General features: G+C 53.6%; 52 protein-coding genes, 8 pseudogenes and 1 other annotated feature (2 of these 61 only partly in view). Of the genes and pseudogenes, 51 read left to right on the forward strand and 9 right to left on the reverse strand.

Annotation, left to right across the window (positions count from 1 at the left end):
- Positions 1-157 carry the 5' portion of a gluconate 2-dehydrogenase subunit 3 family protein gene (locus tag ACHHV8_RS06070; RefSeq protein ID WP_395157478.1) on the reverse strand. The gene continues 614 nt to the left of window position 1, outside the view, so 157 of the gene's 771 nt are visible here — the first part of the coding sequence; its start codon is at positions 155-157; the stop codon falls past the left edge of the window.
- A 216-nt stretch (positions 158-373) separates the two neighbouring features.
- Here ACHHV8_RS06070 and ACHHV8_RS06075 point away from each other — a divergent pair, with 216 nt between their 5' ends.
- On the forward strand, positions 374-2260 hold the full coding sequence (locus ACHHV8_RS06075) for a heparinase II/III domain-containing protein (protein ID WP_395157479.1): 1887 nt from the start codon (positions 374-376) through the stop codon (positions 2258-2260).
- Between the two features lie 268 nt (positions 2261-2528).
- On the opposite strand, the gene ACHHV8_RS06080 is transcribed toward ACHHV8_RS06075, so the two are convergent.
- Both ACHHV8_RS06080 and ACHHV8_RS06085 read right to left on the reverse strand, forming a co-directional pair.
- The gene (locus ACHHV8_RS06080; protein ID WP_395157480.1) at positions 2529-3440 is read right to left on the reverse strand and encodes an N-acetylmuramoyl-L-alanine amidase; all 912 of its coding nucleotides are present in this window, start codon (positions 3438-3440) and stop codon (positions 2529-2531) included.
- Positions 3441-3474: 34 nt separating this feature from the next.
- Positions 3475-3726 carry an N-acetylmuramoyl-L-alanine amidase family protein gene (locus ACHHV8_RS06085; RefSeq protein WP_395157481.1) on the reverse strand — a complete coding sequence of 84 codons (252 nt, stop codon included), beginning with the start codon at positions 3724-3726 and terminating at the stop codon, positions 3475-3477.
- A 142-nt stretch (positions 3727-3868) separates the two neighbouring features.
- On the opposite strand from ACHHV8_RS06085, the gene ACHHV8_RS06090 reads away from it, so the two are divergent.
- From ACHHV8_RS06090 to ACHHV8_RS06185, 20 genes and pseudogenes are all read left to right on the forward strand, one after another.
- A complete protein-coding gene (locus tag ACHHV8_RS06090; RefSeq protein ID WP_395157482.1) occupies positions 3869-4111 on the forward strand; it encodes a DUF4321 domain-containing protein in 243 nt (80 codons plus the stop codon).
- A gap of 31 nt (positions 4112-4142) precedes the next feature.
- Positions 4143-4754 carry a Maf family protein gene (locus tag ACHHV8_RS06095; protein ID WP_395157483.1) on the forward strand — a complete coding sequence of 204 codons (612 nt, stop codon included), beginning with the start codon at positions 4143-4145 and terminating at the stop codon, positions 4752-4754.
- Positions 4755-4811: 57 nt separating this feature from the next.
- Positions 4812-5501 (forward strand): RadC family protein, encoded by a 690-nt coding sequence (gene radC / locus ACHHV8_RS06100; RefSeq protein ID WP_395157484.1) that lies wholly within the window; start codon positions 4812-4814, stop codon positions 5499-5501.
- A gap of 63 nt (positions 5502-5564) precedes the next feature.
- Entirely contained in the window at positions 5565-6596 is a 1032-nt protein-coding gene (locus ACHHV8_RS06105) for a rod shape-determining protein (RefSeq protein WP_395157485.1), read from the forward strand.
- A 37-nt stretch (positions 6597-6633) separates the two neighbouring features.
- On the forward strand, positions 6634-7497 hold the full coding sequence (gene mreC, locus ACHHV8_RS06110; protein ID WP_395157486.1) for a rod shape-determining protein MreC: 864 nt from the start codon (positions 6634-6636) through the stop codon (positions 7495-7497).
- On the forward strand, positions 7494-8027 hold the full coding sequence (gene mreD / locus ACHHV8_RS06115; protein WP_395157487.1) for a rod shape-determining protein MreD: 534 nt from the start codon (positions 7494-7496) through the stop codon (positions 8025-8027). Before mreC ends, mreD begins: the two co-directional genes overlap by 4 nt.
- 69 nt (positions 8028-8096) lie before the next feature.
- Positions 8097-8747 (forward strand): septum site-determining protein MinC, encoded by a 651-nt coding sequence (locus tag ACHHV8_RS06120; protein ID WP_395157488.1) that lies wholly within the window; start codon positions 8097-8099, stop codon positions 8745-8747.
- A 19-nt stretch (positions 8748-8766) separates the two neighbouring features.
- Positions 8767-9561, forward strand: a complete 795-nt coding sequence (gene minD, locus ACHHV8_RS06125) for a septum site-determining protein MinD (protein WP_395157489.1) — start codon at positions 8767-8769, stop codon at positions 9559-9561.
- A 7-nt stretch (positions 9562-9568) separates the two neighbouring features.
- A complete protein-coding gene (locus ACHHV8_RS06130) occupies positions 9569-10714 on the forward strand; it encodes an FtsW/RodA/SpoVE family cell cycle protein (RefSeq protein WP_395157490.1) in 1146 nt (381 codons plus the stop codon).
- A 157-nt stretch (positions 10715-10871) separates the two neighbouring features.
- Positions 10872-11750, forward strand: a complete 879-nt coding sequence (locus tag ACHHV8_RS06135) for a peptidoglycan DD-metalloendopeptidase family protein (RefSeq protein WP_395157491.1) — start codon at positions 10872-10874, stop codon at positions 11748-11750.
- Positions 11751-11759: 9 nt separating this feature from the next.
- Positions 11760-12032: pseudogene (locus ACHHV8_RS06140) on the forward strand (site-2 protease family protein); the annotation flags it as partial.
- Between the two features lie 67 nt (positions 12033-12099).
- Positions 12100-12657 carry a site-2 protease family protein gene (locus ACHHV8_RS06145; protein WP_395157492.1) on the forward strand — a complete coding sequence of 186 codons (558 nt, stop codon included), beginning with the start codon at positions 12100-12102 and terminating at the stop codon, positions 12655-12657.
- Between the two features lie 50 nt (positions 12658-12707).
- Positions 12708-13829, forward strand: coding sequence for an Rne/Rng family ribonuclease (locus ACHHV8_RS06150; RefSeq protein ID WP_395157493.1), 1122 nt, complete (start codon positions 12708-12710; stop codon positions 13827-13829).
- Positions 13830-14104: 275 nt separating this feature from the next.
- Positions 14105-14193 (forward strand) — a sequence feature (ribosomal protein L21 leader region).
- A gap of 15 nt (positions 14194-14208) precedes the next feature.
- Positions 14209-14520: a 50S ribosomal protein L21 gene (gene rplU / locus ACHHV8_RS06155; RefSeq protein WP_094014395.1), complete on the forward strand. Its 312-nt coding sequence runs from the start codon at positions 14209-14211 to the stop codon at positions 14518-14520.
- Between the two features lie 9 nt (positions 14521-14529).
- On the forward strand, positions 14530-14859 hold the full coding sequence (locus ACHHV8_RS06160; RefSeq protein WP_395157494.1) for a ribosomal-processing cysteine protease Prp: 330 nt from the start codon (positions 14530-14532) through the stop codon (positions 14857-14859).
- A gap of 20 nt (positions 14860-14879) precedes the next feature.
- A complete protein-coding gene (gene rpmA / locus ACHHV8_RS06165; RefSeq protein WP_395157495.1) occupies positions 14880-15191 on the forward strand; it encodes a 50S ribosomal protein L27 in 312 nt (103 codons plus the stop codon).
- A 155-nt stretch (positions 15192-15346) separates the two neighbouring features.
- Positions 15347-15994 (forward strand): Spo0B domain-containing protein, encoded by a 648-nt coding sequence (locus ACHHV8_RS06170; protein ID WP_395157496.1) that lies wholly within the window; start codon positions 15347-15349, stop codon positions 15992-15994.
- Positions 15995-16005: 11 nt separating this feature from the next.
- The gene (gene obgE / locus ACHHV8_RS06175; RefSeq protein ID WP_395157497.1) at positions 16006-17307 is read left to right on the forward strand and encodes a GTPase ObgE; all 1302 of its coding nucleotides are present in this window, start codon (positions 16006-16008) and stop codon (positions 17305-17307) included.
- Positions 17308-17643: 336 nt separating this feature from the next.
- Positions 17644-18876, forward strand: coding sequence for a nitrate/nitrite transporter (locus ACHHV8_RS06180; RefSeq protein WP_395157498.1), 1233 nt, complete (start codon positions 17644-17646; stop codon positions 18874-18876).
- Between the two features lie 137 nt (positions 18877-19013).
- A complete protein-coding gene (locus tag ACHHV8_RS06185; RefSeq protein ID WP_395157499.1) occupies positions 19014-20066 on the forward strand; it encodes an anthranilate phosphoribosyltransferase in 1053 nt (350 codons plus the stop codon).
- Between the two features lie 273 nt (positions 20067-20339).
- On the opposite strand, the gene ACHHV8_RS06190 is transcribed toward ACHHV8_RS06185, so the two are convergent.
- A complete protein-coding gene (locus ACHHV8_RS06190) occupies positions 20340-20843 on the reverse strand; it encodes an NUDIX domain-containing protein (RefSeq protein ID WP_395157500.1) in 504 nt (167 codons plus the stop codon).
- A 221-nt stretch (positions 20844-21064) separates the two neighbouring features.
- Between ACHHV8_RS06190 and ACHHV8_RS06195 the strand changes: the two genes are divergently transcribed.
- From ACHHV8_RS06195 to yajC, 14 genes and pseudogenes are all read left to right on the forward strand, one after another.
- Entirely contained in the window at positions 21065-21529 is a 465-nt protein-coding gene (locus ACHHV8_RS06195) for an ACT domain-containing protein (protein ID WP_395157501.1), read from the forward strand.
- 40 nt (positions 21530-21569) lie between these two features.
- Positions 21570-22857 (forward strand): annotated as a pseudogene (locus ACHHV8_RS06200) (homoserine dehydrogenase).
- A gap of 11 nt (positions 22858-22868) precedes the next feature.
- Positions 22869-23868: pseudogene (thrB, locus tag ACHHV8_RS06205) on the forward strand (homoserine kinase).
- Positions 23865-24749 (forward strand): prephenate dehydratase, encoded by an 885-nt coding sequence (pheA, locus tag ACHHV8_RS06210; protein WP_395157502.1) that lies wholly within the window; start codon positions 23865-23867, stop codon positions 24747-24749. The pseudogene thrB and the gene pheA overlap by 4 nt, the downstream one beginning before the upstream one ends.
- Positions 24750-24755: 6 nt before the next feature.
- Positions 24756-25634, forward strand: a complete 879-nt coding sequence (gene ilvE / locus ACHHV8_RS06215) for a branched-chain-amino-acid transaminase (RefSeq protein WP_395157503.1) — start codon at positions 24756-24758, stop codon at positions 25632-25634.
- 349 nt (positions 25635-25983) lie between these two features.
- Positions 25984-27630, forward strand: a complete 1647-nt coding sequence (locus tag ACHHV8_RS06220; protein WP_395157504.1) for a LysM peptidoglycan-binding domain-containing protein — start codon at positions 25984-25986, stop codon at positions 27628-27630.
- 380 nt (positions 27631-28010) lie between these two features.
- A complete protein-coding gene (locus tag ACHHV8_RS06225) occupies positions 28011-28688 on the forward strand; it encodes a BofC C-terminal domain-containing protein (protein ID WP_395157505.1) in 678 nt (225 codons plus the stop codon).
- A gap of 180 nt (positions 28689-28868) precedes the next feature.
- A pseudogene (ruvC, locus tag ACHHV8_RS06230) lies at positions 28869-29373 on the forward strand (crossover junction endodeoxyribonuclease RuvC).
- A complete protein-coding gene (ruvA, locus tag ACHHV8_RS06235; RefSeq protein WP_395157506.1) occupies positions 29370-30008 on the forward strand; it encodes a Holliday junction branch migration protein RuvA in 639 nt (212 codons plus the stop codon). The pseudogene ruvC and the gene ruvA overlap by 4 nt, the downstream one beginning before the upstream one ends.
- Positions 30009-30023: 15 nt before the next feature.
- A pseudogene (ruvB, locus tag ACHHV8_RS06240) lies at positions 30024-31027 on the forward strand (Holliday junction branch migration DNA helicase RuvB).
- A 63-nt stretch (positions 31028-31090) separates the two neighbouring features.
- Positions 31091-33256 carry a SpoIID/LytB domain-containing protein gene (locus ACHHV8_RS06245; protein WP_395157507.1) on the forward strand — a complete coding sequence of 722 codons (2166 nt, stop codon included), beginning with the start codon at positions 31091-31093 and terminating at the stop codon, positions 33254-33256.
- Between the two features lie 7 nt (positions 33257-33263).
- Positions 33264-34323, forward strand: a pseudogene (queA, locus tag ACHHV8_RS06250) (tRNA preQ1(34) S-adenosylmethionine ribosyltransferase-isomerase QueA).
- A gap of 83 nt (positions 34324-34406) precedes the next feature.
- Entirely contained in the window at positions 34407-35546 is a 1140-nt protein-coding gene (tgt, locus tag ACHHV8_RS06255) for a tRNA guanosine(34) transglycosylase Tgt (protein ID WP_395163435.1), read from the forward strand.
- Positions 35547-35577: 31 nt separating this feature from the next.
- Entirely contained in the window at positions 35578-35901 is a 324-nt protein-coding gene (gene yajC, locus ACHHV8_RS06260) for a preprotein translocase subunit YajC (protein WP_395157508.1), read from the forward strand.
- A 97-nt stretch (positions 35902-35998) separates the two neighbouring features.
- Here the strand turns inward: yajC and ACHHV8_RS06265 are convergent, their stop codons facing one another.
- Entirely contained in the window at positions 35999-36358 is a 360-nt protein-coding gene (locus ACHHV8_RS06265; protein ID WP_395157509.1) for a TIGR04086 family membrane protein, read from the reverse strand.
- A gap of 188 nt (positions 36359-36546) precedes the next feature.
- Between ACHHV8_RS06265 and ACHHV8_RS06270 the strand changes: the two genes are divergently transcribed.
- Both ACHHV8_RS06270 and ACHHV8_RS06275 read left to right on the forward strand, forming a co-directional pair.
- The gene (locus tag ACHHV8_RS06270) at positions 36547-37860 is read left to right on the forward strand and encodes an ArsB/NhaD family transporter (protein WP_395157510.1); all 1314 of its coding nucleotides are present in this window, start codon (positions 36547-36549) and stop codon (positions 37858-37860) included.
- 129 nt (positions 37861-37989) lie between these two features.
- Positions 37990-38661 carry a DUF421 domain-containing protein gene (locus ACHHV8_RS06275; protein ID WP_395157511.1) on the forward strand — a complete coding sequence of 224 codons (672 nt, stop codon included), beginning with the start codon at positions 37990-37992 and terminating at the stop codon, positions 38659-38661.
- Between the two features lie 57 nt (positions 38662-38718).
- On the opposite strand, the pseudogene spoVB reads toward ACHHV8_RS06275, so the two are convergent.
- A pseudogene (spoVB, locus tag ACHHV8_RS06280) lies at positions 38719-40285 on the reverse strand (stage V sporulation protein B).
- Between the two features lie 163 nt (positions 40286-40448).
- Between spoVB and ACHHV8_RS06285 the strand changes: the two are divergent.
- The 6 genes from ACHHV8_RS06285 to ACHHV8_RS06310 all read left to right on the forward strand — a co-directional run bounded on the left by ACHHV8_RS06285 (position 40449) and on the right by ACHHV8_RS06310 (position 47049).
- Complete coding sequence (locus ACHHV8_RS06285; RefSeq protein ID WP_395157512.1) at positions 40449-40784, forward strand: post-transcriptional regulator; 336 nt, start codon at positions 40449-40451, stop codon at positions 40782-40784.
- A gap of 128 nt (positions 40785-40912) precedes the next feature.
- Positions 40913-42139, forward strand: a complete 1227-nt coding sequence (gene secD / locus ACHHV8_RS06290; RefSeq protein ID WP_395157513.1) for a protein translocase subunit SecD — start codon at positions 40913-40915, stop codon at positions 42137-42139.
- Positions 42129-43040, forward strand: coding sequence for a protein translocase subunit SecF (secF, locus tag ACHHV8_RS06295; protein ID WP_395157514.1), 912 nt, complete (start codon positions 42129-42131; stop codon positions 43038-43040). The genes secD and secF overlap by 11 nt, the downstream gene beginning before the upstream one ends.
- 63 nt (positions 43041-43103) lie before the next feature.
- Complete coding sequence (locus tag ACHHV8_RS06300; RefSeq protein WP_395157515.1) at positions 43104-44057, forward strand: cation diffusion facilitator family transporter; 954 nt, start codon at positions 43104-43106, stop codon at positions 44055-44057.
- A 14-nt stretch (positions 44058-44071) separates the two neighbouring features.
- The gene (gene recJ / locus ACHHV8_RS06305) at positions 44072-46540 is read left to right on the forward strand and encodes a single-stranded-DNA-specific exonuclease RecJ (protein WP_395157516.1); all 2469 of its coding nucleotides are present in this window, start codon (positions 44072-44074) and stop codon (positions 46538-46540) included.
- Positions 46537-47049, forward strand: coding sequence for an adenine phosphoribosyltransferase (locus ACHHV8_RS06310; RefSeq protein ID WP_395157517.1), 513 nt, complete (start codon positions 46537-46539; stop codon positions 47047-47049). Before recJ ends, ACHHV8_RS06310 begins: the two co-directional genes overlap by 4 nt.
- Positions 47050-47126: 77 nt before the next feature.
- Here ACHHV8_RS06310 and ACHHV8_RS06315 read toward each other — a convergent pair whose 3' ends face one another.
- Both ACHHV8_RS06315 and ACHHV8_RS06320 read right to left on the reverse strand, forming a co-directional pair.
- Positions 47127-47798: a DUF2642 domain-containing protein gene (locus ACHHV8_RS06315; RefSeq protein WP_395157518.1), complete on the reverse strand. Its 672-nt coding sequence runs from the start codon at positions 47796-47798 to the stop codon at positions 47127-47129.
- 398 nt (positions 47799-48196) lie between these two features.
- A complete protein-coding gene (locus ACHHV8_RS06320) occupies positions 48197-48580 on the reverse strand; it encodes a hypothetical protein (RefSeq protein WP_395157519.1) in 384 nt (127 codons plus the stop codon).
- 270 nt (positions 48581-48850) lie between these two features.
- On the opposite strand from ACHHV8_RS06320, the gene ACHHV8_RS06325 reads away from it, so the two are divergent.
- The 3 genes from ACHHV8_RS06325 to dtd all read left to right on the forward strand — a co-directional run bounded on the left by ACHHV8_RS06325 (position 48851) and on the right by dtd (position 52732).
- The gene (locus tag ACHHV8_RS06325; RefSeq protein WP_395157520.1) at positions 48851-49906 is read left to right on the forward strand and encodes a CotH kinase family protein; all 1056 of its coding nucleotides are present in this window, start codon (positions 48851-48853) and stop codon (positions 49904-49906) included.
- Positions 49907-50066: 160 nt separating this feature from the next.
- Entirely contained in the window at positions 50067-52259 is a 2193-nt protein-coding gene (locus ACHHV8_RS06330; RefSeq protein WP_395157521.1) for a RelA/SpoT family protein, read from the forward strand.
- 32 nt (positions 52260-52291) lie between these two features.
- On the forward strand, positions 52292-52732 hold the full coding sequence (gene dtd, locus ACHHV8_RS06335; protein WP_395157522.1) for a D-aminoacyl-tRNA deacylase: 441 nt from the start codon (positions 52292-52294) through the stop codon (positions 52730-52732).
- Between the two features lie 156 nt (positions 52733-52888).
- Here dtd and ACHHV8_RS06340 read toward each other — a convergent pair whose 3' ends face one another.
- Entirely contained in the window at positions 52889-53065 is a 177-nt protein-coding gene (locus ACHHV8_RS06340; RefSeq protein ID WP_395157523.1) for a hypothetical protein, read from the reverse strand.
- A gap of 17 nt (positions 53066-53082) precedes the next feature.
- On the opposite strand from ACHHV8_RS06340, the gene ACHHV8_RS06345 reads away from it, so the two are divergent.
- The 5 genes and pseudogenes from ACHHV8_RS06345 to aspS form a co-directional block, all read left to right on the forward strand.
- Entirely contained in the window at positions 53083-53259 is a 177-nt protein-coding gene (locus ACHHV8_RS06345) for a hypothetical protein (protein WP_395157524.1), read from the forward strand.
- Positions 53260-53555: 296 nt separating this feature from the next.
- Positions 53556-53864, forward strand: a complete 309-nt coding sequence (locus ACHHV8_RS06350; RefSeq protein ID WP_395157525.1) for a hypothetical protein — start codon at positions 53556-53558, stop codon at positions 53862-53864.
- A complete protein-coding gene (locus tag ACHHV8_RS06355) occupies positions 53777-55513 on the forward strand; it encodes an FAD-dependent oxidoreductase (RefSeq protein WP_395157526.1) in 1737 nt (578 codons plus the stop codon). Before ACHHV8_RS06350 ends, ACHHV8_RS06355 begins: the two co-directional genes overlap by 88 nt.
- A 490-nt stretch (positions 55514-56003) precedes the next feature.
- Positions 56004-57263 carry a histidine--tRNA ligase gene (gene hisS / locus ACHHV8_RS06360; protein WP_395157527.1) on the forward strand — a complete coding sequence of 420 codons (1260 nt, stop codon included), beginning with the start codon at positions 56004-56006 and terminating at the stop codon, positions 57261-57263.
- Between the two features lie 37 nt (positions 57264-57300).
- Positions 57301-57671 (forward strand): annotated as a pseudogene (aspS, locus tag ACHHV8_RS06365) (aspartate--tRNA ligase) (it continues 1409 nt past the right edge of the window).

A 57671-nucleotide genomic window follows, 5' to 3' on the forward strand; every position in this document is an offset into this window, starting at 1 on the left:
GGCCTGTCGGCGGATTGGCCGTATTATTTTTCCGGTTAGCGGCAATGGCGCCGCCGATCACGCCGCCGACAATAGCACCGCCGATAGCTGTCCCGGAATATTTAAGGAATTGACGCCTTGATTGGCTTTCCGGTGTTTGCGATGAATCCTTGCTCATACCGTTTCCCTCCTTGATTGGTAAATTTGTTTGTATTGTGTCAAAGGCAGGAAGTTTATATACACTTCGGCAGTATCTTTTTCCTGTAACAGGGGAGAAGAGGTGGCTGTCATACAAAAAAAGGTATACAACCGCTTTGATTTATGATAGAAAGTAAGTGATATTTTGCGCTTGTAAACAAAGTCTGATTTAACCCATGGGAGGAATAAGACGCGTATGGATACAAGAGAGCTTTTTGAAGCATTGGAGTATGGGGCAGGACAGCTGGCGGGGCGGCCGCTTTTTGCTGCGGGCCGAAGCGAGGCGAAATGGGAGGAAATCCGCACCTCTCCCGAATACAGCAAGCAGCTGCGGGAAGTACAGGAGGCCGGGGACAAGCTGCTGGAGGAACCGATTGCCGCGCTGCCATTCTCCAAATACAAGATCTTCGATACGTCAGGCTCCCGGATGGAATTTGAAAGGGCTTACTTCCGTAACCGGCTGCGCATCAACACGTTTGCCATTCTGTCGCTGGCTTTCGGAGAAGACCGATATATAGAGGCGCTGGAGGATATCATCTGGGCCATGTGTGATGAATATACTTGGTGTCTGCCTGCCCATCTGGGCGGGAACTCGTTAAAGCCGATTGAGAAATGGAACCAGAGCCTGGCGGCGGAGGTGAACGGGCAGCTGTACGGGAAAGTGAAGGAGCACCGCCAAACGGTCGATTTGTTCGCGGCGGAAACCGCCTTTACTTTGGCTGAAGTATGCAGCCTGCTGGAATCAAAGCTGTCCGAGGTCGTCGTCTATCGGGCGCGCAGGGAAGTCAGGGAACGGGTGCTCGAGCCGTACGGCGATTTAAGCGGATTTCTGTTCTGGGAGCAGGCGACCCATAACTGGGCTGCCGTCTGCTCCGGATCGGTCGGGGCGGCAGCTATGTATCTGATGCCGGAAAGCGCCGGATTGACGCCGATTTTGCAGCGGGTGCTGAAAACGATGGAATGCTATCTCAGCGGCTTCGAGGCCGACGGGGCCTGCACGGAGGGCATCGGGTACTGGAATTACGGCTTCGGCTATTTCACTTACTTTGCCGATCTGCTGAAGGAGCGTACCGGAGGGCGGATCGATTTATTTAACAACGATAAAATAAAGCAAATCGCGCTGTTTCAGCAAAAATGCTTCCTGAATGAAGATATGACGGTCAGCTTCTCGGATGCTTCCCCGCGGTCCAGCTATTCGCGCGGGTTGACCGGGTATTTGAAATCGATTTATTCCGAGGTAGAGGTGCCGCCGGTTCGCTTCGCCTCCACCTTTACGCAGGATCACTGCGCGCGGTGGCCCAATGCGATCCGCAATTTCGTCTGGAGTTTGTCTCCTTCGTATGCTGTCGAAGCCGGCGAGGCCGTCCATTACTTGGCCGATGCGCAGTGGCTGATCAGCCGTACGGCAGCCGCCGGGCAGGTTGTCAGCTTTGCTGCAAAGGGCGGACATAACGCGGAGCCGCACAATCATAACGATGTCGGCAACTTTATTCTTCACGTCAACGGGACGACCTTGCTGGCCGATACGGGAGCGGGTGAATATACGAAGTCGTATTTCCGCGAAGGACGGTACACCTATATAGGCAACCGGTCCAAGGGACACTCGGTTCCGATCGTGGAGGGCTTCGAGCAGCAGGAGGGGCGGGACTTTGCCGCCAAGGTGCTGAATGTGTCTACGGGCGAGGAGCGGGATGCGTTTTCCGTTGAACTGGGAGCAGCTTACCCTGATCCGAATCTGGAGTCGCTTCAGCGCACCTTTGTTTTTGAGAAAAAGGGACAGGTACGGCTTGAGCTGACGGATCGGTACCGGTTTAAACAAGCGCCGGAGTCGATTGTAGAGCGGTTCGTTTCCTTCCAGCAGCCTGAAGTAAGGGAGCAAGGCACAATCCGGCTGCAGCAGGGACACTCGGCGCTGGATTTGATCTATGATGCGGAGCGGCTTCGCTGCTCCGTAGAACGAGTTGATTTCATGAACCACAGCGGGATACGCGAGGACTTGTATTTAATCGATCTCACAGTGGCGAATCCTGCCTCGGAAGAAACCGTTCAAATTTTGCTGGAGCCGCTCCGCCCGGAGCTGTAGAAGGAACGCTGCCGATTAAACGGATTGAATCTGAATCTATAGAGCGCTGCCGGTCAAAACCGGGGTGGACGCCGCCGGGGAACCGGCGATGAAAAACCCGTCACCCAAGCAGGGTCCGAAGGACTGCTGGGCGGCGGGTTTTTCATCGTCTAATCTTAAGGCTCCTTCCTGCTTCCGGCAGAGGCGGAAACGGTGCCGCCCTTCGACCGCACATAGCGGTCAAGCAGCGCAGCGGCCTCAGCCCGGGTCATGCGGCGGATCCGGCATGTCAGCGGTCCGCCGTGACGCCGTCAATCCAGCCTGCTTGCTTCAGGCTGTAGATCGAGGCGGCCGACCAGGAGCTGGCCGGCACATCCTTGAACGGCGTCGGCTGCGAGGACGCAGCCGACGCCGTTGCCTGCGGCAGCGCCAGCCGCTGGAACATGGCGGCGACCTCCGCCCGCGTGACGGGCCGGTCGGGACGAAGCGTCCCGTCCTCGTACCCGTCAAGCACGCCGGCGCGGATGGCTTTGTTCAAGGCCGCGGAGGCCCAGTGGCCTGCCGGCGCGTCCTTGAACGAGGCGGGGGCAGCTCCCTGGCACCCGCTGCCGTACACGGCGCCGGCGACAGCGCTGCACGCGCCGGCAGAGGACGGCTGGATCTTCGACAAGTCGAAGACCCGGTCCAGCAGCGTAACCCACTCCGCTCGCGTCAGCTCGCGGTCCGGCTGGAACTGTCTGCCGACTCCGTCGACAATGCCCTGCGTTTTCAAACGCAGAATCGCATCCTTCGCCCAATGGGTGCGCGTATCCGTAAATACGGCGCTAGCGTCATCCGGCGGGAGATAAGCCTCGATGCCGCTTTCGATGGCCTGGGCCATGCGGGTTCGGACGCCGCTGTCGGCGAGCATGGAGGCATCCTGTCCGTTGGTCAGGTAAGCCGTCTCGATGAGAATGCTGGGGGTTTTCCCCATGCGGACGACGTAGACGGCGCTCGGGACAAGCCCCCGGTTTTCCACGCCCATCGTACTCACGAACGTATCGAGCATTTGCTGGGCGAATGCCCGGCTTTGCGGGGTAAGCGCGGACATTTCGGTGCTCGCGGGGTAATCCTCTTGAGGGTAGGCACTGTCATAATAAAGCACCATCGCTCCGCGGGTGCCCGGATTGGAATAGGAATTGGCATGAATGGAGACGAACAAATCCGCGTCCTGGGCATTCGTTATTTCGACGCGGTCACTTCAAGGAAATAAAGGTATCGTCGCTGCGGGTCATCGCGACTTCGTAGCCGCGGGCTGCGAGCAAATCTTTCAATTTCTCGGCGATATCGAGATTCACTGTCTTTTCATAGAGGCCGTTCACGCCGACAGCCCCGGGATTGGAGCCGCCATGTCCGGCGTCCACCACGATTTTGGCCGCTTCCGAGGTGGCCGGGCAAGCGATGGTGGCTGCTAGTAAAATGTTCATGATAGTCAAAGGCCGACGCATAAAAGATGAATCCCTCCTGTTGTTCATTGTACCCGGCGTCGATGAGCGCTGTAAGCAGGTAACATTCTCCAAAACTATGATATAATTTAAAACGGGAACTGAGAAGGAAGAGATTACCAGAGGATGGGAAAGGGTCATTCACTTGAAAAAAAATACATTTACTTTCATTTTATTGCTCATCATAGGATTAGTGGCAGGGACTTTGGTAGGCCAGCTGCTGGCACCGATTTCGGCGCTGTCGTTTCTGACCAAAACGATAGGTCTGTCCTGGCAGCCGAAAGCCGATCTGCTGGTGCTGAAATACGACCTTAACCTGGAGCTGAAGCTGAGCCTGATCAGTCTGGCCGGGTTAGCAGCTGCCTTCTGGCTTTACCGCAAGCTTTAGCCCTATATCATTCGGGACAAGGAGTCTATATATGTCGATTTATAAGCAAAAAAAGCTGGTTTTGGCGTCTTCGTCACCGCGCCGCCAGGAGCTGATCCGCAGCCTTCAGCTGCCCTACGAAATCCGTGTCAGTGACGTCAACGAGGATACGGAACCGGGATTAACCCCGCAGGAGATCGTGGAACAATTATCCAGTCGCAAAGCCGGGGCGGTCTTCGAATCCTATAAGGTAGAGCCGTCTGCCGCCGCGGAAGCGATAATAATCGGCTCCGATACCATCGTCGTTCTGGACGACGCCGTCTTGGGCAAGCCGAAGGACAAGCAGGATGCATTCCGCATGCTGAAAAGCCTGCAGGGAAGAGGACACCGGGTGTTCAGCGGTGTGGCCTGCATCGATTTTGCGACGGGAAAGACGCTTGTTTCCCATCAAGTCACATTTGTTTACATGAAGCCATTGACGGACGAGCAAATCGAGCGTTATATTGATACGGGCGAACCGATGGATAAAGCCGGCTCCTATGCGATCCAAGGACTGGGAGCCACTATTGTGGAGCGGATCGAAGGCGATTATTTCAACGTCGTCGGGCTTCCGCTGTCGCTTCTCAGCGATCTGCTGGGAGACCTTGGCGTTGCTGTTATTTGATCGGGCATCATGCTATAATGGGTGTTCATCATATTATTCAATGAAAGAGGGGAATGAATGGAATCGAGCAATATCACATTGCGCGATGTCCCAGACGAAGAACGACCTAGAGAACGCATGATGCAGTATGGGGCTCAAGCATTAAGCAACGCGGAGCTGCTGGCTATTTTGCTGCGGACCGGAACCTACCAGGAGTCGGCTGTGTTTTTGGCGCAGCGGGTGCTGAGCCAGGCCGGCGGGCTGCGAAATTTGGTGGATATGAGCCTGCAGCAGCTGACCGAAATCAAAGGCATCGGCGCGGCCAAAGGGCTGCAGATCCAAGCAGGCATTGAGCTGGGCCGCAGGCTGGCGCGCAGCTCGATGAACGAAACGGTCACCGTCCGTTCGCCTCAGGATGTGGCGGACTTGTTGATGGAGGAGCTGCGATACTTAAATAAAGAGCATTTTGTTTGTCTGTTTCTCAATACGAAAAATCACGTCATCGGTCAGGAGACCCTGTCTATGGGAAGCTTGAACGCGTCGATCGTGCACCCGAGAGAAGTCTTTCGTGCGGCGATCAAGCGAAGCAGCGCTTCGATTATTTGCGTTCACAACCATCCAAGCGGCGATCCGACCCCTAGCTCCGAGGACGTTCAAATGACGCAAAGGCTTGCGGAAGCCGGTGAGATCGTCGGCATCGAGGTGCTGGATCATATCGTAATCGGCGACCGGAAGTTCGTCAGTTTAAAGGAGCAGGGTTTGATGTAACATATGGGTTAGTTCAGAAAGTTTCGATACTATTCGGGCAGTGAAGAGGAAGGGAGTACCTACATGTTTGGTGGTTTCACAAAAGACCTGGGCATTGACTTGGGCACGGCGAACACGCTGGTTTATGTAAAAGGAAAAGGTATCGTGGTTCGGGAGCCGTCCGTTGTGGCGCTGCGCACCGATACGAAGACGATTGAGGCGGTCGGAGAGGACGCGAAGAAGATGATCGGCCGTACGCCCGGCAACATCAGAGCGGTTCGTCCGATGAAAGACGGCGTCATCGCGGATTTCGACACGACGTCCACGATGATCAAATATTTTATTCGCCAGGCGCAGAAGCAGCGCTTGCTGTTTCAGCGGCATCCGAGCGTTATGGTCTGTGTGCCGTCGGGAATCACGGCCGTAGAGAAGCGCGCGGTTGAAGATGCGACCCGTCAGGCGGGAGCGCGCGACGCTTATACGATCGAGGAGCCGTTTGCGGCGGCGATCGGGGCGGATCTTCCCGTTTGGGAGCCGACAGGCAGTATGGTGGTCGATATCGGCGGAGGCACGACGGAGGTTGCGGTCATTTCCTTGGGAGGTATCGTAACAAGCCGTTCGATCCGTGTAGCCGGCGATGAGATGGATGAGGCGATTACGCAGTACATCAAGCGTACATACAACCTCATGATCGGTGAGCGCACGGCGGAATCGATCAAGATGGAGATCGGTTCGGCCATGAAGAGCGACGAGCCGGTACGATTCGAAATCCGCGGACGCGATCTCGTGACCGGATTGCCGAAGACGATGGCGATTACCTCCGAAGAGATCACGGAAGCTTTGACGGATACGGTGAACAGCATCGTGGAAGCCGTGAAGGTGACGCTGGAGAAATGTCCGCCGGAGCTGTCTGCGGATATTATCGACAGGGGGATCGTGCTTACAGGCGGAGGCGGCTTGCTCCGGAATCTGGACAAGCTGCTCTCGCGCGAAACGGGGATGCCTGTGCTTGTAGCGGAGAACCCGCTGGATTGCGTGGCGATCGGTACGGGAAGAGCGCTGGAGAACATTCATTTGTTCCGTAAATCCGGGCCGGCAGGGAAATCCAGAAGGTAACAACTAAATTGCAGTAAAGGTTAAAAAGGTGGTTGCGGTGAAATTACTGGGGAACAAGAGGCTGCGTATTCTGATGCTGGGCCTCATCTGTTTTATTGCCCTGATGGGCCTGACGTTAGGCAAACGCGAGCGTTTGACCTGGCCGGAAAAATTTATAACCGACACCGTATCCTGGACTCAAGGATTGTTTTATAAGCCCGCTGGCTACGTAGCGGGTTTCTTTGAGGATATGGGGCAACTGCGGACCATTTTCGAGGAAAATAAGGTGCTGAAACAGACGCTGACCAAATATGCGCGGGATACGACGCGATTGAACGACCTGGAGCAGCAGAATAAGAGACTGCAGGAGGCGCTCGGCTTTACCGAGCGTCAGAAGCAGTCCAATAACTACACCTTCCGGATTGCGGAGGTGGTTGCGGTCAATCCGGATCTGCTTAATAATACAGTTCGGATTAATCTTGGGGAGAAGGACGGCGTCAAGCCGAACATGGCCGTCATGTCCGTCGAAGGACTGGTCGGCAGGGTGGTTCAAGTATCCTCCTTCTATTCCAATGTTCAGCTGCTTAAAGGGATTGACGATACGGCTAACGAATCGAAGGCGATTGCGGTGACCGTCAAGGGCAGAGAGAACGAATCGTTCGGGATCATTGAAAGCTACGACCGGGAGAAGCAGACGCTTCTGATGACGAAGATCGATCCGAACGACAAGCTGGCCGTCGGCGATGTAGTCATCACCTCCGGTCTGGGACAAATTTTCCCGAGAGGCATTGAAGTCGGCAAGGTCATTTCCAGAGAGCCGGGCACTTTCGGCATATCGCATGTTGCGGTCATTCAGCCGTTTGCGGCGTTTGACCATTTGCGCGAGGTATTTGTCGTGATGGTGCCGGAGCAGGGAGGATGATCGTGACCAGAAAGTGGCTTTGGCTTATTTTACTCGCACTCTTTATTTTAGAGGGGACCCTGCTGCAGTGGATTATTCCTGAAGTATGGCAGTCGAAGGTTTATGTGGCTCCTCATTTTATTTTAGTTATCGTGCTGTATATTGGGCTTTATGTCGATCGGCATACGGCCTTGGTGTATGGACTGGTGTTCGGCTTACTACAGGACTTTCTTTATTATTCTCCGATGCTGGGCCCGATTTCCTTTGCTATGGGATTGACCGGCTATTTGGCCGGACTGACGCACCGCCGCCTATTTTCCAATATAGCGGTCAGCATGGTGGTCATCGGTCTTGGGAACTTGTTTTTTGAATGGATACTGTACGGTCTGTACAGACTTTTCCAGGTCACGCACATGGATTTGCAGTGGGCTTTCTTTCATCAGATGCTCCCCAGCATGCTGATCAATCTTCTCTTTGCCCTGATTGTCTACGTTCCGGTCAGGAAACTTTTTGAAAGCATGCAGAACGCATCCCCCGCTTCCGATGAATAATTTTCCCGGGAAGAAGGAAATGGGGAGAATTTTGCCGAATTGTATAGGCTTAGGAGGTTGGGGATGTGTATGACTGCGGTAAAGCATCATGTAACGATCAAAGGGGTCAAGGACGGCCTTGTCTTTTTGCTGGACGACGCCTGCGAATTCGACGAGGTGATGAAGGAGCTTCAGCATAAGCTGGAGAAAACCCATCAAAAAATTTTGACGGGTCCCATCATTCATGTATATATAAAGCTTGGCTCGCGCCGTGCCACGGAAGAGGAAAAAGAGCAGATCCGCGAGGTGATCGGCCAGAAGGGGAATCTATTGATTCAGTCGATTGAATCGGCGGAGGAGGACCCGGCTTCCGAGCTGGTTAACCTGTCGGATGTGAAGCTGCTGAAGGGGATTGTCCGTTCCGGACAAACGCTCACACAGGAGGGGAACATCCTGTTTCTTGGCGATATTAATCCGGGCGGGACGATAGTCAGCTCCGGCAGTATTTATATCATGGGGTCTTTGCGTGGAATGGCCCATGCCGGGGTAGACGGGGACGAGAAAGCCGTCATCGCCGCCTCTCATTTAAGACCGACGCAGCTGCGGATTGCTTCGATTATCAGCCGCCCGCCGGATGAGTGGGGGATTAACGACGCGTTCATGGAATACGCCTACGTCAAGGAAGGCAAGATGGAAATCGATAAAATACATCAATTGCATAAATTAGAAATGAAGCACTAAAGTGAAGGGGTTGATCGGTATGGGAGAGGCAATCGTGATTACTTCGGGCAAGGGCGGCGTCGGCAAGACGACCACGTCCGCCAATATCGGAACGGCACTGGCGCTTCAGGGGAAAAAGGTATGCATGGTGGACACCGATATCGGGCTGCGCAACCTGGATGTCGTGATGGGCCTGGAAAACCGGATCATTTATGATTTGATCGATGTGGCCGAGGGGCGCTGCCGCCTGGCTCAGGCGCTCGTAAAAGATAAGCGGTTCGATGAGCTGTACATGCTTCCGGCCGCGCAAACCAAGGACAAGCATGCCATTTCTCCGGAATCGGTAAAGGATATCGTGCTGGAGCTGAAAAAGGATTTTGAATTCGTCATTATCGACTGTCCGGCAGGGATTGAGCAGGGCTTTAAAAACGCCGTAGCCGGCGCGGATAAAGCGATCGTCGTGACGACGCCGGAGAATGCGGCCGTTCGGGACGCCGACCGGATTATCGGACTGCTGGAAAACGAACGGATCGAGTCGCCTAAGCTGGTTATCAACCGCATTCGCGCCAATATGGTGAAGAAGGGCGAGATGCTCGATATCGACGAGATCTGTTCGGTGCTGGCCATCGATCTGCTGGGGATTGTTCCGGATGACGAGTATGTCATCAAGGCGGCGAACATGGGGGAACCGACGGTGATGAATCCGAGCTCGCGGGCGGCCATCGCTTACCGTAATATTGCGCGAAGGATGCTGGGCGATACCGTTCCTTTGATGCCTATGGAAGAGAAGCCGGGCGTGATGAGGAAATTAAAGAAGTTTATCGGAATAGGATGAGCGGGTCTTGCTGCATAAATTAAGAAAAATCGATATCCCTATTGTAGTCATTCTGCTTGCCTTTATGGTCATCAGCACCCTGCTCGTTTACAGCGCAACGTTAGATGATCCGACGATAAAATTCGATCTGCAAAAAATCATTATCATCTATATTATTTCCATTATCGCCTTTGTCGCCATTACGTTTGTAGACTTTCGGGCTTTATTGAAGATTTCGCCGTATCTGTATGTCGCGGGCCTCTTATTGCTTATTGCGGTTTATGCCTTCGGGAAAGAAATCAACGGGGCCAAGAGCTGGTTTGAACTGCCGGGCGGCCTTCTGTTCCAGCCTGCGGAGATGTCCAAGCTTCTGCTGATCATTTCGGTGGCGGCCTTTCTGGCAAGAAAACAGGGAGAACCGCTGCAGCTGTTAACGGATGTCATTCCGACCGGAGTGATCGTGGCGGTTCCCTTTGCCCTCGTGCTGGTTCAGCCGGACTTAGGGAACGCAATTATATTTATCGTTATCTTCATCGGTATGCTCTGGATCGGCAATGTGAAGTATCTTCACTTTCTGATAGGGGCCTTGCTGGTAGCGGCTATGTTTGCGGCTTTCTTGTATGTATTCAACCATTATCATGAGCCGATCAAACAGTATTTTACCGATCAGGGCAAAGGCCACTGGGTGGCCCGTCTGGATACGTTTATTAATCCGGATTCGGCAACCAAGGATCAGAAGTTCCAGGTCGATAACTCGATTAAGGCGATCGGCTCGGGCGGTTTGACGGGGGAGAAATATTTACAAGGCACCTCGGTCCATCGCCACTTTATTCCTTATGCCTACTCGGATTCGATTTTCGTTGTGCTGGCTGAGGAATTCGGGTTCGTCGGCTCGTCGATTCTGCTTCTGCTTTACTTTGTTCTGATCTATAGAATGATTCTCATATCTATTCAGTGCGGGGATAAGGGCGGCTCGTACATCATCGTCGGCGTCGTTTCGATGTTTGTATTTCAAATCTTCGAGAATGTCGGGATGCTGATAGGCATTATGCCGCTGACCGGGATTACGCTGCCGTTCATCAGCTATGGCGGTACGTCGCTGCTGATTAATATGCTGAGCATCGGGCTCGTCATGAGCACGAAGGTTCATCAGGAGAACGAACCCCGCTTCTAGCCCGGAGTATATTCCATTCATTATATAAAGAGATTCGATCTCGGAAGGTGGCAACACGTCCGAAGGGTCGAGTCTCTTTTTTGTCAGGCGGCTTGCCTCTCCTGTTATATTCAAGTGTACAGGCTCATAGGATGAAGTATATGAGGAGGAGTCGCCTATGGAAACCAAAAACAAGGTGCGCCAAAGGCGCATGGAACGAATCCGCAGCATACAGGAAGCCGGAGCGGGAAGCCGCCCTTATCATATGCCGGGGCAGGATGAGGAGCTTAGACCCTTCCGCGCGAGGCACGACGAAGCAGAAAGCCGCCGGGAACGAGGCCAATTGACACAGCCGGAGCTGTCGGGCCGCTGGGATGATCCGGAATACGCCTGGAGACACCGGTGGGAAAGAGAAATGGGGGACAACCCCTATGAAGATCCGGTGCGCTACGCTGGAGGCGGACGCTGGATTCCCGGTAAAAAAGGCTTCCGCTGGAAGCTGATCGTCAGCTGTGTCGTGTTTGCGCTCGTATACGGGATGTTCCAATGGAATCATCCGTGGGCCAACCAGGGCAAAGCCTTTGTTTCCGGTGCGCTCCAGGATCCTTTTGATTTCCAGGCCGTTGCGCTGTGGTATGAGCGCCAGTTCGGCGGTACGCCCGGACTGCTGCCTGCGCTGAACCCCGTTAAGCAGCCGGATGCCGAGAAGGTAAGCGTTCTGTCCAAGCATTATTTCGTTCCGGTCAAAGAAAGCAAAATTATCGCTCCGTTCGAGCCGAGCCGTCTCGGAGTGACGCTGGAGACGAAGCCGGACGCGACGGTGTCCGCTATGGATACGGGATTGGTCGTATATGTGGGAAGCAAGGAGGATACAGGCTATACGGTCATCCTGCGGCATGCGAACGGACTGCAGTCCGTTTACGGCTGGATCGATCAGGGGCGTGTAGAGCTGAACGATTGGATCAAAGGGGGGAGACGATCGGGACCGTGTCCAAGAACAGCACGAATCAATCGGGCTACCTGTATTTTGCGGTATCCAAGGACAACAAGTTTATGAACCCTGCGGATGTGGTTAAGTTTGAATAGATGGAACCATTGGTTTGGGGTCACCTATCGCTTTCATCCCCTGTTCTCTATCGTCATCCTGCTTTCTTTCTTTGCCGGTTATTTCCTTGAGACGATTACACTGTTCGGCATTGTATTGATTCATGAGCTGGGCCATGTGTCTGCAGCCAAAAGCTTCGGCTGGCGCGTGAGGGAGGTACAGCTGCTTCCGTTCGGCGGCGTCGCGGTTATGGACGAGCTGGCCAGCGTGCCGGTATGGCAGGAGATTGTTGTATCGCTTGCAGGTCCTTTGCAAAATGTATGGATGATGCTTGCGGCCTATTTGCTGCAATCGAACCGGCATGGCTACGGAGGAATGGTGCCATTATTTTATACAAGCCAATGCGTTCATCGCCTTGTTCAACCTGCTGCCGATTCTTCCTCTCGACGGAGGGAAAATCATGCAGGCGCTGATGAGCCTGTGGCTTCCTTACCAACGAACGATTGCGATCAGCTGCGCACTGAGCCTGTTGTTCAGCGCCTTGATGGTTGCGGGCTCCGTGCTTCATCTGTTCTGGGGCGGCATTCAATTGAATGTGCTGATGATCGCCTTATTTTTGCTGGTTTCGAACTGGTATTCCTACAAAGGCTTATCGTACCATTTTATGAGATTTCTGATTAACCGGGAAGCGGCACAGCAGCGGCTGATGAGCCGCGGCGCGCTCGCACAGCCGATTGTAGTCCATGGGCGCCGCAAGGTGCCCGAGATTGTAAGGCTTTTTATGCGTGAGAAATACCACCTGGTATACGTAATGGATGAGCAAGGAGCTATACGCCATGTCCTTCCGGAGAAGCCGCTGCTGCACACCTATTTCAACGAAGCGAAGCGGGGGAGTGCGATTTCCGAGCTTTTCATGTAAAATGAGACCGAGGTGGAAAATCATGAAGCGTATGCTGGTGCAATGCGGTCATGGACCAGATCCAGGTGGCCGTAATGGAAGACGGGAAATTAGTTGAGTACGATAACGAGTCTCGTGGGATGGAGCAGTTGGCCGGCAACATGTATTTGGGACGAGTGGTGAGCGTTCTGCAGGGGATGCAGGCCGCATTTGTGGACATCGGATTGGAAAAGAACGCATTCCTATATATAGACGATATTTTGCCAGCTCATTTGGAAAGGCAGCCCAAGCAGAAGCCGCCTATTACCGATTTGATCCAGATTGGACAAACGCTGCTTGTTCAGGTGGTGAAAGAGCCTGTAGGGACGAAGGGAGCCCGCGTAACCACCCATCATTCGATTCCCGGACGCTGGGGCGTTTATATGCCGGAAGCGGATTACATCGGAGTCTCCAGGAAGATAGAGAATGAGACGGAGCGCGACCGCTTGAAATCACTGGCTGAACGAATACTCGAGCCGGGGGAGGGCTTTATCGCCCGTACGGCGGCTGAGGGTGCCGAGGAAGAAGCGGTCGCTTCCGATTTGGCCGAGCTGCGGCAGCGCTGGCAGGTCGTCGCCGAGCTCGTAAACCGCGAGGGACCGGTTCCCCGCAAGGTGTATACTGACTTCGGCCTGCTGCCGCGCTGGATTCGCGACGTGTTTCAAGAGGATGTGGAGGAGCTGTGGGTCGACGACCGGGAGGCTTATGCGTTAATTATGACGCTGCTGCGCCATACCTCGGCCTCTCTCGCCAAAAGAGTCAGGCTGTACGAGAACCGCAAGGTCATGCTGTTCGCCAGCTTTAATATCGAGGAGCAGCTTCAGAACGGATTTAAGCGCAAGGTATGGCTGGAAAACGGCGGTTATTTGATCGTGGATTATACCGAAGCGTTGACAGTATTTGATGTTAACACGGGCCGATTCACAGGCAGCGTCGATCTGGAGCAGACTGCGAGGGATACGAACCTGCTGGCCGCCAAGGAAATCGCGAGGCTGCTCCGGCTGAGGGATATCGGCGGGCTGATTGTGATTGATTTTATCGATATGGAGCAGGAGGCTCACCGCCAGTCGGTTTATCAGATGCTCGCAGGCGAAGCGAGAAAAGACCTAGACCAAGACGGTGATCGCCGGCTGGACGAAGCTTGGCCTTGTTGAATTGACCCGGAAAAAAGTGAGGGACGGCAAGGACAAGCTTTCCGCCAAGCGCTGCTCCGCCTGTGAAGGCAACGGCTGGGTATGGTCCCAGGAGGGCAAGGGCTGACAGGCTCTTCTTGACATGATAGAATATATAGGTTTTCGGGGTCCCCGCAAAGTACCTGAGTCCGCTTCGAAGCAGTAGCCCCACTTTGTGGGGTTGTTTCATCAAATAAGCAGGAACTAGGCATTGCATTGGTGTCCCGCTTGTGATAAGATATTCAGGTATGTTGCAAAACATGCTGTAACCGCACGAAGCGGGTTCTCAAAGCACATCGCCGCAAGGCGTATGTCACCTGGCTTTTAGGCGAGTCTGAGACATGAGGGAGGTGCAACGAAAATGTACGCAATTATTGAAACAGGTGGTAAGCAGTATAAAGTTCAAGAAGGCGATGTTCTTTACATCGAGAAATTGAACGCAGGCGAAGGCGAATCCGTTACTTTCGATAAAGTCCTGGCTGTATCCAAAGAAAGCGGCTTGGTGCTTGGCGCTCCGCTGGTTTCCGGCGCAGCTGTATCCGCGAAAGTGGAGAAGCACGGTAAAGGTGAGAAAATCATCGTTTACAAATACAAAGCGAAAAAGAACTACCGTCGCAAGCAAGGTCACCGTCAGCCTTACACTAAAGTTGTGATTGACAAAATCCAAGCTTAAGGACAGGCTATGATTCGAGTAACGATCAGACGGGATGCGGACGGTCGGATTCAATCGTTCCGGGTAAAAGGTCATGCGCTGTACGACGAATCTGGCAAAGACATTGTCTGTGCCGGCGTCTCGGCGGTGACTGTCGGTACCGTCAACGCGGTGGAGGCTTTACTGGGTCTGGAGCTGAGAGCGGCCACCAAACATGGCTTGCTGGAAGTAACCGTTCCCGATAAGCTGGAACCGTCGTTGTCAGAGAAGGTACAGATGCTGCTGGAATCGATGATCGTCATGCTGCAATCCATAGAACAATCGTACGGTGCATATATAGCTATGCAAGACAAACATTAATGAAGAAGGAGGTAGACACCATGCTACAATTAAATCTTCAATTGTTCGCTTCCAAGAAGGGTGTAGGTTCCACAAAGAACGGTCGTGACAGTATTGCGAAACGTCTGGGCGTAAAACGCGCTGACGGTCAGCAAGTGACTGCAGGCAGCATCCTGGTTCGTCAACGCGGAACGAAAATTCACCCAGGCAACAACGTTGGTATCGGTTCCGATGACACGCTGTTCGCGAAAGTGGAAGGCGTTGTGAAATTTGAGCGTTTGGGTCGTGATCGCAAGAAAGTTAGCGTCTACCCTGTGGACGCTGCGCCTGTGGCTGCGGCTTTGGAAGTATAATTCCGTCATCGACGATAACCCCGGCGATTTAAGTATCGCCGGGGTTATTTTTGTAGCTGCGAATAGACGTCGAACCGATGAATATTTTGGAACAACATGCTATACTGTTAAGGCTAGGATCAAGCGCGGGTGCGTGGATCGAAAGAGGTCAGGCAATGAATTCTAACCGTTCGAACAACGAGCAAGTTAATCAAACGGCTGTAGGCATGGCGAACGTTCCGGAGCTTCCTGTCGGTGCATGGGAAACGGAACAATATCTTCGGATGATCTCCTTATTTAATCATTACCGCCACGATTGGATGAATGAGATCCAGTTGCTGTTCGGCTATATAAAATTGAAAAAATATGATAAATTAGACGGCCTCATGGAGAAAATAAGAGTAAAGGTACAGACGGAAAGCTTGGTTGCCAAGCTGGGTGTGCCGGAGCTGGTGGTTTATCTGTTTTCATTTCAGACCGAGGCGAAGAATCTGCTGCTGGACGTACATATGGAACAGGAAATTCATTTGAATGAGCTGTTTGCGGATGCGGAAGGCATAGGTCACATGCTCATAGCGGTCATGGAGCTGTTGAAGAGCCAGGCGGTTAAGCATCCGGATAACGAATATCGGATGACGCTTCGGCTAGGTGCGGAGAACGATGCTCTCAAAGCGGATTTTCGTTATGAAGGCCGACTCGACAGTCGATGGGTAGACGAGAAGGTTCAGCCGCTGCTGCGGCAGTGCTGTGTACAGACCCGATCGCTCATTAACGTGGAAGATTATCAGACGGATATTGAAATTTGGGTACCGTTGAATATATAAAGAGGTGGAACATGTTTGTAGATAAAGCGAAGATTTACGTCAAGGGCGGCGATGGCGGCGACGGACTGGTGGCCTTCCGCAGAGAAAAGTACGTTCCGGAAGGAGGCCCGGCCGGCGGAGACGGCGGAGACGGCGGAGATGTGATTTTCCGCGTGGACGAAGGCTTGCGTACGCTGATGGATTTCCGCTATCAGAAGCATTTTAAGGCGCAGCGCGGTGAAAAAGGCCGTAATAAGAGCCAGCATGGCGCGAATGCCGATGATATGATCGTAAGAGTGCCGCCGGGTACGGTCGTCATTGATGACGACACGCAGGAGATTCTGGCCGATTTAACGCGCCACGAGCAAGAAGTGGTTGTAGCCAAAGGCGGACGCGGCGGACGCGGTAACATCCGCTTTGCAACGCCGAACAACCCGGCTCCGGAAATCGCCGAGAATGGCGAGGAAGGCAAAGAACGCTGGGTCATTCTGGAGCTGAAGGTGATGGCCGATGTCGGCCTGGTCGGTTTCCCGAGCGTGGGCAAATCGACGCTGCTCTCCGTTGTTTCGGCGGCGCAGCCTAAGATCGGCGCCTATCATTTTACAACGCTAACCCCGAACCTGGGAGTTGTTGATGTAGGGGACGGCCGCAGCTTCGTAATGGCGGATTTGCCGGGACTGATCGAAGGCGCCCATGAAGGCGTCGGTCTGGGCCATGAATTTTTGCGGCACGTCGAGCGGACGCGCGTTATCGTTCATATCGTGGACATGGCGGCGACCGACGGGCGGGATCCGTTCGAGGATTGGCAAAAGATTAATGAAGAGCTGAAGCTGTACAACAGCAAGCTGGAGGAACGGCCGCAGATCGTCGTTGCCAACAAGATGGACATGCCTGAGGCGGAGGAGTATCTCGCCGTGTTCAAGGAGCAGCTGGCTGAGGTGAATCCGGCGGCGGAGATCATCCAAATTTCGGCTGTCACGAAGCGTGGGATTCAAGAGCTGCTGTATAAAATTGCCGACCTGCTGGAGACGATTCCTGAAATGCCGCATGTGGAGGAATTGGCGAGCCTGTCCGAACGGAAGGTATACCGGCTGGAAGCCAAAGATGACGAGGATTACACGATCCGTCGGGATAACGACGATTTTGTTGTGGAAAGTCCGAGTCTGGAGAAGCTCATTAAACGAACGAACTTCAGTACGGAAGAAGCGGTTATGCGCTTTGCGCGGATACTGCGTAAAAAGGGAATCGACCAGGCGCTGCGTGAACGCGGAGCGAAGGATGGACAAACCGTGCGTATCGGCGATTTTGAATTCGAGTTCGTTGAACGGGAATAGAATACGATCGGTCTAAAGTCGGTCTGAAAAATAATTGGGACTAGGCGTCCTGTGCTCATGTTAACTTCATGGGAGCAGGGCGTCTATTTTTTTTGCTTATTATCGATAAATATACGAACAATGAAGAAATTTTATTTTAATAATGTTCGTAAATAAAAGTTTTTAATCACCAAAAGGAAAAATGTTTATAGGAAATAAATCAAAAACATGAACTATTTTTAAAAAATAGGATTGAAAATTCCGCTTTTGAAATGTATAGTAGCAATATGTCAATAATTCTTACATAAATGGTACACGAAAAACAAGAAAAGCGTTATAATGAGGAGGTAATGTAGAATGGATGTACGAGAATTTCGGAAATCAGGACATTTTCCGAGTTTGTTGTCAGCATTTCTCTATTTCGATGTAAGTTTCATGATTTGGGTATTATGCGGTGCACTTTCCCTCTACATTACAAAGGATTTCGGGCTGACGGATGCGCAGAAAGCGACGATGGTCGCTATTCCTACTTTGGGAGGCTCGATCTTCCGGGTACCGATGGGCATTCTGGCGGACCGGATCGGATCGAGAAAAACAGGGATCATCGGTATGGTGCTCACCATCATCCCGCTGCTATGGGGCTGGCTTGGAGGAACGAGCTTGAGCCAAGTACAGTCTCTGGGCTTTTTATTAGGGATTGCCGGAGCAAGCTTCGCCGTTTCCCTGTCGCTCGCAAGCCGCTGGTATCCGCCGCAGTATCAGGGACTGGCAATGGGCATCGCCGGGGCCGGGAACAGCGGAACCGCATTGGCCACCTTTTTCGGGCCTCAATTGGCCGCCTCGATTGGCTGGCATAACGTATTCGGCCTGACGATGATTCCTTTGACGCTCGTTCTTATCATTTATATTTTCCTGGCTAAGGACAGCCCGAACCAGCCGGCGCCTAAGAAATGGATCGATTATTTATCTGCTTTTAAAAATGCGGATACGTGGTGGTTCAGCCTGTTTTACGCGATTACCTTCGGCGGTTTCGTAGGCTTTTCCAACTACTTCAGCATCTTCTTCTACGATGTGTACGGCGACAATACGATAGCCGGAGGGCTGAGCAAAATTCAAATTGGCTACCTCGTAACGATTACGGTGATCGCCGGCAGCTTTTTTAGGCCCGTGGGCGGGTATATCGCCGACAGAATCGGCGGTATGCGCTTCATGCTCGTGCTCTACTCTGTGATCACGGTATGCGCCTTTGCCGTTTCGACGATGCCGGGATCCTTTGTAACGATGCTGATTTTTACAAGCATTATGATGGCCTGCCTCGGCATGGGCAACGGTTCGATTTTTCAGCTGGTGCCGCAGCGGTTTCCCAAAGAAATCGGCGTAGTCACCGGAATTGTCGGCGCGGCCGGGGGATTAGGCGGGTTTCTGCTGCCGAACAACGTGCTCGGTCCCTTAAAGCAGGCGACAGGATCGCATGTTACCGGATTTCTTGTCGTCGCCTGCCTTGTGTTTGCCGTCACCTTGGCCTTCTATGCGGTAACCCGCAGCTGGAGAAAGGCATGGGCGGCATCCGGCTCCGGAGTTAACTATTGAACGAAGGAAGGCTGTACTACTGAAACGGCGTTCGTAAGCAGAGATTCTGCTTGCGATTTTGCCCTTTAACGATACCGGGAACGTGCTGCAAATTCGCATATGCGTTCATCCGACCGATTCCGAAACGAGGTGACATCATGAAGCAATGGATCAAAACGGTAGGTACCGGAAAAACGGGCTCGCGCCATTTGACGTATGATGAAGCGGTCGCTGCGGCCCACGCGATTGCGCGGGGAGAGTCGACTGACGCACAGACCGCTGCATTCCTTATGGCTATGCGGATGAAAGGCGAAGCCGATGAGGAAATGATGGGCTTCATCGATGTATTCCGTAAATATTCGCTGCCGTACCGTTCTTTTTCCAATTCCTTAAACTGTGCGGGTCCTTATGACGGACGGCATTATTTTCCGGTGACGCTCCCGGTCAGTCTGCTCCTCGCCTCCGTCGGATTTCCTCAGGTGCTTCACGGGAGCGAATCGCTGCCGCCCAAGCTGGGGCAGTCCGTCAAAGAGCTGCTGGAAGGCATGGGCGTACAGGTGGAGCTTGAAGCGAGGGAGTGGGAGAAAATTTTCCTCGCTCTGAATATCGGATTTATCTGGACCGATCTGATCTGTCCTCCGTTCGGCAGAGTCCGCCATATTCGCGAGCAGATGGGACTCCGCACGTTTTTTAATACGGTCGAGAAGGTGATGAACCCCGTTCATTCCCAAAATATCATTATTGGCGTGAATCATAAAACGGCGATGGACCATCTGATCCACCTGCTGCCGAAATCCGGCTTTGAAACGGCCTATATCGTTCAAGGGATCGAAGGCTCGGAGGATCTGCCGATTTATAAAACAAGCGCGATCCGGAAGGTGACGGCCTGGGGAGACGAGTCCAGCGTCATCGATCCGGCTACATTTGGCTTTCGCGGAGACACGCTGGAGAAGTGCAGCAAGGAAGAGCAGTTGCGGACGCTGTCCCGAGTTATTGCCGGAGACGAGTCCGACGATATTCATAACGAGCGGGAGCATGTCATTTTTAATGCGGGCTTGCGGCTGTATTGGTTTGACAAGGTCGGCTCTTACGAGGAGGGCTTCCAGCTGGCCCGTTCGCTGCTGCAGCGCAAGGAAGCCTTGAAGGTGCTGGATAAATGGCGGGATATGAGCAACAAGAGCGAGTTTCGTCCGCGAAAGCAGGCGAATTAGCGGGAGCGGCGAGCTAGCGCTATTTTGGCAAAATAGTCTGGCGCATTTATTGATTAGCGGCATCAGCAAAGACGAAAACCGTAAGGACAGGCAGCAGGCTGCGTCCTTACGGTTTTTTTGACATGATAGAACGGGTCCCCGCAAAGTACCTGAGCCCGCTTCGAAGCATAGCGCCACTTTGTGGGGATGTTTTATATGGTTCCGGGGCCCCCGCAAAGTACCTGAGTCCGCTTCGAAGCATAGCGCCACTTTGTGGGGATATTTACTGCATGGCTAAAGCGCCATCGGATCGATAAGCGGGGCCCACTGGACAACGGGGCGGCTCTCGTGATCGAAGCCTGCGCTGCCCACCCATATATGAGCTGTGGGCCCATGGGTGAAATAATGCTCAAGCAAGCTGTGAAAAATAAAAGGGATTTTCCGGTTCAGCACCTGATCCAGGGGGATCCAGTGCAGCACGCCCTCGTCCGTTTGGAGAATGTCGCGGCGTGCGGTTCGCGCGGTATAAATAAACTGCTGCCGGACTTCGTTCTGGTTTAGACGCAGCAGGATATATTGCAGATGAAGATCGTGGATTTCGTGCTCGGCAAGGCCGGTTTCTTCGTATATTTCCCGGAGGCAGGCCGTTCGCGGATCGTTTAATTCCTCGGGCTCCAAGTGCCCGCCTACCGCGGCCCACATCCCCGGATTTAACGTGCGGGTCATTGAGCGTTTCATCATCAATAGGTCATTGCCGTTAAACAGCATGGCCGTCGCCAACATGCGTGCCCGGATCAAAAGGCTTCTCTCCTTTACTGCCGTGTTGCAGCGCAGGGGAGCTGCGCTCCCCGCCGCCTATACCCCACTGTAGCACGAACCGGTTTCGGTTGGATAGCGTACAAAGGTGGAAACTTTGTGACTAGCGGGGATTGCGAAAACTGCCTATTGCCGATAGGACGCATTTTCGATATAATGTCCACTATGTAGAAACAATCGTCTTTTTAGAGAGGACTGTTACTGTGCTGGGAAAAAAAGAGGCGGAGATCGGCAGTGAACGGTACTATTTGGTTCGCGAGGATATTTTACCTGAAGCGCTCATCAAGACGGTGCAGGCCAAAGAACTGCTGGCCCGGGGCGAAGTGAAGACGATTCATGAAGCCGCAGAGCAGGTGGAATTAAGCCGCAGCGCCTTTTACAAGTACAAGGATGGTATTTTTCCGTTAAGCAAGCTCGATCGAGAGCGCATTGTGACGATATCGATGGATCTGGAGCACCGTTCGGGCATTTTGTCCCGCGTGCTGGCCATGATTGCAGGTTTGGAAGGCAACGTGCTGACAATTCACCAGACGATTCCGCTGCAGGGAGTGGCCAATGTCGTGATTTCCGTAGAGACTTCGCTGATGGGAGAGCCTGTCGCTCATCTGCTGGAGAAGCTGCGCGAGCAGGACGGGGTCAGCCGGGCAACGATCGTAGGGCAGGGTTAAATAAAGAGAGACATGCAATTACATTAGGAGGGAAACGAAGATGAAACCAATTAAAGTCGGCCTACTCGGCCTTGGAACGGTAGGGACAGGCGTTGTCCGCATAGTAGAAGGAAACCAGCAGGATTTGATAAGCCAAACGGGCGCTTCGCTCGAAATTTCCAAAATTTTGGTTCAAGATAAGAGCAAGGCGAGAAATATTGCGATCTCAAGCGACAAGCTGACGGAGAATGCGTGGGATGTTATTGAAGATCCGGAAATCAACATCGTGATCGAGGTAATGGGCGGCATCGATCTGGCCAAATCCTACATTTTGAAGGCGCTGGAGAACGGCAAGCATATCGTTACCGCCAATAAGGATTTGATGGCGCTGCACGGTCAAGAAATTTTGGCCAAGGCTTCCGAGAAAGGCTGCGACGTGTTCTACGAAGCGAGCGTAGCCGGCGGGATTCCGATTATCCGCACTTTGGTGGAGGGGCTCTCCTCCGACCGGATTACGAAAATCATGGGGATTGTGAACGGAACGACCAATTATATTTTGACGAAAATGAGCCAGGAAGGCGCGGCTTACGACGATGTGCTGAAGGAAGCGCAGCAGCTCGGCTATGCGGAAGCGGATCCGACCTCCGATGTGGAAGGCTTTGACGCGGCGCGCAAAATGACGATTCTCGCTACGCTCGGCTTCCATGCCAATGTCGCTTTGAGCGATGTGTCCGTTCGCGGCATCAGCCAGGTGACGAAGGAAGATATTCTTTATGGCAAGCGTCTCGGCTATGAAGTGAAGCTGCTCGGCATCGCGGAGTCGCAGGACGATCATATCAGTGTCAGCGTGCAGCCGACGATGGTGAAGCAGTCCCATCCTCTGGCCTCGGTGAACGGCGTGTTTAACGCAGTTTATGTGTACGGCGAAGCGGTTGGCGAAACGATGTTCTACGGAACCGGGCGCAGGAGAGCTGCCGACGGCGACGTCGGTCGTAGCGGACTTGGTTGCGGTGGTGCGGAACCTGAAGCTCGGCATCAACGGCCAACGCGGGTTTGCTCCTTATAAAGAGAAAAAATTGAAGTCCGACGAGCAGATCGCTTCGAAAAACTTCATCCTGCTGCACGTGGAGGACAAAGCCGGGGTATTGGCGCAGATCACGCAGGTGTTCGCCAAGCATGAAGTGAGCCTGGAATCGGTGCTGCAGCACCCGAACCGGACGAATCCGAAAGCGGAAATCATCATCATTACCCATGATGCGAATCAGGCGGCAATGAAGAAGGTGCTCAAGCAGTTTGAAGAGATGGATGTCGTTCACGAGATCAAGAGCGTGTATCGGGTAGAGGGGTAAGGTACGCATTTATGGGAGCTAATGCAAGCGCAAATTTAAACGGAAGCAAGCAGAAGGTATACGTCAAGGTGCCTGCCAGTACGGCGAATCTCGGTCCCGGCTTCGATACGCTGGGCATGGCGCTCAATTTATACGAATGGATTGAAATGGGCTTTGCGGAGCAAACGAAAATTCATCTGTTCGGCGAGCAGGTCAGCGGCATCGCAACGGATAAATCGAATTTGATCTACAAGGTCGCCCAGATGGTGTTCGAGAAGGCCGGCGTACAGCATCCGGAGCTGGAAATCGCGATGTACAGCGACATTCCGCTGACACGCGGACTGGGCAGCAGCGCGGCGGCTATCGTCGGCGGACTGACGGCAGCCAATGCGCTGATCGGCAGCCCGCTGTCCGACGATACTCTCTTTCAGATGGCGACGGAGCTTGACGGACCATCCCGACAACGTCGGGGCGTCCCTATTCGGCGGACTGGTCGTCGCCTTCTGGGACGGGCAGCGCGCGGAGCACATCCGCGTCGAGCCGGACGACAGACTCGAAGTGCTGGTGGCGATCCCGCACTTCGAGCTGTCGACAGAGAAGGCGCGGCACGTGCTGCCGCGCGAGCAGAGCCTGACGAATGCCGTCTTCAACGTCGGCCATTCGTCCGTGCTTGTCGCCGCCCTGTGCACCGGGCGGCTCGATATGATCCCGCGCGCGATGAAAGACGCGCTGCACCAGCCTTACCGGGCCGCCATGGTCCCAGGGCTGGCCAAGATCCTCGCCGAGGCGACGGACCACGGCGCCCTGGGCGTAGCCTTGAGCGGCGCGGGCCCGACGATGCTCGCGCTGGTCGACCGCGGCAGCTCCCGCAAGGCGGAGCTGGAGCGGTTCCTGCTCGCCACGCTGCAGAGCGAGCAGATCGAAGCGACGCTGCTGTGGCTGCAGCCGGATACCGGCGGCGTAAAGGTGTTGACACACTTTGATGCAGGGTGTACATTATTCGAAAACATCAAAGGAGATGTCCGCACATGAAGCGAATCGCGCTTTTAGGTCCGGGCACATTCACGGAGGAATCGGTACACAGCTTTCTGGGCAGCAGCGACGCTTATGAGTACGTCAATTACAAGCTGATCGACGATGTATTCATGGCCACGGTGAATGGGGAAACGGATTACAGTGTCATTCCGATCGAGAATACGTTCGACGGCTCGGTCCGTCTGCATCTCGACTGGCTTATTCATGAGGTGGATCTGCCGATGCAGGCCGAGTGGGATTTCCCTATTTCGATCAATCTGCTGGGGATTGAGCCGGGAACGGGAAGTCTGGATTCGCGCTGCGGCGGCTTGACCAAAATCATTTCGCACGGCGTCACCTTGACGCAGTGCAGGCAGTTTTTGCGTCAATATTTGCCGCACGTGGAGCTGGAGCAGGTGGGCAGCAACGGTGAAGCGGCCCGCATGGTCAGCGAGCTGAAGCGGCCCGACGTGGCGGCTCTGGCCCCGAATGGAGCGGGCACTCTGTACGGCCTGCATACTTGGGCTCAAGGCGTGCAGGATCATCAAAATAACCATACCCGCTTTGTTCTGGTCGGCAACGAACCGCTCCGGCTGCCGGAGCGGCCGGCCAGCCTGACCAAAACGACGATTCTCGTCACCTTGCCGGACGACTATCCGGGCGGTCTGCATCAGCTGCTGTCCGCCTTTGCATGGCGCCGGATCAACTTGTCCAAGATCGAGTCCAGACCGACGAAGAAGAAGCTGGGCACTTATTACTTTTATATCGATGTTGAGGCATCCCTGGATTCCGTGCTGCTCCCGGCGGCGCTTCAAGAGATTGAAGCGATTGGCTGCCAGGTTCGCATATTAGGCTGTTATCCTACCTATTCTTATGAGCCTGTACACTCGGAGGTGTAGTAAGGTATGCCGCAAATCATCTATTTGAATGGAAAGTATGTCGGCAAGGAAGACGCGCAAATTTCCGTCTATGACCATGGATTTTTGTATGGAGACGGTATTTTTGAAGGCATTCGGGTCTACAACGGCAATATCTTTAAATCGAAGGAGCATCTTGACCGTTTGTATGACTCCGCCAAATCGATTATGCTGGATATTCCGCTTTCCCAGGATGAAATGCAGCAGGTGCTGAGCGAGACGATTCGGCGCAACGGACTAAGGGACGGATATATACGTCTGGTCGTATCCAGAGGCCCTGGAGATCTCGGTCTTGACCCGCGCCGTTCGCCGAAAGCGAATGTGATTATCATCGTTGAGCAGCTTTCCATTTACCCGGAGGAGGCTTATCAGAACGGGCTTAAAACCGTCTCGGTGTCTACACGCCGCAACGTGCCGGACGCGCTGAATCCGAAGATCAAATCGCTGAACTATTTGAACAACATACTGGTGAAAATTCAGGCGAACCTGGCCGGAGTCGGCGAAGCTATTATGCTGAACTCGCAGGGGTACGTGGCTGAGGGCTCCTCGGACAACATTTTTATCGTCAAAAGAGGCGTCATCTACACCCCGCCGTGTTATGTCGGCGCACTGGAAGGCATCACGCGTGCGGCTATCATGGAGCTGAGCGAAAAGCTCGGGTATAAGCTGAAGGAAGAGCCGTTTACCCTGCATGACGTTTATGTGGCGGACGAGGTTTTCTTCACCGGAACGGCTGCAGAGGTTATCGCAGTCCGGGAGGTCGATGGCCGAATCATCGGAGAAGGCAAGGCCGGACCGATTACAACGAATCTGCTTCAGGAGTTCCGCAAGCTCGTGGAAATAGACGGCGTAAAGGTTTACGAATAAGCGACAAGCTCATACACATAGAATGAAGCAAGAAGAAACCGGCATCTCGCAAGGGATTCGTTTTCTCTTGCTTTTTTGACGTATAGACCAAGACGGCCGGACTTGCATATCCGCATACGTAGGGGCGTGGATTTGAATGGCCGACAATGGATATTCAATACAGCGCACACATTTTTTAGCCAAATCGATGGTCAAATGCCTACCTGCCTGCATAAACTGTATTGTCATTTTATTTCGTCGCGTGTCTCATGCCGGAAGCGGAAACCGCGTCGACAGCAAAGTGTTCTCTGGAACGAACAAGTTGATGGAGAAAGGCTGCTAAAGTGAATACTTGAAGGAGGTTTGTGCAGTGAAAATCCATATGGTCAAGAAAGGCGACACCCTCTACCAGATTGCGCAAAAATACAATGTAGATCTGGATGCGCTGATCGCGCTGAATCCTCAGATCCCCGATCCCAATGTCATTGATGTAGGTATGAAGGTGAAAATTCCAAGCGCGCCCAAGCCGGTTGAACCGCCGTCAGACTATCTCTACAAGCATATCGTCATGCAGGGGGATACGCTATGGAAGCTCGGCAAGGCTTGGAATGTTCCCTTGAATGACATGATTGAAGCGAACCCGCAGTTGAAAAACCCGAGCGTGCTGATGACGGGCGAAACGGTGTATATCCCTAAGACTAAGCCACAAACAGGTCAACAGGGCTCGCACCATCACTATCACGGAGGCCAGGGGCATAAGAAAAATACGGCGCCGATCCAAACCGAGCCGGTTGCCCCGATGCCTGTCGAGCCGTTGCCTCAAGTGAATGTTCCGAATGCGGAAGCCGAACCGACGGCGGAAATGCCTTTTATCCCGTTCCCTAACATTCCTAATATCCCTAACATCCCCAATATGCCTAATATGCCGAACATGGAAATGCCTCAGCACACGGCGCCAAATATGGAGCTTCCATACCACCATACTCCGAATATGGAGATGCCTCAGCATACATTACCGAACATGGAGATGCCCCAGCATACATTACCGAACATGGAGATGCCCCAGCATACATTACCGAACATGGAGATGCCTCAGCATACATCGCCGAATATGGAGCTTCCGTATCACCATGCTCCGAATATGGAGATGCCGTATCATCAAATGCCTAATATGCCGGCTCCGTACTCTCCGTTTACAATGGAGCAGCCGATGGCGGAAAGTAATCCGAACCAGCCTATGTATGTGAGTCCGTTCTCGCAGCAGGCGCCGGATCAGATGCCGGAAGTGCCTGCGAATCTGCCGAATTTCAGCGCTCAAGGGCCGGCATCGGACCTGTTCAAGCCTTTCCATGTACCTGCGACGGAAGTGATGTCCTCGCAGCCGAACGATGTGAGCCCGGCCGCATGGCAGGCGCCTGATCTTCCGGCTTTCCCGAATATGCCGTCTGCGGGGCAAATGCCTTTTGGCGGCTTCCCTGCTCAGCCGTATCCGGATTTCACGCACCCGCTGTATGAAAAAGACTGCGGCTGCGGTGGCCCGGGTCCGCACAGCCAGCCGATTCCTTATCCGCTGACGCCTCATGCGGAAATGCCGGCCTTGACTCATGCGCCGCAAGGATACCAGCCTATGTATCCAGGCCATGGCTTTCCGGGCATGATGCCTTCGGCAGAATTATCGCCTTTCCATCATGGATTCGATCCGACGGCCATGACATCCGCTTTTCCCGGCGGAATGTACCCGAACCCTGGGTATCCGGCGCACCCTTATGCAGGGTTCCCTTATCCCGGACAGCATGAATACGTCTGGGGTGATAAATCGAGAGGCGATGAAGAAGAAATGAGAACCTCCTCGGGTCAAGTGTCGTCCGTATCTTCGGGAGCGGCGGAATCCGTGCAAGCAGCTCCGAGCAAGAAAAGAACCCGGACACAAGGCTCCGGCCGCAGCTCCGCACCGAAAACAAGCGGCAGAACCTCTGCCAAACCGAAGTCGAAACGCTCGCCATGGATTAACGTATAGCAATCCGGCTCATTGCATGAAACCCGGGCTGGCCCGCCGCTGAAAGTATAGCGGGGCCGGCCCTTTTTTTCGTTTGAGCAGGCTTCCGTATATTCAGACCAGCAGATGGGAAAAATGGTAAAAAAAGATACATAGGTTGTCGAGAAAGCCGCCCTGAGTGATCCATGCGTACTAACGCAGGCGGGGGATCCAAGCTTACGAAGCCCGTTTTTCTACGAAAAACGCTTAGTTCACGTCCGCCTTTGAAATCCGTGAAAATACCGCTAATTCCCATCCAATTCACGGATTTCAACAGCGGCTGGAGGAGGATACCCCACCGGAGTATCATGCCAATTCAGGGTTTCTCGACAAGCTCATACAATCGATAGAAGGGGATGCGGATGATTCTTCTCAACTTGCTAAACAAAATTAAAAAAAAGCTGCGTTGGAAGCGTCGCTGGATCACTTTGGCATCTATTTTGGCTGCAGCCGGACTGACGATGCTCGCATTAGCCATGCTGAACAAAGGAACGTTATTTCCAGGGCGGGGCGTGAGCGAAGAGCAGCCGGTATTCGGCAGAGGAATAAGCCAGGTGGTTCAGGTTCAGCCGGAGGAAGAGGTAATGTCCGTTGTGAATCAGATGAAGGGCCAGCGGGAGGCCTATGCGAAAAAAGCCTACGTTTGCGGCGAAGAGCTGCAGCTGCTCGGCAAGATGACGCCGCAGCAAATTTTACAATATCATAAAGAGCACCCGGTTCTCACGGTTACGATGGGGGAAGCGGGAGACATTTACTTTACGGAAAAGATAGACGACCTGTCGCCGCAATGTAAAAATAATGCTTACTTCGGACTGGATGCCGGGGGTAATTTATCGCTGTTCGAAGGAGTGCCCGAAAGCAAGCAGGTGATCCGCACCTTTTTCCAGCTGAATATTCAATATCTGGAAAGCAGTCTGCCGAAAGAAACGGTGAAGCAGCTGTATCGCGGCATTCCCGTCAATAATCTGGAGGAATACAACAGCGTGCTGTCCACCTTTGCCGATTTTGCCGTTGAAGAGAAGCTCAAACAGCTCAAATAAGCCGAAACGAACCTGCGGGACAAGCCGCGGGTTTTTTTATTTTTCCGGAACTGCGCAAAAATAGGGTGTGGTTATGTTATCCAGCCGTTTTGTGTCTTTTGGGGCGTGTCAGGTGAGGCAATATCTGCTATAATGGCAGGTGAACACATATGTTCGCTTTTAGAATGGAGAGTGCAGCGGTTGCGGATTATGGGGATCGACCCGGGGATTGCGATTGTCGGCTTCGGGTTTGTGGATAAGGAAGGCTCCCGGCTTGTGCCGGTTCAATATGGCAGTATTCAGACGGAGGCGCATACGGATCATGCCCTGCGTCTGCAGATGGTTTACGATGCGGCGGTTGCAGCTGCTGGACAAATATAAACCGGATGCGGTGGCGATCGAGAAGCTGTTTTTTAACCGCAACGTGACGACGGCGTTTACGGTAGGGCAGGCGAGGGGCGTTCTGCTGCTTGCGGCCGTGCAGAAAGGTATTGCGATTGCGGAATATACGCCGCTTCAGGTGAAGCAATCGGTTGTCGGCTACGGGAAGGCAGAGAAAAAGCAGGTGCAGGAAATGGTGCGGATGCTGCTGCATTTATCGGCCGCTCCGAAGCCGGATGATGTGGCCGATGCGCTTGCTATCGCGATCTGCCATGCCCATGCCTCGACGCTTCAACAAAAAATGAACGAGGTAACCAAACGATGATCGATTTTTTAAGAGGAACGATTGTACATAGAGAGATCGACTATGTGGTGATGGACGTAAGAGGCGTGGGCTACCGCGTATTCTGCGCCAATCCGTACTCCGCTTCGTTGAAGGAGGGGGAGGAGACGACGCTCTTTATTCATTATCAGGTACGTGAGGACGCCCATCTGCTCTTCGGCTTTACGACCCGCGAGGAGCAGTCTTTGTTCCGTCTGCTCATTGAAGTGAACGGCATTGGGCCGAAGGTGGCCATCGGCATTTTGGCCGGAGGCGGCAGACCGGAAGCCATCGCGGCTTCCATCCAGCAGGAAAATATTAATTTCCTGACCAAGCTGCCGGGCATCGGCCGTAAAACGGCGCAGCGGATCATTCTGGATTTGAAGGACAAGCTGGGCGGCATCTCAACTCCGGCGGAATCGCTGTCCGCCTTCAGCGGCGCGGACGATCTGTTCGCTGCGCCGCAGGGCCTCAACTCCTGGAGCGAAGCGAAGGCCGCGCTGCTTGCGCTCGGCTACACGGAAGCGGAAGCCGACCGGGCGGGGCAGGCGATCAAGCCGAAGCTGATCGGCGGAGAAACCGTGGATGCGGTGATGAAGCTGGCGCTGCAGGCGTTGTACCAGCAGTCCATGCGGTAGAAGGAGGACGACACCATGGAGGACCGGATTATTTCAGCCAATCTGATGATGGAAGAACAAACGATGGAATTAAGCCTCCGTCCGCGTTATTTGGCCGAATACATCGGTCAGACCCAAGCGAAGGAAAATTTGAAAATCTATATCGAAGCCGCCAAAATGCGCAAGGAAGCGCTCGACCACGTGCTTCTCTACGGGCCTCCGGGACTCGGCAAAACGACGCTGTCGAACATTATCGCCAACGAATTGGGCGTCAATGTGCGCACGACCTCCGGCCCGGCTATCGAGCGTCCGGGAGATCTGGCGGCGATACTGACGAATCTGCAGGAAGGCGACGTGCTGTTCATCGATGAAATTCACCGCCTTCACCGGACCGTTGAAGAAGTTCTTTATCCGGCGATGGAGGATTTCGCCTTGGATATTATTATCGGCAAAGGCCCGAGCGCCCGCTCGGTTCGTTTGGATCTGCCGAAGTTCACCCTGGTCGGAGCGACGACACGCGTAGGCTTGCTGTCCGCTCCGCTTAGAGACCGTTTCGGAGTCGTCAGCCGGCTGGAGTTTTACAATGTCGACGAGCTTGCCTTCATCGTCAGCCGGACGGCGGACATTTTGCAGGTGCAGATCGTCGGCGAAGCCTCGGAGGAGATCGGCAGAAGATCGCGGGGAACGCCGCGGATCGCCAACCGGCTGCTCAAGCGGGTAAGAGATTACGCGCAAGTCATGGGGGACGGTATTATTACCGTCGATATTGCGCGGACGGCGCTTTTGGGCATCCAGGTCGATCATCTCGGTCTGGATGAGATCGATCATAAGATGCTCCGCGCCATTATTATGAGCTTTCAAGGCGGGCCCGTCGGATTGGATACGATCGCGGCAACGATCGGCGAGGAAAGCCAGACGATCGAAGACGTTTATGAGCCTTATTTGCTTCAAATCGGCTTTTTGCAGCGAGCCCCCGCGGCCGGGTCGCGACTCATCAGGCCTATCAGCATCTGGGTCTTCCTATACCGGATAACCGCTGACTCGGCCCCCGCCGCCGGACGGCGGGATACATACAACTTCGGGGAGAGGATGGCACAATAATAATGAAGAAACGGCATTCTGCATCGGGATCTATGCGGCAGTGGGCGTTAGCCTTAGGGATACATACGCTGGTTCTGGGAGCTTTTGCAGCGGTTGTCCCGGCGGCGCCCGCAGAAGCGGCAGCGGCAGCATCTGCGGCATTGCCCAAGCTGGATAACATAAGAGTGGCACTATTTATCGATACGGGGAAATACAGCGATATTACACCGTCGGTCACCTTATCCTCGGATAAAGGATTGACGGCGGCATTGACCGGAGCCGATGGGAAGCCCGGGACTCCTATTCCGGTTGTGTCCGGCGCCAAGACGCTCAGAGCCTCGCTGGACGGTTACCGGGCGCTGCTGCTAGAGACTGGAGATGCAGCGCAGGCGAAGGCGGCAGCGGCGAAGCTGACGGCGGCTAAAGAAGCCGGCGTCATCGCGGTGCGCGAAAAGCTGGGCAAGCCTGTGTATCAGCTGCTTGCGGGGCCTTACGCTTCGAAGGCGGCCGCAGCGGCCGCAATCAATAAGCTTGCGGCCGTTTCCGCCTCCGCAGGCGCTGCCAAAGGGTTTGCGCCGCGTGTGGCAGGCCCGCTGCACTGGAATGCAGGCGTCTTCGCTACCGAGGAGGCTGCAGCGGCCCAGGCCGCAGCGATCGGGCAGGCAGGCTTCGACGCCGACGTCGCTCTCATCGGCTCGGCTAACGGCGTGGCGTCGTTTGCCGTCATGGCCGGCAGCGCTTCGGATACGGCAGAGCTGAACGCTGTAAAGCAGCAGCTGACCGCAGCGCTGCCTGGGGTTGCTCTGCAGGCGCTAGATCCGGCTCAGCCGTATGCGCTTAAGCTAATGGAGCTGCCGGCTGCGGAAGCCGGAACGGCTGAGAGTTCCCCCCATCTGATGATCGGCAGCACCGCAGGCAAATGGTCCGTTTCGCCTGCGACGGCGTCGACCGTGAAGGTAATGGAGCGGTCGGAGTATACATATCACGGCAGCATAGAGCTGTCCGGACTGAACGGAAAGCTCGCCGTTATTAACGAGCTTCCTTTTGAACAGTACCTCGTCTCCGTCGTCAGCTCGGAGCTCAGCAAGGACTGGCCGCTGGAAGCGCTGAAGGCGCAGGCTGTCGCAGCGCGTACATATGCCTTGATGCAGGGAGTCAAATACCAGATCGCTCACGTATCGGATACGACGCTGGATCAGGCTTACAAAGGAGCGGAGGTGGAATTCCCCTCCGCCGCCGAGGCGGTTCAAGGCACCGCAGGCGAGGTTTTGGCCGACAAGAAAGGTTTGATCTCGCCGCTGTTTTATTCGAATGCCGGCGGGCTGACGGCCGATTCCACCGAGGTGTGGGGTAACAAGGTCGATTACCTGCAAAGTGTAGCTACGCCGGATGAAGGCGCCGCTAAGGGAAAAGCGATCTGGTACCGGATTGTGCAGCCGAACGGCAGAATGGGATACATTCATTCGGATTACGCCCGGGATACGGGGGAAAAGAATCCCGCGGGTCTGCCTTACTACGAGGCGACGGATATGGGGGTCAGCGTGCGTCCGGCGCCTTACGTCGACAACGCCGCCAATCCGGCCTTGTTCAAGGTGGATATCGGGGACCGGTTCGTCGTCTTCGATCAGGCGGTGGAATCCAATGCCTACTCCTGGATCCGCGGACCGTACGACAGCGAGAAGCTGAAGACCAGGATCAACGCCGTGCTGGCTAAGCCGATCAGCGGGGTGATCGATCAACTGGAGGTGTCCCAGCGCGGACCTTCCGGACGCGCGCTGCAAGTGAAGGCGAACGGCCAGGAGCTGAAGCCTCCTTACCCGGACGCCCTGCGCAGCCTGTTCAACAATTTGCCGAGCACCCGGTTTGATATTGAAGAAACGGGAAGGTATACTATATTGGGAGCGAACGGAACGGTTCGCAGCCAATCGCCTGCTATGCCGACCGTGTATTTGAGCGGCGACGGCGCAGCCAAGGCGGAGCCGGTAACCGATGCGTCCATGTTCGTGCTGAACGGCAGCGGACAGGTCCGGGCGACGGACAAGCAATCGACCTTTATTTTTAAAGGAACGGGCTTCGGTCACGGGCTCGGGATGTCGCAATGGGGCGCCAAGGGCTATGCGGAGCTTGGCTACGATTACAAAAAAATATTGCAGACCTACTATGTAGGAGTCTCTATAATCAAGGAATGAAGCCGATATGCAAGTAGAATGGTTTGACTATGAACTGCCGGAAAGATTAATTGCCCAAACGCCGTTGAAGTGACCGTACATCCTCCCGGCTGTTAACCTTGAACAAAGTGACGGGGGAAACCCGTCACGAAACATTTGAAGCGTTGATCGATTATCTGGAAGCCGGGGATGTGCTCGTGTTGAACGATACGCGGGTGCTGCCTGCCCGGCTTTTTGGCGTGAAGGCGGATACGGGAGCCAAAGCCGAGGTGCTCCTGCTGAAGCAGCTGGAAGAAGACCGCTGGGAAGCGCTCGTCCGGCCGGCCAAACGGCTGAAGGCCGGTTCGGTCATTGTCTTCGGAAGCGAGGATACCGAGGGCGGCGCGAAGCCGCTGCTTACGGCGACGGTGGAGGAAGAGCGGGATATGGGCAGCCGCGTCATTCGCTTCACCTATGAGGGGATATTCCCCGAATTGCTGGACCGGCTGGGGCAGATGCCGCTGCCTCCTTACATCAAGGAGCAGCTGCCGGAGCGCGAACGGTATCAGACCGTCTATGCGAAGCATGAAGGCTCGGCCGCGGCGCCGACCGCCGGCCTGCATTTTACGAAGGACTATTTGCATAGGCTGGAACAAAAAGGTATACAATTAGCGTATATTACGCTCCATGTCGGTCTGGGAACGTTTCGTCCCGTCACGGTGGACGATGTCGAGTCGCACGAGATGCACGAGGAGTATTATGAGGTCAGCGCCGAAGCGGCGGACCGTATCAATACTGCGAAGGCGTCGGGGCGGCGCGTCGTCGCCGTGGGCACCACTTCGGCACGGACGCTGGAAACGGCCGCACGGGTAAGCCCGCATCCGGGCAAGCTGGCCGAATGCAGCGGATGGACGAGTATCTTCATCTATCCGGGTGTTGAGCTTCAGGTGGTCGATGCGCTGCTGACCAACTTTCACCTGCCGAAGTCGACGCTGCTGATGCTGATCAGCGCATTGGCAGGCAGGGAGAAGATTATGGCGGCGTACAAGGAAGCGGTGGAGCGGGAATACCGGTTCTTCAGCTTCGGCGACGCGATGTTTATTTATTAGCTCAGACTCAGACGCATCGGAAAAGTCCCCGGGACGGCGGAAGCTCCGCCTTCCGGGCAGAGGTAAATATAGAAAGAGTGATGATCTTGCCTGCAGTAACTTACGAACATATTAAAACGTGCAAACAATCCGGAGCCCGTCTGGGCCGGGTGCACACCCCGCACGGCGTTATTGAAACGCCTGCTTTCATGCCGGTCGGTACGCAAGCGACGGTGAAAACGATGAGCCCGGAAGAGCTCAAGGCGATGGACGCGCACATTATTTTAAGCAACACATACCACCTCTTTTTGCGTCCGGGCCATGAGATTGTCCAAAAAGCGGGAGGACTCCACCGGTTCATGAACTGGGACCGTCCGATTCTGACGGACAGCGGCGGCTTCCAGGTGTTCAGCTTGAGCGATATGCGCAAAATCAGCGAAGAGGGCGTTGCCTTCAAATCGCATTTGAACGGGGACAAGCTGTTTCTTTCGCCGGAGAAGGCGATGGAAATACAGAATGCGCTCGGATCGGACATTATGATGGCGTTCGACGAATGTCCGCCCTTTCCCGCTGAGCATGCTTATGCGAAGCAATCGCTTGAGCGTACGACGCGCTGGGCCGAACGCTGCCTGCAAAGTCACGCCCGGCCGGACGATCAAGCCCTTTTTGCGATCATTCAAGGGGGCATGTACGAGGATTTGCGCAAACAGAGCGCAGCAGAGTTGACTTCCATGGATTTCCCGGGGTATGCTATTGGGGGATTAAGCGTCGGTGAGCCCAAGCACCTAATGTACGAGGTGCTGGATTATACGGTGCCGCTGATGCCGTTCAACAAGCCGCGTTATTTGATGGGCGTAGGCTCGCCGGATGCGCTGCTCGAAGGAGCGGTACGCGGGATCGATATGTTCGATTGCGTGCTTCCGACTCGTATTGCACGGAACGGCACCTGCATGACAAGCTCAGGCCGGCTGGTCATACGGAACGCCAAGTTTGCCGAAGATTTCGGCCCGCTGGATCCGGAATGCTCCTGCTACACGTGCACGAATTATTCGCGCGCGTATATACGGCATTTGCTCAAAGCGGACGAGACGTTCGGGATTCGTCTGACAACGTATCATAACCTTCACTTCCTGTTAGAGCTGATGCGTCAGGTCCGGCAAGCGATTCGAGAAGACCGGCTGCTGGATTTCCGTGATCATTTTTTTGAAAAATACGGCTTAGATGAAAACGGAAAAGGTTTTTAAACGTATAGTAAAGGGAAAGGGGGGATAACGCATGTGGTTAGCAGCTGATGCACCTGCTCAAGCGCAGGGGCTGGAAGGTTATTTAATTACATACGGTCCGTTAGTTTTAATGTTTGTCGTCCTGTATTTCTTATTGATTCGTCCCCAGCAGAAGCGTCAAAAGACACGTTCCATGATGCTGGGCAATCTGAAAAAAGGCGATAAGGTCGTCACCATCGGAGGCCTTCACGGAACGATCTTGGAGATTACCGACGATACGGTTATTTTGCGTGTCAACGATGTAACCAAGCTCACCTTCGAGCGTTCTGCGGTGAATGCGGTGTCAAGCACCGCTTCTGCGGAAGAGAAGAAGTAAGTACGGAGAAACACCAAAAAATGCGAGCCTCCTGGCAATAGGATGGCTCGCATTTTTTGTTGCCGGTCGCATGGGGCGGCGGGGCGGATGACCCGTCCTATTTTTTAACGTTAACACCAATCATGCCTCCCAACGCGCCGGCTGCAAAGGACAGTAGAGCCAGGTAGAGGGTTTGCGCCGAGAAGCCCGCATCATAGGCCAGGAAGCCGATGAGCCAGACGATAAGCGTATACACGATCCCCAGCACGCCGCCGTGATACCAGCCCTTGCTCTCGCTTCGTTTCCCGGAGACGATGCCCCCGATAAACATGGCGATGCCGTGAATGGACATGGTATAGGCGAACAAGGAGCTTTCCTGCAGACTGGTTGCAAGCATCAATAAAGAAGTCAACAGCGTGCCGATGAGCATAAATACCATAGCGAACATTAAACCAGAGAATAAAGGCGATTGCTTCATGGGTCCGGTTCTCCTTTCACAACTCTTCTATCATCATTGTATGGGTCCGTACATAAAAATAGTACGGGTTGTTCTGGACGGAGAGGAGGGAAATCAAGTATAATGTCGGGTGCATCCTACCACGTTCAATTTGGAAAAAACCGGAATGAGTTTTTTTCGGAAATCACCGAAAGGAAGTGGAAACAATTATGGAATGGCAGCTTGCACAATGGCAGCAGATAGCCGGAATGATTATTTTTATAGCAGCTTTTGCACTGATTGTATCAGGGAGTCTGCCTCGGGCTTACGTGGCCTGGGGCGGCGTAATTCTTATGCTCCTGCTCGGCGTTGAATCGTTCGGCGCGCTGTGGGGAAGTCATCTGGCTTGGGAAACGATTTTTCTGTACGCGGGCTTGATGGTTATGTCGGGGATGGCAGCCGAGACCGGCCTGACGGCATTCCTGGCCGTTAAACTGGCGCAGCGAATCGGCGGAAGCGCATTCCGGCTTTTCGTTGTCTTGACGCTTGTCGCCGCATGCGGGGCGGCGTTTCTGGATTCGGTAAGTATGGTGCTCATTCTGGTGCCGTTAACCTTGTCATTAACTAAGAAGAACGGATGGCCGCCGCTTCCCTGGATTATAGGGGAGTCGATAGCGGCCACGCTGGGAGGAAGCGCGACGTTAATCGGCACCGTGCCGAATGTATTGCTGGGGACGCTGGAGGGGGGAGCGCTTACTTTTAACGATTTCTGGATGCGCTTGGGGCCGATTATGGTGCTGAGCTATGGCGTACTGCTGGTTGTCTTTCGTGTAGGGTATGCCAAGGTATGGAGAGAAGCCGTCCTGCCGGCAGCGACGTTGCAATCGTGGGACACGCCGTCTCTCCTCCGGGACAAGAGGGCGGCAGCGGCTGCATCGGTTGTATGGCTGCTCGTTATTGCCGGGTTTATTCTCCAGTCCAAGCTGCCGTTCTCGATTGCCTGGATTTCAATAGGCGGCGCGGTCCTGCTGATTTTGCTGAACGTGAAGCAGGGCAGATGGAAGGATGCCGTATTTTCCGTAGATTGGGGAACATTGGCTTTTTTATTAGGGTTTATTGTTTTAGCAGGCGGGGTTACACGGACAGGCGTAATGAACCAGGCGGCGGTCAAGCTGATGGAGCTTTCTTCCGGAAATCCCGGATATCTTTCCCTGCTTCTACTCTGGGTATCGGGCATTGCTTCCGCCACGCTGGATGGAGTACCTTACACAGCCGCGGTCATCCCGCTTGTCCGGACTTTGATTTCCCATTTGGACGCAGCGGACGGAAGTCAGATCCGTGCCTTATGGCTGAGTGTGGCATTGGGAACGGGGATCGGCAGCAGTGCTACATTGCTTGGTTCGACGGCTCACATCATCGCTTCCGGACTTGCCATGCGGGAAGGGCACAGGCTTACCTTCGTACAGTTTATGAAGTTCGGAGCATGGACGGCGCTGTTCTCGTTAATTGCTGCATCAGCCTATGTGATATTCGTGCTGCTGTAATACATAGCCGGTTCAAACAGAGATTATTGCCAACAATTCGTAAGCCGGTAAACGGTATGACATGATAACCCCAAGGTCAAAATATCCATGGAAACAGCCCTGTACTCAACCGAGGAAGGAGCCGCGGATATGCTGACCCTTTTTTTTCGCACCATTTTGGTTTACTTTATCGTTTTCCTGACATTGCGCATTATGGGAAAGCGCGAGATCGGAAAGCTGTCGGTATTTGATCTGGTCATTTCGATCATGATAGCGGAAATTGCGGTTTTTGTGCTGGAGGATACGGAGAAGCCGATGTTCGAAGGAATTTTGCCGATGATCACCTTGGTTGGCGTTCAAATCTTCATTGCCTTTTTGTCGCTGAAAAATGAGAAGCTGCGCCGGCTTTTTGAAGGAAAGCCCGCTTACATTATTCAGAACGGAGAGCTGAACCGCAAAGTGATGAAGCAGCACCGCTATAACTTGGACGATCTTTTGCTGCAGCTGAGACAGAACAGGGTGATGGATGTGGCGGATGTGGAATTTGCCATTCTGGAGCCGTCCGGAAAGCTGACCGTTGTGGAAAAAAAGCCCCCTGCACCGCAGGAGGCGGACGATAAGCAGCCGAAAATTCGCTACGAGGGCCTGCCCGTACCGCTTATCATGGATGGAAAGGTACAGGACGATGGCCTGGAAAAAATCGGGAAGACGAGGTTTTGGCTGAAAAGCCAGCTGCAATCCAAAGGAGTTCGTGAGTTTAAAGAGGTTTTTTTCTGTACGATCGATCATCGGGGGAGATGGTTTATCGACCGGAAACGGTAAAAGGTAAACCGGAAGCCGGAAGAACGGAACCGGAAAATCGTATTCCGCCGCCGGCTTTTATTTGACGAATTTTTTGCCCAGCCATACGATCCGCAGCAGATCGCTGCGCTGAATAAGGCGGAGGAAGACCGAGCAGATCAAGTATAAGAGCATGCCTGCGGTGCAGGCCGCCATAAAGCGGATCAAGCCGTTATCCGACCACTGAAACTGCATGATGGAATAGCTCGCCCAGCCCGAAACCGCTACCGCGGCGGCTATTTTCAGAAAATCGGCGCCATGCATCCGGAAACGGAGCAGCTTGACCACACTGTGCCAATGCAAAAGAGTGACCAGCACAATATTGATGTTGATGGCTACAATCGCGCCCAGGATGCCGAACTGCGGCTTGCTTGCAAGCAGGACGATAAGTGCAAGCTTGGCTACGGAGCCGATCAAAGTATTGACCAGGGCGCTTCCCGGCCTGTTCGATTGCCTGGAGCGTTGCCTGAAGCGGAGCCTGGCAGTAGATGAACAGCGCCACCGGCGCCATGATCTTGAGCATGGAGGCAATTTCGCGGCTGCCGTATAAATACTGGCAAAGCGGCTCGGCAAGCACGAACATCATCATGGCAAAAGGGGCGCCTGTCACCAGGGCGAGCTTCAAGGATTGATGGAGTCTGGCATGAATCGTTTTCATGTCCCCTTGGGCCGCGGCCTCCGATAAGGACGGAATTAAGGAGACGGATAAGGAGTAAGTCAGAGCGCTCGGGAGCAGCAGGACTGGCATAATCATTCCCTGCAGAGCGCCGTACTGTGCGGTTGCCAGCCCGGGGGCTACGCCGGCCAAGGCCAGACTCTGGACAATCAGGATCGATTCGAAAAAATAGGAGCATGAGCCGACAAGCTTGCTCCCGGTAATCGGAACGGCCAGTCCCATCAGCTGCCGCAGCTGGTGCCATCTTCCGGCCATGAGCTCCGAGCCGATTCTGGCCGAAGGAACGCCGTGAGAGCTTCTGCGGCTGCGGCGATAAGAAATGTAGAGCACGGCGACGGCGCAGATTTCTCCGATGAGGACGCCGACCATCGCACCCGCCGCGCCATACTCAATCCCGTAAGGCAGCATCCAATAGGCGAACAGCAGAACGGTAAATATGCGGACGATCGTTTCGACGACCTGCGAGAGTGCGGTGGGCACCATATTTTGCCTTCCTTGAAAGTATCCCCTGTACACGGAACCGACGGCCACGAAGATGAGAATCGGCGTCATGCAGATGAAGGTCAGGTACACGCGGGAATCCGTAAACAAATGGTCCGTAATCCAGCGGGCTCCCAATAGGCTCATGGCCGCGAAAAGAATGCTCAGGCCTGTAGAGAAGCTCAGCGCAAGCCGAAAAATACGCCGGATCCGGGCTTCGTTGTTCTCCGCCTCGGCCTCGGCGACCAGCTTGGCTACCGCAATGGGGATGCCGCCTGTAATCAGAGTCATCAGGACGATCAGGAAGGGATAGCCCATCTGATAAAGCCCTACGCCTTCGGCACCGATCAGCCGGGGGAGCGTAATTCTGGGAATGAAGCCGAGGATGCGGTTAATTATGCCGGCTGCAAGCAGAATCATGGTGCCGTGTATGAACGACTGTTTCGTCATTGTAAATCCCTCTTCCTCCCATGGGTTACTTAATGGATATGCGGAACCTGTCCTATGGCATGCACAATTTTTATCAATTTTGAGCTGCCAGGGCAGGAAATGAACGGTTCGCAGCGAATATTAGCTTACAAATCAGAATGCTGCGCGGCAGGAGGGAACGGCGATGGGGGAAGAGGAGCGTGACGCATCGGTTTTAAAGGCTGAAGAGGAAGCGGAGGAGCCTATGCTTGCGGAGCAGGAGCAGACCGAGGAGCCATTGTCCGATGAGGAATTGAGTGGGGTCATTGAGAATATATGTAACAGCAAGGCGGAGGAATTTCATATGCTCGGCTACGAGCATGTGACAGGCAAGGAGATATGGGAGTGCGTAAGCGACAAGTACCGGAAAACCGGAATTCCGCATCTCCACAGGATTGTAAACGATATTTTATCGCTTAAGGTCACGAGCTTTATGAACTGGCTGACCATGAGCATTTATAAATCGGACCCTTTCAAATAACGGAAGGGTTATTTTTTTTCCGATGGAACGAACGCTTCTTGCGACCGGCTGGAAATTTGTCAAATTGACTCGTTTTTCGCAGGTAGGTATAATAGGCATATTGAGACTGGAAGGAGATCGTTATTTATATGAAACGGATTGTGATCTTTATTCTGGTAGTGCTTGTGACGCTGGGCATTGCCGGGTATACCACTCCAAGCTTGGTTAACAACATTAAGCTGGGATTGGACTTAAAGGGCGGTTTCGAAATTTTGTATGTCGCCGAGCCGATTGAGGCAGGCAAGCAAGTCACGCAGGACGCGCTGAAAGAGACAGCCCGCAGCCTGGAGAAGCGCGCCGATTCCTTGGGCGTTGCCGAGCCGGAAGTGACGACGGAAGGAACGAACCGCATTCGTGTTCGTTTGGCGGACGTAAAGAACGAAGAAGAAGTCCGCAAGAGCATGAAGGAGCCGGCTGAACTGACATTCCGCGGTCCTGACGGCACGAAGGAAATGATTGGGAGCGATTTCGTAGAGGGCGCGGCCAAAGTAGGCTTTGACCAGTCCAACCGTGCGCAAATCAATATTAAAGTAAAAGACGCCGAGAAATTTAAAAAGGTCACCGAGAAGCTGGTGGGTAAACCGCTTGCCATTTATTTGGACGAGCGGCAGTTGTCCGCGCCTATCGTACAGAGCGTACTGTCGGACGGCAATGCTACCATTTCCGGTAATTATACGTATGAGGAAGCCAAGGAGCTTGCCGATACGATCAACTTAGGGGCTCTGCCGCTGAAGCTGACCGAGAAATATACGCAAGTGGTCGGCGCATCGCTTGGCCAGTTGTCCTTGCACCAAACGGTCGAAGCCGGTTTAATCGGCGCGATTCTGATTCTGATTTTCATGGTTGCTTTTTACCGCTTGCCGGGTCTGGTTGCAGCCTTTACCCTCATTACTTACATCTGGCTGCTGCTGGGCGCATTCTGGCTGATGAAAGCGACGCTGACCCTGCCGGGGATCGCGGCCTTCGTGCTCGGGATCGGGATGGCGGTCGACGCCAACATCATTACGTATGAACGGATCAAAGAAGAAATCCGCAGCGGCAAAAGCTTGCTTTCTTCCTTGAAATCCGGTTCCAAGCATTCGTTCCGTACAATCATGGATGCGAACATTACGAACTTGATCTCCGCCGCTGTATTGTACTACGTGGGGAACGGAGCGATCCGCGGATTTGCCTTAACGACGATTATGAGTATTATTTTGAGTATTCTGACGAACGTATTCTTCTCGCGTCTCCTCATTCACTTGTTGATCAAGAGCAACAAGTTTAATAAGCCGTCCTTGTACGGTGTGAAGGAGGCCGAAATCCGTGGACTATAGGAACCATTTTGATTTTATAAAAAACCGCAACAAGTTTTTCGGCATTTCTTCCGCGCTTTTGCTGATCGGCCTGATCGTGCTTGTAGCCTTCGGCCTGAATTATGGCGTTGACTTTAAAGCGGGGACCTCGCTCGATATTAATGCGGGACAAACCGTGACCCGGGAGCAAGTGGATAAAACGTTCGACAGTTTGGGATTGAAGCCTGCGGTTGTTTCGATCAGCGGCAACAATGACCATATCTCGGCGCGGTATGACACGATCCTTTCCGAAGCCGATGTGAAGAAAATCAATGAAGGCATGAAGACCGCCTTCGGCGACAAAGTTTCGCAGGAGGTCAACACCGTATCGCCGGACATTGCCCGCGAGCTGGGCGTCAAAGCCATGATTGCGGTAGCCATTGCCAGCGTTGCGATTTGCATTTACGTAAGTATTCGCTTTGAATGGCGGTTTGCCATTGCGGCCATTATCGCCATCTTGCATGATGCTTTCATCGTTATTGCGGTATTCGCTATTTGCCGCTTTGAAGTGAATCTGCCGTTTGTTGCGGCTGTTCTGACAACAATCGGTTATTCTATCAACGATAAAATCGTTATTTTTGACCGGGTCAGAGAGAATCTGCGCTTCACCCGCCTGAAAACCTCGGAAGATTTGTCCAATATGCTGAGCAACAGTATTTGGCAGACGATGGCGAGAAATATTAATACGGTCGTGGTTGTTCTTATCGCCGCGCTGTGCTTGTTTATTTTCGGCAGCGAGTCCATCAAGCTGTTCGCGCTTGCCAAAATTATCGGATTGACCTCGGGGGCGTATTCCTCCATTTGTATTGCCAGTCCTTTGTATTATCTGCTGAAGAATAAATCCTTGAGTTCTAAAACCAGGGCTGCTGCAGTAAAAGAATAATAGCTGGCCGCGTAAATCTATATTTCCGCGGCCTTTCTATCAATTCCCTTAAGGAGTGGCCCCATGACTGAGGAACGTATGCAAAAAGCCGAATTCGGCACTTGGATCGGTATCGTCGGCAATCTTGGCCTGGCGGTCATGAAAGGGGCGATGGGATACTTCTCCGGAAGTAAGGCGCTGATCGCGGACGCTCTCCATTCGGCCTCGGACGTGGCAGGCTCTTTTGTAGTGCTGACAGGACTAAGGGCGGCAAAGCAGCCCAAGGAGGATCAGCGCGCGCTCGGACAGGGAAGACCCGAAGTGATGATCTCCATTATCGTCTCTGTCGTTCTGCTGGCCATCGGCTGCGAAATCGCCGTGACATCCCTGAAGACGCTCTACCATGGCGTAGCGTCTGCGCCTAGAGCCTCCGCTTTGGTTGCTATCGCGATCTCTATTGTGGTAAAAGAATTCATGTTCCAGTATAAATCCCGGCTGGGAAGCAAGCTTTCTACTCCTAGGTTCACCGTCTTTGAAGGGGAGCGCAGGTCGGATTTATATAGTTCGCTGGCCGCTTTGGTCGGCGTATTGGGAGCCATTATCGGCAATTATTCCGGTTATGCTTATCTTTATTATTTAGACCCTTTGGCGGGTGTTTTTATTGCGTTTCTGGTGTTGAGAATGGGCTGCCGTCTTGTGATGGAAGCCGTACATAGCCATATGGAGCACAAGCTTCATGAAGATGACGCAAAAGCATTGATTCAGACGGTACAAACGATTAAAGGCGTTATTGCGGTTGACGAGCTGCGGGCGAGAGAGCACGGACATTACGTCCTGGTAGATATTCAAATCAGCGTGAACCCGAGAATCTCGGTTCAAGAGGGGCATGAAATTGCAAGGCTTGCGAAGCAAGCGCTGATGAAAAGATTTCATCATGTTTCGGACGTATCGATTCACGTTAATCCTTATGATCCGGGATATCCGTACAAGAACAATGCGGATTCCGATCCCGATCATTACCCCACTTTATTGCATTAAAACGGAGGTTACACATGCTTCAAGCACGGGCAAGGTGGAAAATAAGCGAGGTTGATGCTCGTCAGGTGGAGGAATTGTCGAACGAGCTGCATATTTCTCCTCTCGTAGCCCGACTGTTAGTCGTGAGAGGAATTGCGGACAAGGAGCATGCGGCGGCATTCTTATTCGGAGGAACGGATCTGATTCACGATCCGTTCCTTTTAGATGGTATGGACCAAGCTGTCGCTCGGATTCGGGAGGCGTTGGAGCAAGGGCAGTACATTCGGGTGTATGGAGATTATGATGCCGACGGAGTAAGCAGCACCACGCTGATGGTGCATTTGCTCCGCCAGCTGAATGCTTCCTTCGATTACTATATCCCGCACCGTGTTCACGAAGGCTACGGTCTTAACAAAGCGGCGATGGAGGCTGCCCGCGACCAAGGGGTGCAGCTGATTATTACCGTGGACACGGGGATTAGTGCTGTGGAAGAGATTGCTTATGCGGCGGAGCTCGGCATTGACATTATCGTGACCGATCATCACGAGGCGCCGGAACGACTGCCGGACGCATTTGCCATCATTAACCCGAAAAAGCCGGGCTGCCCCTATCCCTTCAAGCAGCTGGCCGGCGTAGGCGTTGCGCTGAAGCTGGCGCAGGCGTTGTTAAACCGCTGGCCCGAAGAGCTGCTCGAATTTGCAGCCATCGGGACGGTGGCCGATCTGATGCCGCTGCTTGACGAAAACCGGGTTATCGTCCGGCAGGGCATCGAACGGATGCGGTCAACCTCGAATAAGGGGATCCGCGCCCTGTTGGAAGTTGGCGGCATCGCAGCGAAGGACGTGAATGCGACCCATATCGGGTTTGCCTTGGCGCCGCGCATCAATGCGAGCGGCAGGCTGAACAATGCCGATGATGCGGTTCGTCTGCTTATTTCGGAGGATTTGGCTTCCGCGGTGCAGATGGCTGAAGAGCTGGATCATCTCAATAAAGAACGGCAGCGGCTTGTTGAGGAAATGACCAAGGAAGCGATTGAACTGCTGGAGCAGAAAAAAGCCGAGCAGGGAGGCCTGCCCGGCGTGATCGTGCTCGCCCGGGAGCAGTGGAATGTGGGGGTTATAGGTATCGTCGCCTCGAAGCTGGTCGATAAAGTATACCGCCCCACGATTATATTGGGCATTGATCAAGAGACCGGCATGGCGAAAGGCTCCGCGCGCTCGATCGCCGGGTTTGATATGCATCAGGCGCTTACCCGCTGCCATGATCTGATGGATCATTTCGGCGGGCATCAAGCGGCGGCGGGCATGACCTTGGCCCGGGAGAAGCTGCCCGAGCTTGAGCGCAGGCTGAACCTGCTGGCCGAGGAGTGGCTGTCTCCGGAGGACTATACGCCGATTCTGCAGGCGGACCTGGTCAGCACCCTGGAAGACGTCTCCTTGGAGACGATTCGCCAGCTGGAGCAGCTGAGTCCGTTCGGCATGGGGAATCCGACGCCTCGTTTCGTTATTCCAAGCGTCCGGTATCAGGAGCTGAGGACGATAGGCAAGGAGCAGCAGCATATCAAGCTGACGCTGCAGCAAGCCGTTCAGGAAACCTCTGCCGCGCTGGATGCGGTAGGGTTCAATAAGAGCGGGCTGCTGCCGTGGATATCTTCAACGGCGGCGATGGATGTTTTGGGCGAGCTGTCGGTGAATGAATGGAACGGCGTGCGCAAGCCGCAGATGATTCTTCAGGATGCCCGAATCGAACATATTCAGCTGTTCGATTGGCGCGGAGCGGCGAAGCTCGAGAACAGGCTCAAGGAGCTTGCCGAGCGATTGCAGCAGCAGTCCCCGTCCCTCGGTAAAGGAGGGGAGGGAACTCCGATGTCCGCTATTATTGCATTCGATTCGAACGCGGCCCGAACGCAGCGGTATCTGTTCGAGTCTTATCCGGTTTGGGGGATGGAGCCGGGCGGGAAGCCCGGATTGATTCCTTTAAACGGTATGGCAGAGCGGGGATCTCTGGCGGAGGCAACGGACTGGATCTTATACGATCTCCCTCCTTCGTTATCTGAGCTGGAGTCGGCTGTGGCACAGGCTGTTAAGGTTCAACGCTGGTATGCCGTCTTCAGCTCCGGCGATAAGAAGGAAAGCTCTCTGCCGACCCGGGATATGTTCAAGAAAGTATACGGCGCGGTACAGCAGCAGCAGGGAAGGCCGCTGGCGCGAAACGTATTCCTGGACGGGATTTCCAGACGCTCCGGTTTATCCCCGGCCTTAGTGCAGTTCATGCTGGACGTGTTCACCGAGCTGGGGTTTATCCATCAAAGCCCCGAAGGAATTACGGCCGTACCGCAGCCGGCCAAGAAAGATTTAGCTACCTCGGCTTTGTACCGGAAACGGCAGCAAAGCATGGAGGTGGAGCAGATACTGCTGTATTCCAGCGCACAAGAGCTACAGGAATGGCTTCTTAAAGCCGCACAGACGAAGGCACAATCGACATTATTGGAGGAAATAGTATGAATTTCAAAGAATATATCCGCGTCATTGAAGATTTCCCGCAGCCGGGCATCAGCTTCAAGGACATCACGACCTTATTGCATAACGGACCTGCATACAAACAGGTCATTCAAGAAATGGCGCGTCAGCTGAAGGATAAGCAGATCGACGTTATTGCCGGGCCGGAGGCGCGCGGCTTTGTTATCGGAGCGCCGCTCGCGGTTGAGCTGGGCATCGGATTCGTACCTATTCGCAAGAGCGGCAAGCTGCCGGGCGAGACGATTGAGGCCGACTACGCGCTTGAATACGGCAAGGATAAGCTTGCGATGCACAAGGATGCCATCCAGCCGGGGCAGAAGGTGCTGATTGCCGATGATTTGCTGGCAACCGGAGGAACGATTGCGACGTCGATTAATTTGGTTAATCAGCTGGGCGGCGAAGTTATCGGTGCGGCCTTCCTGATCGAGCTGGAGGAACTGAACGGACGCGAGAAGCTGGGCGGAATCGATATCGTTTCCCTGGTTCAATATTAATAAGTCAAAGACCCGAATCCGGATAGGAATTCGGGTCTTTTTTTTGTTTAAACGATGCATGCTTCCGACATGGCGGATTACGGCAAATGAACGCTTTTAATATGATCCATATGAAGAAAAACCGGTTCGCCGCCGGCTGCGACCAGCTCGATCAAATGATTTTGTATCGTTTTAAGCTGGCCGATTCTGTTCGCATGCTCACCCAAATTCAGGATCACGAACTGGCCTTCCAGCTTTTTGAGCTGCTGGTCGAAGGTCCGGGCCAAGGTCATTGTCGCGGGACTGAGCGGAAAACGCTCGGGAGTCAATGCATAAGGCGTTACATTCGGATCATAAGGAATCATATATTTTAAATGCTGCATGGGAATATATACTGCATGAAACACGGGGGAGTAGAAGACGAAGTAGTCATTCATAATGCTTGTCACATAGCCGTGGATGGTCTGATTCCCGCTTGTATAAATCTCGCTGAAAACCCCTTTGGCATTCATGAGAATCTTTCGATAGGCGATATCCGTTTGATTTTCAAAAGGGAGCTCATCCGTTAGGTTATCCTCGCAGGGGATCGGGCTTTCTTCGGATAGAGTAAGCTGCTTCAAGTGAAGCAGAGGGGTATATTGAAACTTTTTTCCGTTATATAAAACGAGAATATCGCTGCCCACATCGATCAGCTTGCCCTGCATCGGTGTTTTTTTGCCTGAAATGAGAAGCTCGACCTGTTTTCCAATCAAGGCTTTGATGGCCGTCATAGTTGCACCTCCAATCCCAATGGATTGCTTGTATTGTTTGAGGGAATCACTCCACAAGGAAGCGGAAGTTTCTATTATAATCTCCCCCGTGAAACAACTAGCTTTGCTGAAGTCTATAGAATCCCGGTGCGCCAAGTACGGGATCCTGCCCTCCTCTGTTGAAGCATCTATTGGAAAAATTGCCGATAGTCTATCGATTTACCCCATCGGCACCAGCCTCCTTCCAACAGTCATGATAGGGAATCCATAATTTAAATATATGTATCCGGTAAGGATTGGTACTGGTTTGAAATCTAGAAATAGTAAATTCCACTTCTATCTCCGCTAGGATTGTAAGATACCAAAACATAGGGATATTGATATATTTCCGAATCTATGAACTATGGTCCAGAACCTTCCTATGATTTCTTCATAGAATAAACTAATTCTAAAAATAGGAGGCAGATGAAATGAGTGTTGATAGAAGCAAGGGGAAGAGCAAAGGTAAAAGCTGTGGATGCGCTAAGGAGAGCAAAAGCAGCCCTAAAATGAAATCTTGGAAGGAATGCAGCAAAGGAAACCATAGCCACAAAAGCCATCGCAGCATGCAGGGCGAAACAACAAAAGGCAATCGCAGCCAACACTGCTGCTGGGAGCACAAAAGTCATAAAAGCCATAAGAGCCATAAAAGTCATGTAAGCCAAGGCCACAAAAGCCATCGCAGCCATTACAGCCCTATCGCGCAGGAATATTGGTGCTTGTGCGGTCATAATAAGCATCAAGAGGGCGGCTATAGCAGCCACGACATCGGATAATTGTTCCTATGGGAACAGACGCCGTGGCTTCAGTATGGATAATCGCATACAGTGAATTACCTATAAGAAGTCTATCAATTCATTTGATAGGCTTTTTTCTTGGTTGGTTCACGGGTGAAAATAAGCATTTGCCGCCAGGAATCAATCACGTCATACGCACACGTCTTGGGGCACGGTCTTAGGGAGCAGTCCTTGCGCCGTCACTTCTACGAGACGTCGGAGCGGTCATCTTTGACATAGAGAGGCGGTTTTCAGCAGATGGAGCTTCCCACTCGAAACATTGTGATTGGCGATCAGGATCTGAAGACATTGGAGAAAGATATATGGAGCGACAAGTTCGTCGATGCTTTTATCGTTAGCGGAGGCAAAAGAGAGCCGATTCAGCTGCGTTACCGCGGGGGGCATACGCGAAACTACCCTAAACGGTCGTATGAGATCGTCCGCAGGGGCAAAACCTTCCATTACAATGCGGAATATGACGATCCTTCCATGATACGCAATGCTTTATCGTTCAAGTTTTTTGAATGGATCGGAGTGCCCTGCTCCAGTACCCGTCACTGCCTTCTGAAGCTGAATGAGGAGAGCCTGGGGGTCTACCTGGAGATCGAGGGCGTAGACCGGATGTTTTTCCGGCGGCGGGGGATTGCGGTTCAATCTTTGTTCTACGCGGTGAATGATTACGCGAATTTCAGCCTGCTGGGCCCGGAATCCGACCGGAAGAAGTCGTCTTTGTTTAAAGGCTACGAGCAAAAGATGGGCAGGCAGGCGGATCGTACCGAGTGGAAGGCGTTCATTTCACGGCTGAATACGCTTAAAGAACCGCAATTAAGCCGATACTTGATGAAGGAGCTGGATATCGACAACTATTTGCGATGGCTGGCGGGAGCGGTGTGTACGGGAAATTACGACGGCTTCGACCAGAACTACGCCGTATACCGGCATAAAACCAGAAAGAAATACCGGATGATTCCTTGGGATTATGAAGGAACCTGGGGCCGGAACTGCTATGGCAAAAAATGCGGCAGCGATCTGGTCCGGGTAACCGGCTATAACGAGCTGACCAAAAAGCTGCTTTCCAATAAAGCCGTCAGGCTTCGCTATAAAAACCTGTTAAAGCAAATTTTGAAGTCCCATTTTACCGTCACCAAAATCGATCCGCTTGTACTGAAAATGACGCAGAGTATTGCGCCTCATATATATAGGGATACCGCCAGGAAGTGGTCGCTGTCCGTTTTCGACGGAGAGCGCCAGCTGATCCGCAGCTACATTCGGGAGCGCAGGGAGCTGATTAAGGAGGCGCTGAGCAAGCTCTAATTTGACCTGAGCAAGCTCCGGCTTGAGCGATTGTCCCCTCCGGGATGCTAAAACCTCTTAGACAGCAGCAAAATATGTCGAAATAGAGCAAATAAGTTGACGTAGTGCCTATCGGGGAGGCATAATGAATTAAAATCGATTTAAGGGAATGGATAAACGAATGGGGATAGAGCAGCTTCTTGAGAAGGCGGCCGGCTACGTCAAAGAAAATGATCTGAAGCGGATTAGGGAAGCCTACGAGTTCGCTGAACAGGCTCATTCGGGCCAAGTTCGCAAATCCGGGGAGCCTTATATCCTGCATCCGCTTGCGGTTGCCGAAATCTTGGTTAACATGCAGATGGATACGACATCTATCATCGCCGCGCTGCTCCACGATGTGGTAGAGGATACGACGGTTTCTTTGGAGACGGTTGAGGCCAAATTCGGCAAAACCTGTGCCATGCTGGTGGACGGCTTGACTAAACTGGAAAAAATCAAGTTCAAAAGCAAGGAAGAGCATCAGAACGAAAACTACCGTAAAATGTTTGTAGCTATGGCTCAGGATATTCGGGTCATCCTGATCAAGCTTGCCGATAGATTGCACAATATGCGTACGTTAAAGCATCAGTCCGAGGAAGCGCAGCGCCGGATTGCCGACGAAACGCTGGAGATTTTTTGCCCGATTGCACACCGTCTCGGTATTTCCGCGATCAAGTGGGAAATGGAAGACATCGCACTCCGTTATTTGAATCCGCAGCAGTATTACCGGATCGTTAATTTGATGCAGAAGAAGCGGGCGGAGCGGGAGAAATATATCGATGACGTCATCTCCACAGTTAACGAGAAGCTGTCCGAAATGGGGATAGAAAGCGATATTTCCGGACGACCTAAGCATATATACAGCATTTATAAGAAAATGACGGCGCGCAACAAGCAGTTTAACGAAATTTACGACCTGCTTGCCCTGCGGATCATTGTAGATAACATAAAAGACTGCTATGCCACTTTAGGCATTATTCATACGCTTTGGAAGCCGATGCCCGGCCGGTTCAAGGATTATATCGCGATGCCGAAGCCGAACATGTACCAGTCCCTGCATACGACGGTTATCGGCCCGAAGGGAGAGCCTCTCGAGGTTCAGATTCGTACCTTCGAAATGCACAAAACGTCGGAATACGGAGTGGCTGCGCACTGGGCTTACAAGGAAGGCAGCATGGTGCCTTCAGGCAGCTTCGAGGATAAGGTCGGCTGGTTCCGGGAAATTCTGGAGCTGCAGCAGGATACGGAAAATGCGTCCGAGTTTGTGGAATCGTTGAAGATGGATTTCTTCTCGGACCTTGTTTTCGTCTTTACACCTAAAGGTGAGGTGATCGAGCTTCCGGCCGGCTCGGTCCCGTTGGACTTTGCCTACCGGATTCATACGGAGGTCGGCAACCGGACGATCGGCGCCAAAGTAAATGGCCGGATCGTACCGCTGGATCATCGTTTGAAAACGGGGGATATCGTGGAAATTTTGACCTCCAAGCATTCCTATGGGCCCAGTCAAGATTGGATTAAGCTGGCCCAGTCTTCCCATGCGCGCAGTAAAATCCGGCAGTGGTTCAAGAAGGAAAAGCGCGAAGAGAACGTGGAGAAGGGCAAGGATGCGATCGAGCGCGAGCTGAGACGTCTCGGCATCGATCCGCCTACGCTGATGAAAGACGATGAGCTCCTTGAGGTGGCCAAAAAGTTTAATTTCAACGAAGTCGAGGACATGTTCTCTGCCGTCGGCTTTAGCGGGATTACGGCCGCCCAAATCGTTACCCGCCTCACCGAGAAGATGCGCAAGGAAGCGGAGGAAGCTCAGGCGCAGGCGCTTCAATTAACGAACGAGATCAAGGAAGTCGTTAAAGCCCCTGCCGAGCGCAAAAACCGGCCAACCCACGGTATACGCGTGAAAGGAGTGGACAACCTCCTCGTTCGCTTTGCCCGCTGCTGCAATCCGGTGCCGGGAGACCAGATCATCGGTTACATCACGCGCGGCCGGGGCGTATCGGTTCACCGCGCGGACTGCACGAATATCCCTGCGCCCGATTGCGGCGAGGAAGGGAACCGCGTCATTGAAGTGGAATGGTCGGACGCGGTGGAAGCGAACTACAGCGTAGAAATTGAGATTACCGGCCATAACCGTCCGGATATGCTGAATGACGTGCTCCATGTCGTTTCGGAGAGCAAGACGCTGATCTCTGCGGTGACAGGCCGTTCGGACAAGAATAAAATGGCGATCATTCATATGACGATTCTGATCCGCAATGTGGAGCATCTGCACTCGGTTGTAGAAAAGATCAAACGGGTGCGGGACGTTTATTCGGTGCAGCGGATCATGCAATCCTGAGGAAGCCAAATAGAATAGAGGTAAGACAAGCGATGCGAGTAGTAGTACAGCGAAGCAAGCAGGCGCAGGTGACGGTGGAGGGGAATATCGCCGGAGCCATCGAGCACGGGCTCGTGCTGCTGGTCGGAGTGACCCATGAGGATACCGAGCAGGATGCGCGCTATGCGGCCGAGAAAATAGCCGGTCTGCGTATTTTTGAGGATGAGACCGGGAAAATGAATTTGTCCGTTACGGATACGGGCGGTCAGATTTTGTCCGTCTCCCAGTTTACGCTTTATGGCGATTGCCGCAAGGGCAAACGCCCGAACTTTATGGCCGCAGCCCGTCCCGAGCAGGCTTTGCCCTTGTACGACAGGTTTAACGAGCTGCTGAGAGAGCAGGGCCTAAGGGTGGAAACGGGCGTCTTCGGCGCCATGATGGAGGTATCGCTGGTCAACGATGGGCCGGTGACGCTGATCGTGGAAAGCCGTTAGGCTGATCTGGTGCGGCAGACGGCAGGGGAAGCCCCTGCCGTATCGGGAAAGGGTTGTCCTGCAGTCAAATGGCTGTGCGGGACAACCCTTTTTTGGGTTTAGTAGGTTTTCAGAGGCCGTGACCAGAGCCTATACCGATTTTCTCAACTCTGAGGCTCAGCGGCCCCATTGCAAGCGGAACGCGGCACAATCGGAACGGCCGGTTGGGTCAACGACGACAAGCGGCTTGCGGCAGAAAGAGGCGAATACCGTTTCTCCGGCAGGCGCTCCATTTATCGTTTCCTCCCAGATTAGCGCTCCCTGAAATTGGACAACATAGACATATATCCTCACAACAAGGAGCTCATCTGATGCATCAATCGGGAAAAGAGAAACTGACGGTTCAACCGGAGCAGCAGCTGCTTTGCTGCAGCATGGGAGAAGCGGTTGCCATGACAGCCGCCGCATTAACGGTAGACGAAACGGCCGCTGATTACTCCTCGATCAGCGAGCAGTTGAAGCGGCTGCCCCGCAAAACCTTTCGCTGACGGAGGGGGACATGAAAAGGCTTCCGGGAGGGAATTCTCCCTGGGGCCTTTTTGCGCATTTTATTCGCGGGTCTACATGTGGTAAACTTAAATCTAGTTTTGCGTTTGATAGGGAAACAAGCATTGTTGCCCGAACTCGTTGCAGTAAGGAAGCTTAGTTGGCGGGCAGTCAGCAGGAAGCGGCTTTGGCTTTAAGGTAAAAGTGAAACCAATAGCGCAGCAGCTTCGTCAATACATAAGAGATTTGTCTGTTGTCGAGACAGGTCTGACTACTATGATGAAATACGGGGTGCAGGATGGGTAGAGAGGGGTATTCAACCGGTAATAAAAAAGGATGGCTGCTGGCCATCGCCGCCGTTGTGCTTGTTGCGGCGATCGGAGCAGGGTCGTATATGCTGGCCAAGCGAGGAGCGGGAGCGGGAACAACCGCGAAGCCGCAGGCGCTGCAGGAAGTCAAGTCGGTGAAGAATGTTAAGAGCAGCTACGATGTGATTGTCGTCGGGACGGACCGGAAGGGGTGGCAGCCGCTGTATCGGCGGCGCGCAACGGACAATCCACGCTGCTTGTGGACGGGCATGACCGCGATGTACTGGGGGGGCTTATGACCGAAGGCTGGCTGAACAGCATCGATATGAACTATGAGCCGACCAAAAATGTGCTGACGAAGCACGATATTATGAATAAGGGTATATTCAGCGAATGGTATAACCAAATCGAAGGGGATTCCTTCGACGTCACAACGGCAGCCAACGCATTCTACCAAATGGTGGCCAAGGAGAAGAACATCGATGTGCTGATGAAAGCCAAAGCGATTGAGCCGCAGGTTGCGTCCGATGCGGGAAGTGCAGCCGCCCAAATAAGCGGAGTGACCCTTACTAAGGCGGATGGCACCAAGCAGACGGTTCAAGCGAAAGCGGTTATAGACGCTACGCAGGATGGTGACATTGCGGCTGCGGCAGGCGTTCCGTTCACGGTCGGCCGGGAGGATCTGGGCGATCCGAAGAGCCGGATGGCCGTTACCGCGGTGTTCCGCCTGAGCAACATTACGCCCGAGCGGTGGAAGCAATTCGGCAAGACGATTGCCGCGGAGGATAAAGGGCAAGGGAAATACGGCATTAACGAGATGAGTCTCTGGGGCTTCGATAAAATGCAGGAGTATCCTGCCGTCAATAAAGAAAAGGTCCGCATGCGCGGTCTGAACGGCGGCCGTCAGAAGGACGGCACGATGCTGGTAAACGCGCTGCAAATCTTCGGAGTCGATCCGTTCGATCCGAAATCGAAGCAGGAAGCCTTTCAAATCGCGAAGGACGAGCTGCCGCACGTGCTTGCCTACTTGAAAGAAAAGTACCCTGATTTTGAGGGCGTGGAGCTCGACGGTATCGCTCCCGAGCTGTATGTGCGCGAATCGCGTCATATTCAGGGAGAATACCGGCTTTCCATTAACGATCTGCTGGAAAACCGGGACCAATGGGACCGGATCGCTTTCGGAGGCTACCCGGTAGATATTCAGCGAACCAGTCCGAAGGACAACGGAGCGGTAGTCATCGATCCGGATAAATATGCGGTTCCTTTCCGCAGCATCGTTCCGCTGAAGGTGGATGGTTTGCTGGTCGTGGGGCGTGCAGCGAGCTATAACACGCTTCCTCATGGAAGCGCGCGCGTGATTCCGGTCGGTATGGCGGAAGGTGAAGCGGCAGGAGCGGCCGCCAAGCTTGCCAGCGAGAGCGGCATGAGCTTCCGGCAAATGTCGGCGTCCAAGGAAACGATCGCCAAGCTTCAGGATATGCTGAACAAGCAGGGAATGGACTTGAAGCCATTCGCGTTAAAGCCGGCTCCGTTCATGGAGAACAAGTCGTATGAGGGCTTGAAAACGGCTGTTAGTCTTGGACTCGCTACAGGCGGATACAAGAACGAGTTCGATTTGGACAAGGCTTCCAATTTGCAGCGGATGGTTAATCTGCTTGAAGGCATGCGCAAGTTCAAGCCGGCTTCCATGCAGGGGAGCGCAGCGGCCGTTATCGCCAATGTCAAGGACGCGGCCAAGCAGCCTCTCACGCTCGACCAAGCGGCGCAGTTGGGCGCAGCTTTGCTGAAGGTGGATGCGCCTCAAGGGACTGCGCTACAGGTACTGCAAGCCCAAGGCGTTCTAAGCAAAGCCACGGTCGATGGCATCTCCAACAAACAGGAGCTGACCAACGGGGACACTTATATGATCGTTCGTGACGTATATAAGAAGGTAACCGAGGCAAAATAAAGGGCAGTTGGCCATTCCTGTCGCAAGAACGCGCATTTTGCTTGACTTTGCCAAATTTCGATATTACAATACTAACATTACAGGCTAGTTTTGCTGAAACGAATCTTGGATCCGTTGAAGGGACACAGTACTTCGAACCTCCATACCCAGAGAAGGAAGCCTCAGGCTGCAAGCTTCCCGATGTGAATCGAACGAACAGACCTCCCCGAGGACATGCAGGGAACCGTACATGACTTTGTCGTGACACAGTAGCTGCAATGCGTAACGCGGGCGTTAACCGCATGAGTGTGAATGGAACGCCTCTTTCAGCGGGCAGGCTGCACGTGCAGCTTCTGCGCCGGGAGGAAGTGCTTCGATTCGAATCGTGGGTGGTACCGCGGGAGAACGTACGTTATCAATCTCTCGTCCCTGACTTTGTCAGGGGCGGGAGTTTTTTTGATTTAGGGACCAAGCCAAGCATTGCGCCGATTTCAGAAAGGAGTTGCCATAGATGAGCATTCAAAAGCCCAAAGGAACGCAGGACCTGCTTCCCGGAGAAATTGAGAAATGGCAGTATATCGAGAACAAAGCCAGAGAGCTGTGCGCCCGGTTTAATTACCGTGAAATCCGTACGCCGATTTTTGAGAACACCGAGCTGTTCCAGCGCGGCGTCGGCGAGACGACGGATATCGTCGAGAAGGAGATGTACACCTTCACCGATAAAGGGGACCGCAGCATGTCCCTCCGCCCTGAAGGAACGGCCGGCGTGGTCCGCGCTTATGTGGAGAACAAGCTGTACGGCGAACCGGACGTCAGCAAGCTGTATTACATCGGACCGATGTTCCGCTACGAGCAGCCGCAGGCGGGCCGCTACCGCCAGTTCCACCAATTCGGCATCGAAGCGTTCGGCGCTGTGGATCCGAGCATCGACGCTGAGGTCATTGCGCTCGGCTACACGTTTTATAAGGAGCTCGGGCTGAAGGAAGTGACCGTCGAGATTAACTCTGTCGGCAACCCGTCCTGCCGCGCGGTATACCGCGAGAAGATCCAGCAGTTTTTTGCCCCTGTGAAGGATAAGCTGTGCAAGGACTGCCAGTCCCGGTATGACCGTAATCCAATGCGTATTCTTGATTGTAAAATCGATCAGAAGTACGGGGAAGGAGCGCCGACGATTCTGGAATATCTCGATGAGGAGTGCACGGTGCATTTCGAGGCCGTACAGGAGCACTTGAAGGCGATGGACATTCCGATCCGCATTAACCCGCGTCTCGTACGCGGACTCGATTATTACACGCACACCGCTTTCGAATACAAGGCGGCGGGGATCGGAGCGATCGATACGATCGGCGGGGGCGGCCGTTACAACGGGCTTGTCGGTCAAATCGGCGGCAACGATCAGCCGGGCGTGGGTCTGGGTCTTGGCATGGAGCGCATTCTGCTCGTGCTCCAGGCGCAGGGCGTAGAGATTCCGACGGCTCCTCCGCTGGATGTCTACTTGATCGGACTTGGAGCGGCGGCGGAGAAAGAAGTGGCGAAGCTGCTGCAGCAGCTCCGCGCAGCCGGCCTGAAGGCCGAGAAGGACTACTTGGGCCGCAAAATCAAAGCCCAGATGAAATCGGCGAACCGGTACCATGCGAAAGCGGTAGCTATCCTCGGGGATGATGAGCTGGCCCGCGGGGAAATTACCGTGAAGACGATGGCCACGGGCGAACAGCAGACCGTATCGCTGGAGCAATTTGCCGCTGCAATGCAGGAGCGGATATCCCATTGATTTTTGCTTTATTAATCTTAGGAGGTAGATGGTAATCATGTTGTTAAAGACACATCATTGCGGAACATTAACGAAAGCCAACGTAGGAGAAACGGTTATTTTGAACGGCTGGGTGCAGCGCAGACGCGACCTGGGCGGCGTATTGTTCATCGACCTGCGCGACCGCAGCGGTCTGGTGCAAATCGTATTTAACCCGGACTTTTCCGGTGAAGCGCTGGGCGTGGCGAACCGTGCGCGCAACGAGTACGTGCTTGCTGTCCAAGGGAAAGTGGTCGAGCGCGATGCGGCGACCGTGAACCCGAACCTGGCGACAGGCGAGATTGAAATCCGCGTAACGGAAATCGAAATCATGAATACGGCGAAAAACCCGCCGTTCTTTATCGAAGACGGCATTGAAATCGACGAATC

The organism is Paenibacillus sp. TAB_01 (assembly GCF_043945595.1).
GTDB lineage: Bacteria > Bacillota > Bacilli > Paenibacillales > NBRC-103111 > Paenibacillus_S.

What these genes read in the sequence shown, in the direction of transcription:
- ACHHV8_RS06075 (WP_395157479.1), top strand. Translation starts at nt 374, where the DNA reads ATGGATACAAGAGAGCTTTTTGAAGCATTGGAGTATGGGGCAGGACAG.
- ACHHV8_RS06085 (WP_395157481.1), bottom strand. Translation starts at nt 3,726, where the DNA reads ATGCGTCGGCCTTTGACTATCATGAACATTTTACTAGCAGCCACCATC.
- ACHHV8_RS06095 (WP_395157483.1), top strand. Translation starts at nt 4,143, where the DNA reads ATGTCGATTTATAAGCAAAAAAAGCTGGTTTTGGCGTCTTCGTCACCG.
- radC (WP_395157484.1), top strand. Translation starts at nt 4,812, where the DNA reads ATGGAATCGAGCAATATCACATTGCGCGATGTCCCAGACGAAGAACGA.
- ACHHV8_RS06105 (WP_395157485.1), top strand. Translation starts at nt 5,565, where the DNA reads ATGTTTGGTGGTTTCACAAAAGACCTGGGCATTGACTTGGGCACGGCG.
- mreD (WP_395157487.1), top strand. Translation starts at nt 7,494, where the DNA reads ATGATCGTGACCAGAAAGTGGCTTTGGCTTATTTTACTCGCACTCTTT.
- ACHHV8_RS06120 (WP_395157488.1), top strand. Translation starts at nt 8,097, where the DNA reads ATGACTGCGGTAAAGCATCATGTAACGATCAAAGGGGTCAAGGACGGC.
- minD (WP_395157489.1), top strand. Translation starts at nt 8,767, where the DNA reads ATGGGAGAGGCAATCGTGATTACTTCGGGCAAGGGCGGCGTCGGCAAG.
- ACHHV8_RS06135 (WP_395157491.1), top strand. Translation starts at nt 10,872, where the DNA reads ATGGAAACCAAAAACAAGGTGCGCCAAAGGCGCATGGAACGAATCCGC.
- ACHHV8_RS06145 (WP_395157492.1), top strand. Translation starts at nt 12,100, where the DNA reads ATGGCTACGGAGGAATGGTGCCATTATTTTATACAAGCCAATGCGTTC.
- ACHHV8_RS06150 (WP_395157493.1), top strand. Translation starts at nt 12,708, where the DNA reads ATGGACCAGATCCAGGTGGCCGTAATGGAAGACGGGAAATTAGTTGAG.
- rplU (WP_094014395.1), top strand. Translation starts at nt 14,209, where the DNA reads ATGTACGCAATTATTGAAACAGGTGGTAAGCAGTATAAAGTTCAAGAA.
- ACHHV8_RS06160 (WP_395157494.1), top strand. Translation starts at nt 14,530, where the DNA reads ATGATTCGAGTAACGATCAGACGGGATGCGGACGGTCGGATTCAATCG.
- rpmA (WP_395157495.1), top strand. Translation starts at nt 14,880, where the DNA reads ATGCTACAATTAAATCTTCAATTGTTCGCTTCCAAGAAGGGTGTAGGT.
- ACHHV8_RS06170 (WP_395157496.1), top strand. Translation starts at nt 15,347, where the DNA reads ATGAATTCTAACCGTTCGAACAACGAGCAAGTTAATCAAACGGCTGTA.
- obgE (WP_395157497.1), top strand. Translation starts at nt 16,006, where the DNA reads ATGTTTGTAGATAAAGCGAAGATTTACGTCAAGGGCGGCGATGGCGGC.
- ACHHV8_RS06180 (WP_395157498.1), top strand. Translation starts at nt 17,644, where the DNA reads ATGGATGTACGAGAATTTCGGAAATCAGGACATTTTCCGAGTTTGTTG.
- ACHHV8_RS06185 (WP_395157499.1), top strand. Translation starts at nt 19,014, where the DNA reads ATGAAGCAATGGATCAAAACGGTAGGTACCGGAAAAACGGGCTCGCGC.
- pheA (WP_395157502.1), top strand. Translation starts at nt 23,865, where the DNA reads ATGAAGCGAATCGCGCTTTTAGGTCCGGGCACATTCACGGAGGAATCG.
- ilvE (WP_395157503.1), top strand. Translation starts at nt 24,756, where the DNA reads ATGCCGCAAATCATCTATTTGAATGGAAAGTATGTCGGCAAGGAAGAC.
- ACHHV8_RS06225 (WP_395157505.1), top strand. Translation starts at nt 28,011, where the DNA reads ATGATTCTTCTCAACTTGCTAAACAAAATTAAAAAAAAGCTGCGTTGG.
- ruvA (WP_395157506.1), top strand. Translation starts at nt 29,370, where the DNA reads ATGATCGATTTTTTAAGAGGAACGATTGTACATAGAGAGATCGACTAT.
- ACHHV8_RS06245 (WP_395157507.1), top strand. Translation starts at nt 31,091, where the DNA reads ATGAAGAAACGGCATTCTGCATCGGGATCTATGCGGCAGTGGGCGTTA.
- yajC (WP_395157508.1), top strand. Translation starts at nt 35,578, where the DNA reads ATGTGGTTAGCAGCTGATGCACCTGCTCAAGCGCAGGGGCTGGAAGGT.
- ACHHV8_RS06265 (WP_395157509.1), bottom strand. Translation starts at nt 36,358, where the DNA reads ATGAAGCAATCGCCTTTATTCTCTGGTTTAATGTTCGCTATGGTATTT.
- ACHHV8_RS06270 (WP_395157510.1), top strand. Translation starts at nt 36,547, where the DNA reads ATGGAATGGCAGCTTGCACAATGGCAGCAGATAGCCGGAATGATTATT.
- ACHHV8_RS06275 (WP_395157511.1), top strand. Translation starts at nt 37,990, where the DNA reads ATGCTGACCCTTTTTTTTCGCACCATTTTGGTTTACTTTATCGTTTTC.
- ACHHV8_RS06285 (WP_395157512.1), top strand. Translation starts at nt 40,449, where the DNA reads ATGGGGGAAGAGGAGCGTGACGCATCGGTTTTAAAGGCTGAAGAGGAA.
- secD (WP_395157513.1), top strand. Translation starts at nt 40,913, where the DNA reads ATGAAACGGATTGTGATCTTTATTCTGGTAGTGCTTGTGACGCTGGGC.
- ACHHV8_RS06300 (WP_395157515.1), top strand. Translation starts at nt 43,104, where the DNA reads ATGACTGAGGAACGTATGCAAAAAGCCGAATTCGGCACTTGGATCGGT.
- recJ (WP_395157516.1), top strand. Translation starts at nt 44,072, where the DNA reads ATGCTTCAAGCACGGGCAAGGTGGAAAATAAGCGAGGTTGATGCTCGT.
- ACHHV8_RS06310 (WP_395157517.1), top strand. Translation starts at nt 46,537, where the DNA reads ATGAATTTCAAAGAATATATCCGCGTCATTGAAGATTTCCCGCAGCCG.
- ACHHV8_RS06315 (WP_395157518.1), bottom strand. Translation starts at nt 47,798, where the DNA reads ATGACGGCCATCAAAGCCTTGATTGGAAAACAGGTCGAGCTTCTCATT.
- ACHHV8_RS06325 (WP_395157520.1), top strand. Translation starts at nt 48,851, where the DNA reads ATGGAGCTTCCCACTCGAAACATTGTGATTGGCGATCAGGATCTGAAG.
- ACHHV8_RS06330 (WP_395157521.1), top strand. Translation starts at nt 50,067, where the DNA reads ATGGGGATAGAGCAGCTTCTTGAGAAGGCGGCCGGCTACGTCAAAGAA.
- dtd (WP_395157522.1), top strand. Translation starts at nt 52,292, where the DNA reads ATGCGAGTAGTAGTACAGCGAAGCAAGCAGGCGCAGGTGACGGTGGAG.
- ACHHV8_RS06345 (WP_395157524.1), top strand. Translation starts at nt 53,083, where the DNA reads ATGCATCAATCGGGAAAAGAGAAACTGACGGTTCAACCGGAGCAGCAG.
- ACHHV8_RS06350 (WP_395157525.1), top strand. Translation starts at nt 53,556, where the DNA reads ATGGGTAGAGAGGGGTATTCAACCGGTAATAAAAAAGGATGGCTGCTG.
- hisS (WP_395157527.1), top strand. Translation starts at nt 56,004, where the DNA reads ATGAGCATTCAAAAGCCCAAAGGAACGCAGGACCTGCTTCCCGGAGAA.